The 52,123-nt window shown below is 45.6% G+C and carries 41 protein-coding genes, 1 other RNA gene and 2 pseudogenes; 33 read left to right on the top strand and 11 right to left on the bottom strand.

Features of this window, described 5'->3' with window-relative positions:
* Positions 1-105: 105 nt before the first annotated feature.
* The 5 genes from D7Y06_RS13200 to ssrA all read left to right on the top strand — a co-directional run bounded on the left by D7Y06_RS13200 (position 106) and on the right by ssrA (position 6,401).
* On the top strand, positions 106-2,973 hold the full coding sequence (locus tag D7Y06_RS13200) for a PAS domain-containing hybrid sensor histidine kinase/response regulator (protein WP_120408256.1): 2,868 nt from the start codon (positions 106-108) through the stop codon (positions 2,971-2,973).
* 75 nt (positions 2,974-3,048) lie between these two features.
* On the top strand, positions 3,049-3,288 hold the full coding sequence (gene secG / locus D7Y06_RS13195) for a preprotein translocase subunit SecG (RefSeq protein ID WP_120408255.1): 240 nt from the start codon (positions 3,049-3,051) through the stop codon (positions 3,286-3,288).
* Positions 3,289-3,374: 86 nt separating this feature from the next.
* A complete protein-coding gene (gene rnr / locus D7Y06_RS13190; RefSeq protein WP_120408254.1) occupies positions 3,375-5,495 on the top strand; it encodes a ribonuclease R in 2,121 nt (706 codons plus the stop codon).
* 24 nt (positions 5,496-5,519) lie between these two features.
* Positions 5,520-5,990 carry an SsrA-binding protein SmpB gene (smpB, locus tag D7Y06_RS13185; protein ID WP_120408253.1) on the top strand — a complete coding sequence of 157 codons (471 nt, stop codon included), beginning with the start codon at positions 5,520-5,522 and terminating at the stop codon, positions 5,988-5,990.
* Positions 5,991-6,061: 71 nt separating this feature from the next.
* Positions 6,062-6,401, top strand: a transfer-messenger RNA (tmRNA) gene (ssrA, locus tag D7Y06_RS13180).
* Between the two features lie 304 nt (positions 6,402-6,705).
* Here the strand turns inward: ssrA and D7Y06_RS13175 are convergent.
* The 3 genes from D7Y06_RS13175 to D7Y06_RS13165 form a co-directional block, all read right to left on the bottom strand.
* Positions 6,706-7,122, bottom strand: coding sequence for an HIT family protein (locus tag D7Y06_RS13175; protein WP_120408252.1), 417 nt, complete (start codon positions 7,120-7,122; stop codon positions 6,706-6,708).
* A gap of 146 nt (positions 7,123-7,268) precedes the next feature.
* A complete protein-coding gene (locus D7Y06_RS13170; protein ID WP_120408251.1) occupies positions 7,269-8,753 on the bottom strand; it encodes a tagaturonate reductase in 1,485 nt (494 codons plus the stop codon).
* Between the two features lie 34 nt (positions 8,754-8,787).
* Positions 8,788-10,278, bottom strand: a complete 1,491-nt coding sequence (locus tag D7Y06_RS13165; protein WP_120408250.1) for a UxaA family hydrolase — start codon at positions 10,276-10,278, stop codon at positions 8,788-8,790.
* A gap of 207 nt (positions 10,279-10,485) precedes the next feature.
* Here D7Y06_RS13165 and D7Y06_RS13160 point away from each other — a divergent pair, with 207 nt between their 5' ends.
* Together D7Y06_RS13160 and uxaC are read left to right on the top strand one after the other, a co-directional pair.
* Positions 10,486-11,505, top strand: coding sequence for a LacI family DNA-binding transcriptional regulator (locus D7Y06_RS13160; RefSeq protein ID WP_120408249.1), 1,020 nt, complete (start codon positions 10,486-10,488; stop codon positions 11,503-11,505).
* A 1-nt stretch (position 11,506) separates the two neighbouring features.
* Positions 11,507-12,922, top strand: coding sequence for a glucuronate isomerase (gene uxaC, locus D7Y06_RS13155; protein ID WP_120408248.1), 1,416 nt, complete (start codon positions 11,507-11,509; stop codon positions 12,920-12,922).
* Positions 12,923-12,979: 57 nt separating this feature from the next.
* Here uxaC and D7Y06_RS28585 read toward each other — a convergent pair.
* Together D7Y06_RS28585 and D7Y06_RS13145 are read right to left on the bottom strand one after the other, a co-directional pair.
* Positions 12,980-13,428 (bottom strand): annotated as a pseudogene (locus D7Y06_RS28585) (DUF2812 domain-containing protein).
* Between the two features lie 73 nt (positions 13,429-13,501).
* Positions 13,502-13,825, bottom strand: a complete 324-nt coding sequence (locus D7Y06_RS13145; protein WP_120408247.1) for a PadR family transcriptional regulator — start codon at positions 13,823-13,825, stop codon at positions 13,502-13,504.
* Positions 13,826-14,258: 433 nt separating this feature from the next.
* On the opposite strand from D7Y06_RS13145, the gene D7Y06_RS13135 reads away from it, so the two are divergent.
* On the top strand, positions 14,259-15,032 hold the full coding sequence (locus D7Y06_RS13135) for an HD domain-containing protein (protein ID WP_120408246.1): 774 nt from the start codon (positions 14,259-14,261) through the stop codon (positions 15,030-15,032).
* A gap of 29 nt (positions 15,033-15,061) precedes the next feature.
* Here the strand turns inward: D7Y06_RS13135 and D7Y06_RS27810 are convergent, their stop codons facing one another.
* On the bottom strand, positions 15,062-15,880 hold the full coding sequence (locus tag D7Y06_RS27810; protein WP_120408245.1) for a methyl-accepting chemotaxis protein: 819 nt from the start codon (positions 15,878-15,880) through the stop codon (positions 15,062-15,064).
* A 305-nt stretch (positions 15,881-16,185) separates the two neighbouring features.
* Here D7Y06_RS27810 and D7Y06_RS13125 point away from each other — a divergent pair, with 305 nt between their 5' ends.
* Together D7Y06_RS13125 and D7Y06_RS13120 are read left to right on the top strand one after the other, a co-directional pair.
* Positions 16,186-18,354 carry an alpha-galactosidase gene (locus tag D7Y06_RS13125; RefSeq protein ID WP_243119316.1) on the top strand — a complete coding sequence of 723 codons (2,169 nt, stop codon included), beginning with the start codon at positions 16,186-16,188 and terminating at the stop codon, positions 18,352-18,354.
* A 17-nt stretch (positions 18,355-18,371) separates the two neighbouring features.
* Positions 18,372-19,415, top strand: coding sequence for a substrate-binding domain-containing protein (locus tag D7Y06_RS13120; protein ID WP_120408244.1), 1,044 nt, complete (start codon positions 18,372-18,374; stop codon positions 19,413-19,415).
* On the opposite strand, the gene D7Y06_RS13115 is transcribed toward D7Y06_RS13120, so the two are convergent.
* Together D7Y06_RS13115 and D7Y06_RS28260 are read right to left on the bottom strand one after the other, a co-directional pair.
* On the bottom strand, positions 19,363-20,154 hold the full coding sequence (locus tag D7Y06_RS13115; RefSeq protein WP_120408243.1) for a helix-turn-helix domain-containing protein: 792 nt from the start codon (positions 20,152-20,154) through the stop codon (positions 19,363-19,365). The two genes, D7Y06_RS13120 and D7Y06_RS13115, sit on opposite strands and share 53 nt — an antisense overlap.
* Before the next feature lie 145 nt (positions 20,155-20,299).
* Positions 20,300-22,032, bottom strand: a pseudogene (locus D7Y06_RS28260) (phospho-sugar mutase).
* Between the two features lie 289 nt (positions 22,033-22,321).
* Here D7Y06_RS28260 and D7Y06_RS13105 point away from each other — a divergent pair.
* From D7Y06_RS13105 to D7Y06_RS13020, 18 genes are all read left to right on the top strand, one after another.
* Complete coding sequence (locus tag D7Y06_RS13105; RefSeq protein ID WP_120408242.1) at positions 22,322-22,747, top strand: hypothetical protein; 426 nt, start codon at positions 22,322-22,324, stop codon at positions 22,745-22,747.
* 138 nt (positions 22,748-22,885) lie between these two features.
* The gene (locus D7Y06_RS13100; protein ID WP_120408241.1) at positions 22,886-24,634 is read left to right on the top strand and encodes an ABC transporter ATP-binding protein; all 1,749 of its coding nucleotides are present in this window, start codon (positions 22,886-22,888) and stop codon (positions 24,632-24,634) included.
* Position 24,635: 1 nt separating this feature from the next.
* The gene (locus D7Y06_RS13095; protein WP_120408240.1) at positions 24,636-26,546 is read left to right on the top strand and encodes an ABC transporter ATP-binding protein; all 1,911 of its coding nucleotides are present in this window, start codon (positions 24,636-24,638) and stop codon (positions 26,544-26,546) included.
* Between the two features lie 142 nt (positions 26,547-26,688).
* Positions 26,689-29,916, top strand: a complete 3,228-nt coding sequence (locus D7Y06_RS13090) for a bifunctional diguanylate cyclase/phosphodiesterase (RefSeq protein ID WP_243119318.1) — start codon at positions 26,689-26,691, stop codon at positions 29,914-29,916.
* 46 nt (positions 29,917-29,962) lie between these two features.
* Positions 29,963-31,219 (top strand): glutamyl-tRNA reductase, encoded by a 1,257-nt coding sequence (gene hemA / locus D7Y06_RS13085; RefSeq protein ID WP_120408238.1) that lies wholly within the window; start codon positions 29,963-29,965, stop codon positions 31,217-31,219.
* The gene (locus D7Y06_RS13080; RefSeq protein ID WP_120408237.1) at positions 31,209-31,697 is read left to right on the top strand and encodes a precorrin-2 dehydrogenase/sirohydrochlorin ferrochelatase family protein; all 489 of its coding nucleotides are present in this window, start codon (positions 31,209-31,211) and stop codon (positions 31,695-31,697) included. Before hemA ends, D7Y06_RS13080 begins: the two co-directional genes overlap by 11 nt.
* Complete coding sequence (gene hemC / locus D7Y06_RS13075) at positions 31,694-32,569, top strand: hydroxymethylbilane synthase (protein WP_120408236.1); 876 nt, start codon at positions 31,694-31,696, stop codon at positions 32,567-32,569. Before D7Y06_RS13080 ends, hemC begins: the two co-directional genes overlap by 4 nt.
* Before the next feature lie 15 nt (positions 32,570-32,584).
* On the top strand, positions 32,585-34,081 hold the full coding sequence (gene cobA / locus D7Y06_RS13070; protein WP_120408235.1) for a uroporphyrinogen-III C-methyltransferase: 1,497 nt from the start codon (positions 32,585-32,587) through the stop codon (positions 34,079-34,081).
* Between the two features lie 38 nt (positions 34,082-34,119).
* Complete coding sequence (hemB, locus tag D7Y06_RS13065; protein WP_120408257.1) at positions 34,120-35,103, top strand: porphobilinogen synthase; 984 nt, start codon at positions 34,120-34,122, stop codon at positions 35,101-35,103.
* Between the two features lie 35 nt (positions 35,104-35,138).
* Positions 35,139-36,422, top strand: a complete 1,284-nt coding sequence (gene hemL, locus D7Y06_RS13060) for a glutamate-1-semialdehyde 2,1-aminomutase (RefSeq protein WP_120408234.1) — start codon at positions 35,139-35,141, stop codon at positions 36,420-36,422.
* On the top strand, positions 36,412-37,596 hold the full coding sequence (locus D7Y06_RS13055; protein WP_243119315.1) for an MFS transporter: 1,185 nt from the start codon (positions 36,412-36,414) through the stop codon (positions 37,594-37,596). The genes hemL and D7Y06_RS13055 overlap by 11 nt, the downstream gene beginning before the upstream one ends.
* A gap of 34 nt (positions 37,597-37,630) precedes the next feature.
* A complete protein-coding gene (locus D7Y06_RS13050) occupies positions 37,631-37,864 on the top strand; it encodes a hypothetical protein (protein WP_120408232.1) in 234 nt (77 codons plus the stop codon).
* Positions 37,851-38,360 (top strand): GNAT family N-acetyltransferase, encoded by a 510-nt coding sequence (locus D7Y06_RS13045; RefSeq protein WP_120408231.1) that lies wholly within the window; start codon positions 37,851-37,853, stop codon positions 38,358-38,360. The genes D7Y06_RS13050 and D7Y06_RS13045 overlap by 14 nt, the downstream gene beginning before the upstream one ends.
* Positions 38,361-38,460: 100 nt before the next feature.
* Entirely contained in the window at positions 38,461-39,942 is a 1,482-nt protein-coding gene (locus tag D7Y06_RS13040; protein ID WP_120408230.1) for a 4Fe-4S dicluster domain-containing protein, read from the top strand.
* A gap of 13 nt (positions 39,943-39,955) precedes the next feature.
* The gene (locus tag D7Y06_RS13035) at positions 39,956-40,213 is read left to right on the top strand and encodes a hypothetical protein (RefSeq protein ID WP_120408229.1); all 258 of its coding nucleotides are present in this window, start codon (positions 39,956-39,958) and stop codon (positions 40,211-40,213) included.
* A gap of 67 nt (positions 40,214-40,280) precedes the next feature.
* Positions 40,281-41,564, top strand: a complete 1,284-nt coding sequence (locus D7Y06_RS13030; RefSeq protein ID WP_120408228.1) for a diaminopimelate decarboxylase — start codon at positions 40,281-40,283, stop codon at positions 41,562-41,564.
* A 4-nt stretch (positions 41,565-41,568) separates the two neighbouring features.
* Entirely contained in the window at positions 41,569-42,345 is a 777-nt protein-coding gene (locus D7Y06_RS13025; RefSeq protein ID WP_120408227.1) for a peptidoglycan recognition protein family protein, read from the top strand.
* 4 nt (positions 42,346-42,349) lie between these two features.
* Complete coding sequence (locus tag D7Y06_RS13020) at positions 42,350-42,955, top strand: hypothetical protein (protein ID WP_120408226.1); 606 nt, start codon at positions 42,350-42,352, stop codon at positions 42,953-42,955.
* Between the two features lie 56 nt (positions 42,956-43,011).
* Here the strand turns inward: D7Y06_RS13020 and D7Y06_RS13015 are convergent, their stop codons facing one another.
* From D7Y06_RS13015 to D7Y06_RS13005, 3 genes are all read right to left on the bottom strand, one after another.
* Positions 43,012-43,269 (bottom strand): hypothetical protein, encoded by a 258-nt coding sequence (locus tag D7Y06_RS13015; RefSeq protein WP_120408225.1) that lies wholly within the window; start codon positions 43,267-43,269, stop codon positions 43,012-43,014.
* Positions 43,270-43,286: 17 nt separating this feature from the next.
* Positions 43,287-43,490, bottom strand: a complete 204-nt coding sequence (locus D7Y06_RS25980; protein ID WP_120408224.1) for a hypothetical protein — start codon at positions 43,488-43,490, stop codon at positions 43,287-43,289.
* A 187-nt stretch (positions 43,491-43,677) separates the two neighbouring features.
* The gene (locus D7Y06_RS13005; RefSeq protein ID WP_120408223.1) at positions 43,678-44,523 is read right to left on the bottom strand and encodes an AraC family transcriptional regulator; all 846 of its coding nucleotides are present in this window, start codon (positions 44,521-44,523) and stop codon (positions 43,678-43,680) included.
* 177 nt (positions 44,524-44,700) lie between these two features.
* Between D7Y06_RS13005 and D7Y06_RS13000 the strand changes: the two genes are divergently transcribed.
* From D7Y06_RS13000 to gtfA, 5 genes are read left to right on the top strand one after another with little or no spacing between them, the layout of a single operon-like run.
* A complete protein-coding gene (locus tag D7Y06_RS13000; protein ID WP_120408222.1) occupies positions 44,701-45,999 on the top strand; it encodes an ABC transporter substrate-binding protein in 1,299 nt (432 codons plus the stop codon).
* Entirely contained in the window at positions 45,996-46,871 is an 876-nt protein-coding gene (locus D7Y06_RS12995) for a carbohydrate ABC transporter permease (protein ID WP_120408221.1), read from the top strand. Before D7Y06_RS13000 ends, D7Y06_RS12995 begins: the two co-directional genes overlap by 4 nt.
* Positions 46,868-47,710 (top strand): carbohydrate ABC transporter permease, encoded by an 843-nt coding sequence (locus D7Y06_RS12990; RefSeq protein WP_120408220.1) that lies wholly within the window; start codon positions 46,868-46,870, stop codon positions 47,708-47,710. The genes D7Y06_RS12995 and D7Y06_RS12990 overlap by 4 nt, the downstream gene beginning before the upstream one ends.
* 22 nt (positions 47,711-47,732) lie before the next feature.
* Positions 47,733-50,534, top strand: coding sequence for an alpha-galactosidase (locus D7Y06_RS12985; RefSeq protein WP_120408219.1), 2,802 nt, complete (start codon positions 47,733-47,735; stop codon positions 50,532-50,534).
* Positions 50,524-51,999, top strand: a complete 1,476-nt coding sequence (gene gtfA / locus D7Y06_RS12980; RefSeq protein WP_120408218.1) for a sucrose phosphorylase — start codon at positions 50,524-50,526, stop codon at positions 51,997-51,999. The genes D7Y06_RS12985 and gtfA overlap by 11 nt, the downstream gene beginning before the upstream one ends.
* Positions 52,000-52,123 lie beyond the last annotated feature (124 nt).

Here is a 52,123-nt window from a genome sequence, read left to right as displayed (position 1 = left end):
AAATGTCAGACTTTAAAGAGGGATTTTCTTGAAGATTCTCCCTTGTATTTCACTCCTTATCAGTTTATAATATAAAGGCATAATTGAACAAAGGTGAGGGAAGAGATGCAGGGAGAAAAACACTTAGAAGAGAGGGTACAAAGAGAAATCGAGAGGGAGCGTAAGATCTTCAGACAGCATATAGACAAGAATGCGGAATTGAAACTTTTGTTGGAGACAGTGCTCCATGGGGTTACAGGGGGAATCAAAATCAGCCAGGATGATGAAAAGCTTTCTATTAAATATGTGAGCGAGTCAGCAGCTGCCATTCAGGGTTATACGGTGGATGAATATATGGAAGTTTCCAGGGGAAACACTATGGATAACTGTTATACCCCTGACAGGCATCTTCTTGTGACGTACAAACGCAAGGATTTCAAAGTGGGAGATACCTATGCCGTTAAATACCGTGTTAGGGCGAAAGACGGAACTCTGAAATGGATTTTGGACAGTGGGATGAAGGTTCTTGACCCTCACGGATATTATCTCTATTACAGCCTGCTCCAGGATGTGACAGAGGTGGAAAAAGGAAACATGAAGATTAAAAATACCCTGGATATGCTGGCACAGATGGTGGGTTCTTTAAATTCCGGCGTGCTGGCTTACAGCATCCCGGACCATACGGTTTTGATGATGAATGAGGAGGCCAAAAGGCTTTTCGGGATTGAGCAGGAGTCTGTGGAGGGAGTATTTCATCACCTGACAAGAGATAAGGTGGTGGAGGAAGATTTTGGGGAAATCCAGTCTGTTATCCGGCTTCTCAAGGAATCAGGAGACGGTGTTACCTACGTGTTCCGTACCCGTATGAAGGACGGGGAGATTTATAAGATTCAGGCTCACACAAAACTGCTGGAGTTTGACGACGGCACACGTTTTATCTTAAGTTCCCTTTTGGACATTACGGAACAATCCGCATTGACGGATCTTTTATCCCAGGAAAGGAAGCAGTACAGGGATGCCCTGATGGCAAACTGTGAGTTTTCTTTCTCCTTTGATGTGACGGAGGGGATTATTCGGCGGGAATTTATCACAAAACAGGGATTTAATCTTTTGCGCAAACTGGAACTTTCAGTGCCCGCAAGATTTGATTTGATGATTCAGGAGTGGATACGTGTCATGTCCCCGCAGTTTTTACATGCCAACGTGGCAGATACGTTAAACTGTGAGGAAGTCATTTCACGTTTCCGGCAGGGTGAGTCCAGATTGGAATTGGAATACAGTAATCCTTCTGAGGACAAATATACCAGGATTACCGCACTTTTATCAGAGAACAGCGAAAACGGCCACGTTCTTGCTTTTGTAAGTGCCGTGGATATCACGGAAGAGAGAATGATGGAACAAAAGTCTAAGCAGGCTTTAAAAGACGCCTATGAGGCCGCTAACCGGGCAAATCAGGCGAAATCTGATTTCCTTTCCCACATGAGCCATGATATCAGAACTCCCATGAATGCCATTATCGGAATGACGGCCATTGCGGCAACTCATCTGGACGACAAAGAACGGGTGGCGGATTGCCTGGCGAAGGTGACAAGTTCCAGCAAACATCTTTTGACATTGATTAATGAAGTTCTGGATATGAGCAAGATTGAATCTGGAAAAATGGAACTTACGGAGGAGGAGATTAATCTTCCGGAGCTCATTGACAATCTTTTGGTTATGGTGCGTCCCCAGCTGGATGCCAAGGGGCATGAGCTGAAAGTGGCTATCCAGAATGTGGAACACGAGGACGTGGTTGGGGATAGACTCCATATTCAGCAGGCATTTGTAAATATCATGGGGAATGCGGTGAAATATACCCCGGAACATGGAAAGATTTCTCTTACCATATCAGAAAAAGTTACGAATCAGCCCAAGGTAGGCTGCTATGAGTTTGTCTTTGAGGACAACGGAATCGGCATGTCGCCGGGATTTTTGGAGCATATTTTTGAGCCTTTTTCCAGGGCAGATGAATCCAGCCACAATAAGGTGCAGGGGACAGGTCTGGGATTGGCTATCACTCTGAACATTATCCGCATGATGGGCGGGGATGTAAAAGTGGAGAGTGAGCTTGGCAAGGGGTCAAAATTTATTGTGACCATTTACTTAAAGCTTCAGGAAGTGTCGGAAGTGAATTATGAACAGTTTTTAAATCTCCCGGTTCTTGTGGCGGATGACGAGAAAGATGCCTGCGAGAGCGCCTGTCAGATGTTAAAGGAACTTGGGATGAGCGGTGAGTGGGCGCTGACCGGTGAGGAAGCGGTAGAAAAAGTCAGAACGTCCATGGAGTCTGGCACCCAATATTTTGCTGTGATTCTGGGATTGCAGATGTCTGGAATGAACAGTGCTGCCACGGCAAAGGAAATCCGAAGGCTGGTGGGGGATGATGTTACGATTATTATTCTCTCCGCCTATGACTGGACAGAAATCGAGATGGAGGCCAGGGCGGCAGGGGTGGATGCATTTATCAGCAAGCCCTTGTTTAAGTCCAGATTGCTGTATCTCTTCCGCAGTCTTGTGGGAGAGGAAATCTCCGGGGAAAAGGAGCAGGAGCAGGAAAGCCGGCAGGATTTTACCGGAAGGCGTGTGCTCTTGGTGGAGGACAATGAGATTAATGCGGAGATTGCACAGGAAATTTTAGAGAACACAGGGCTTATGGTAGACCATGTATGGGATGGAAGCCAGGCGGTGAACACTTTGATTGATATCGAACCTGGGTATTACGACCTTGTATTCATGGACGTCCAGATGCCTGTGATGAATGGATATGAGGCAGCCAGGGCAATCCGTGCCACAGACAGAAAAGACCTGAAAAAGATTCCCATTATCGCTATGACAGCCAATGCCTTTGCGGAGGATGTACAGACTGCCATGAATGCGGGGATGAACCAGCACATTGCAAAACCACTGGATTTTTCCCAGCTTATGAATGCGCTGAATAAGTGGCTGGAAAATTAATGGTTGAAAAATACTGTAATATGTGATATTCTTAGTAAAGTGTGGTAAAATAGTGTTTAGCAGGAGGGAAGATTCGTGGCAGTTGTTAAGACGATTTTAACGGTAGTTTTTATAGTATTATCTTTGGCATTGACAGTGATTGTTTTGCTTCAGGAGGGAAAATCTGCAGGACTTGGGGCCATTGCAGGTGCGGCGGACACATATTGGGGCAAAAATAAGGGACGTTCTATGGAAGGTATTTTGGTAAAGGGCACCAGACTTATGGTGATTTTGTTTCTGGTGATTGCAGCCGTGTTGAATACCAATATATTTTAGGAACATAAGAGACTGTCGTGGGATTGCGGCAGTCTCTTTTCATGTTTTGGCAGTCCTGGTGCAGAACATGTTGAAAAGGAGCATTTATGAATAAGGAACAATTGGAAAAGCGGAAAAAAACCATATATGACTTTATCTGTGATGAGCTGTATGTGCCTATGAAGGCAAAAGAGATAGCTATGATACTCTCTGTTCCCAAGGAGGAGCGGGAATCTTTGCGGGAGGTTTTGGAAATTCTTGTTTCGGAGGGTAAAATAGAGATTTCCAAAAAGGGAAAATATGTGAAGGCGGAGAAAAAATATCTCTCCGGCACATTTACCGCAAATCAGAAGGGTTTTGGATTTGTTACGGTGGAGGGGGAGGAAGAGGATATATTTATCTCTCCCGAGGATACCGGCGGCGCCCTTCACTTGGACGAGGTGACAATTAGTCTGTTTCCGGCATCCGGAGGAAAGCGGAGAGAGGGAAAAGTTGAGAAAATTTTAAAAAGGGGGCTGACAAAGGTTGTAGGAACATATGAGCCCAGCAAAAACTTTGGCTTTGTAGTGCCCGACGACCCTAAAATCGGCAGCGATATTTTTGTGCCCGTGGAGCGTTCCAAGGGAGCTGTAAGTGGTCATAAAGTCGTGGTGGAAATTACTGATTACGGCAGCAGAGATAAAAAACCGGAGGGAAAAGTGGTGGAGATTATAGGCCATATCAATGATCCGGGAACAGATATTTTGTCCCTGGTGCGGGCTTACGATCTTCCCATGGAATTTCCACAGAAAGTGCTGAACCAGGCAGAGCGGGTGGCAAAAGAGGTGACCCAGGCGGACATGGCAGGGCGCATGGATATCCGGGACTGGCAGATGGTCACGATAGATGGGGAGGATGCAAAAGATTTAGATGACGCCATCACCCTGACAAAGGAGGGGGATGTGTATATCCTGGGCGTCCATATCGCAGATGTGACAAATTATGTACAGGAGCACAGTGCGTTAGATGTGGAGGCATTGAAGCGGGGCACCAGCGTATACCTTGTGGACCGGGTGATTCCTATGCTCCCCCATGCCCTTTCCAACGGTATCTGTTCCTTAAACCAGGGGGAAAACCGCCTGGCCCTAAGCTGCATTATGACCATAGACGAAAAGGGCAGGGTGATTGACCACAAAATCAGTGAGACGGTGGTGCAGGTAGACCGCCGTATGTCCTACACAAATGTAAAGAAAATTCTTGTGGACAAGGATGAGGCGTTATTAAAAGAGTATGAGGATTTCGTACCCATGTTTCAGATGATGGAGGAGCTTGCGGCAATTCTCCGGAAAAAAAGAATGAAACGTGGCTCTGTGGATTTTGATTTCCCTGAGACGAAAATTATTTTGGATAAAAACGGACATCCCCAGGAAATCAAGCCCTATGAGCGGAATGTGGCCACAAAAATAATCGAGGATTTTATGCTCATTGCCAATGAGACAGTGGCGGAGGATTTTTTCTGGCAGCAGATTCCCTTTGTGTTCCGCAGCCATGATACTCCGGATCAGGAGAAAATTCGGAAATTAGCTGCGTTTATCAATAATTTCGGGTATTCCATGCATGTGGGGCAGGAGGAAGTCCACCCCAAGGAACTGCAGAAACTCCTGGGAAAAATTGAGGGTTCCCCGGAGGAACCGTTAATCAGCCGCCTCACCCTGCGGTCTATGAAACAGGCAAAATATACTACCATGAGTATAGGGCATTTCGGGTTGGCAACCTCCTATTACTGCCATTTCACCTCCCCTATCCGGCGCTATCCTGATTTGCAAATCCACAGGATTATCAAAGAGAGCCTGCGGGGGAAAATGGGTGATAAACGGTTGTCCCACTATGAAAAGATTCTGCCGGAGGTAGCAAAACATTCCAGTGAGATGGAAAGGCGGGCAGACGAGGCGGAGCGCGAGACAGAGAAGATGAAAAAAGTAGAGTATATGGAAGGGCATATTGGGGAAATTTTTGAAGGTGTGATTTCCGGGGTCACGGCCTGGGGGATGTATGTGGAATTGCCCAACACCATTGAGGGGCTTGTTCATATCACCTCCCTAGATGACGACTATTATGTCTATTATGAATCTTCTTATGAGTTGGTGGGAGAGGCAAAAAATAAGCATTATAAACTGGGGCAGAAAGTCAGCATAAAGGTGGAATCCACGGATAAACTTCTGCGCACCATAAATTTTGTACTGGCTTAGTCTTTTTTGATTAGGGAGGTTTGTATGGGAAAAGACACAAGGAAACTGATTGCCAATAATAAAAAGGCAAGGCACGACTATTTTTTAGAGGAACTCTTTGAGGCAGGAATCGGTTTACACGGAACAGAAGTGAAATCCCTGCGCATGGGCAAGTGCAGCGTAAAGGAGTCTTTTATCCGCATTGAAAACGGGGAAGTGTATATCTATGGTATGCACATATCCCCTTATGAGAAGGGGAATATATTTAACAGGGACCCTCTCCGGCCCAAAAAACTTTTGCTTCACAAAAATGAAATTTTAAAACTGCAGCAGAAGATTGCGGAAAAAGGGTATACCCTAGTGCCTGTGGAGGTATATTTTAAGGGAAGCCTAGTGAAAGTTCAGATTGCCCTGGCCAAGGGAAAGAAGCTGTATGACAAGCGCAAAGATATTGCAAAGAAAGATGCAAAGCGCGAGGCAGAGCGGGATTTCAAGGTAAAAAATCTTGACCTATAGAGATATTTTAGGTATAATATTAGAGCAAAGAAATCTTTTTCTGAAAATGAACAGAAAAGGGTTTTATATAAGGGCTAGTAAAGGTTTCGACAGGGATCTTGAAGCTGGAGAAGCGAGTCGCATGGGATGCGTGAAATGCCAAAATTAAAATTAAACGCTGAAGATAATTTAGCTTACGCTGCCTAATGGCAGCAGTCTGACCTAGTGCACCTACACATTAGGACCCAGGCTTCGACTATGTAGGAAACGACATTGGCAAAGCTTTGAGCCAATGGGCGTATCATGAAGCTACTAAAACCGTCAGGGTGTCTCTCCCCGGGCGGCGGAGGGAATGTAAAAGGAGAGACTACACTCGTAGAAGGACAGGGGATTGGTTTTTGGACACGGGTTCGATTCCCGTCTAGTCCATTTCATGTAAAATAGGGGGATGGCTTATAAAGCTGTCCCCTTTTTAAGCTGGAATCTCTTTTGGTAAATTTGACCAACAAAAGAAATTTTTTTATCACAATTTTAAAAAATTAAGGCTGGAACTGTTAAACTGACAAAAAAATGGCCAGATAAAACAATACATTTGTGTATCCGGCCAATAGTACAATACCATTCCCTATGCTATTATAATTCTTGTAAAACCCCCAATACATTATATATAGTTTTTGCTATACCCCATAGTAAAAATACCTTCTCCTAAAAGAAACAGCTTCGGCTGTTTCTTTTTTTACAGATTTGCCTTTATCTTAGAAATCATTTCTTCGTATTCTTTTTCTGACAAATAATTTTTGTCGGGATTCATGGCAAATGTGCCTCCCCACTCAAATGCACCGGTGTATTTTGGAACCAGATGGAAGTGGAGGTGGCATCCTTTGTCTCCGTAGGCGCCGTAATTGACTTTGGCGGGGGAGAAGGTTTTGTGTATCACCTCCGCCATATGGTTTACATCCTGCAAAAATGCAATTCTGTCCGCTTCGCTTAAGTCCACCATCTCGCTGACATGGTGCTTGCTGGCTACAATCAGCCGGCCGGGATGGCTTTGTTCTTTGAAAAGATACACTTTAGAAGCGGGAAGTTCACATATTTTTATGCCAAATTCAGCCACTAATTCCCCTTCCATACAGTAAGCGCAAGTATTGTCCATCAGTTAGACCTCCTTATATGTGGTAACGCCCCCTCGCCTTAGTTCGGCGGCTTTTGCCATAAGGGGGAACCCGTTTACGGGGAGATTCCTTATGGCTCCAAGTCGTCGGAAGGCATTCAAATAAATGCTTTGCATTTGCCTTCCTCCTATAAACAGCTTTTCATTACTTCATAGGTGCCTTTTTCATCAATCATGTCAAGATATTTGGCAACTTCCTCTTCAAATCCAGCGGCAAGGGATAAATCCTCCCCCCAGAAATCTGTGTTGGAGCAGACGGCATGTGCCAAGGTTTTGTTGTCGTCATCTTTGTGGGCAAGATAAAACTCTAAAATAGAGGCATCGTCTTTGATGGTGTATTCATTGCCTTTCCGCTGCCCTATCATGCCGTCTTCCCCCATTTTCTTTCCTTTGTAGAAAGCGATATAGAAAGCAAAGGAGGCGGTAATACAGGGCGGAAGTTTCCCGAATTTGTCCACATAGCCTTTAAAGCTTGGCATTACCCTTGCTTTCCACTTGGAGGTGGAGTTTAAGGAGATAGCCAAAAGGGAATGGTCGATAAAAGGATTTTTGAAACGCTCTGTGACGGAGGCTGCAAATCCCTCCAGCTCATCTTTTGGCAGGGTGAGGGTGGGGATAATCTCGTCATAGATGGTCTTATTCATAAATCCCTGGATTACCTCATCCTCCATACAGTTTCTAACGATGTCTTCCCCTGCTAAGTATGCGCCTAAAACCATAGAAGTATGAGCGCCGTTTAAAATCCGGACTTTTCTCTGTTTGTAGGGTTTGTGGTCGTCTGTAATTAACACGGGAAGCCCCGCTTTTTCAAAAGGAAGTTCTTCTTTTAAGGATTCCGGCCCCTCGATAACCCAGAAACCAAAGACTTCTCCTGTGTCGATGATATTGTCCAGATAACCGTTTTCTCTGCAGATTTCCTCCGCCTCGTTTCTGGGATATCCTGTGACAATTCGGTCCACTAAGGTGGAGCAGAAAATGTTTTCCTCCTTTATCCAACGGATAAAATCATCCTCCAGGTTCCATAATTTGGCGTACTGTAAAACGCATTTTTCCAGCTCTTTTCCGTTGTTGTCAATAAGCTCGCAGGAGAGGATGACAAATCCTTTGCCCGCCTCCTTTCCAAAAACTTGAAAGCGCTCATACATAAACTGTGTCAATTTGCCGGGGTAGGTTTCTGCCGGGGCATCTGTCAATTTGCACGCCGGGTCGTAGGCGATGCCGGCCTCTGTGGTGTTGCAGGCGATAAATCTTAAGTCGGGATTTTTTGCACAGTCCAAAAGTTCCTGGAACTGGGAGTAGGGATTTAAGCATCTGCTGACACAGGATATAATTCTCTTGTCATTCACTTTCTGCCCCTTTTCAAATCCCCGAAGATATAAGGTATAAAGGCCCTCCTGCTCATTTATCATATCTGCAAGTCCCGGTGCGATTGGCTGGCAGAGAACGACTTTGGAATGAAATCCTGCCTTTTCGTTCATCATGTCAATAAAGTAGTCTACAAATGCCCGAAGGAAATTCCCCTCTCCAAACTGAAGTACCCGTTCCGGGGCGTTTTCCAAAAGATAACCCTCATAGTTCATTTCCTTTAGTGTTTCATAACATAATTTTTTCATAGTAAAAATCCTTTCCTTTGCATTGCAAACTTATTTATAAAGTGACCCCCTGTTTAAAAATAGCCATATCGTGGAAACCTGCGTTTTCCGCTTTGACTTTTTTCCCCGATGCGACGGAAATCACAAAGTCAAAAAGGTACTGTTTTAAGTCTTCCAGGGAAGTTCCGTCCACAACAGTTCCGCAGTTAAAGTCAATCCAGTTAAACTTTTTATCGTTTAAAGCGGAATTGGTGGAAATTTTTATTGTGGGCACCGGGGAGGCAAAAGGAGTTCCCCGTCCCGTGGTAAAGAGTACGATATGGGCGCCGGAGGCAGCCAGGGCAGTGGATGCAACTAAATCGTTTCCCGGGGCGCTTAAAAGGTTTAAGCCCTTTTGTCCCTTTTCACAGACCCGCTCGCCGTATTTTAACACGCCTCTTACCGGGGCGCTGCCGGATTTCTGCGTGCATCCCAGGGATTTATCTTCTAAAGTTGAAATGCCTCCCTTTTTGTTTCCCGGGGAGGGATTTTCATATATCGTCTGGTTGTGGGATGTAAAATAATTTTTAAAGTTATTGATTAAATCCACTGTTTCATGGAACAATTCTTCGTTTTCGCAGCGGTTCATAAGAAGTGTCTCCGCACCGAACATTTCGGGCACTTCCGTTAAAATGGTGGTTCCGCCCTTGGAAATCAGCAAATCAGAAAATCCTCCTACGGTGGGATTTGCGGTGATGCCGGAGAGCCCGTCGGAGCCTCCGCATTTCATGCCGATAACCAGTTCGCTGCAGCTTATGGGTTCCCGGTGGAAACGGCCTACATAGCGGCTTAAATCCTCCAGGATGGCAAGAGCCTCTGCAATTTCATCCTCACACTCCTGTGCCACCAGGAATCGGACACGGTTTGCATCATATGTTCCAATGTATTTTTTTAGTTTATCAATGTTGCTGTTTTCACATCCAAGGCCCAGGACAAGAACTCCTCCAGCGTTGGGATGTTTAACCAAATCTGCAAGAATCCGTCTTGTGTTTTCCTGGTCTTCCCCCATCTGGGAACAGCCGTAGGGATGGGGAAACGCCACGATTTCCTCCACTGTGCCGGAAACAAATTTCCTGGCCTGTTTCTCGATGGAAGAGGCTACGTTGTTGACACAACCCACGGTGGGGATAATCCAAATTTCATTGCGGACTCCCACGGAGCCGTCCTCCCTCCTGTACCCCCAAAATGTCACATCCTCCGTGGGCTTAAGGCAGGTATCCCTTTTTTTATAGGAATAAGTCAAAAGATCTCCCAGTCCGGTTTTAATGTTATGGGTGTGTACCCAGCTTCCCTGTTTGATATTTTCTTTGGCAATGCCAATGGGACTGCCATATTTTAAGATGGATTCCCCGGCAGCAATATCCTTTAAGGCAAATTTGTGCCCCTGGGGTATGTCTTCAGTTAAGAGAAGCTCCTCCCCTTCTATGGAAACCACAGTGTTGGAAGGTAAGGGCTTTAAGGCTACAGCCACACAGTCCTGGGGATGAATTTTAATATAATCCTGCATAGAATTTATTTTCCTTTCCATAATAATTGGCGGGTGACATTGAAAAAGAGTGTAAGCGCTTACACATACAATACGACAAATCTTTAAAATAGTCAATGGCTATCTTAATAAAAATTGGAAAAACCATTGAATTTGCACAAAATGTATTGTATAATGACCTGGAAAGAAAAGTGTAAGCGTTTACATTGTGTAAAGGATAACCGGACTATGAATATTTATGACGTGTCAAGGCAGGCTGGGGTGTCCATTGCCACCGTTTCAAGAGTGCTAAACGGCAACGCAAAAGTCAGTGAGGCCACCAGGCAGAAAGTTTTAAAAGTTATGGAGGAAATGGGGTATACCCCCAATGTATTTGCAAGGGGACTGGGGTTAAATACCATGCAGACGGTGGGAATAATGTGTGCAGATTCCTCCGACAGTTATCTGGCTACTGCTATTTATTATCTGGAACAGGAGCTGCGGAATTATGATTATGATGTGCTTCTCTGCTGTACCGGATATGAGTGGGAGAACAGGAAAAAATATATGGAGCTTCTTTTGTCCAAGCGTGTGGATGCAGTGATTCTTGCCGGCTCTAATTTTGTGGAGCAGACCAGGGAAAAGAACCGGTATATTGCAGAGGCGGCGGAAAAAATTCCTGTGGTGGTTTTAAATGGATACCTGGAGGCGGAAAATGTCTACTGTGCCCTATGTGACGACGCGGATGCCCTGTACCGTGTGACAAAGACATATTTAAATGCAGGGAAGAGGGATATACTTTTTCTGGGCAGGAGCCTTTCCTACAGCGGGGTAAGAAAGCGCAGCGGTTTTCTGCAGGCATATGAGGAGATGGGCTTAAAGTGCCGGAAAAATCAGATTATTATTCAGGACGGGACAATCGACGAGATACGAGACCTTTTGATTGGCCGGGCAAAACAGGGAATACGGGAAGAAGTGATTGTGACGGCAGACGATGAGCTGGCCATTGGGGCAGTGAAATATGCAAAATCCCTGGGGATTCAAATTCCCGGAGATTTAGAGGTGGTGGGATACAACAATTCTAAGCTGGGACTCTGTTGTGAACCGGAGCTTACCTCTGTGGACAACAAACTGGAATATTCCTGTATGAATGTGGTAAACGTATTAATGAAAGTATTTCATCACGGCCGGGTGCCTGCCCGCACAATGATTTCGGCAGATTTAGCTGTCAGGGGAACAACATCAATCAATTTTTTAGGAGGGTTTTAACATGAAACAATTTATGGATAAAGATTTTATTCTTTCAACGGAATGTGCGCAGAAGTTATTTCATGAGTATGCAGAGCAGATGCCGGTTTTGGATTATCACTGCCATATTAATCCCAAAGAGATAGCGGAGGACAGGAAGTTTGAGAATATTACCCAGGTGTGGCTGGGGGGAGACCACTACAAATGGCGCCAGATGCGTTCTAATGGGGTGGAAGAGCGCTATATTACAGGAGATGCCCCGGACCGTGAAAAATTCCAGAAATGGGCTGAGACTTTAGAGAAGGCTATTGGAAATCCTCTTTACCACTGGAGCCACTTAGAGCTGCAGAGATATTTTGGATACAAGGGATATTTAAACGGAGAGACGGCGGAAGAGGTGTGGAACCTTTGTAACGAAAAGTTAAAAGATGATTCTATGTCAGTGCGAAATATTATCAGAAAATCAAATGTCACTTTAATTTGTACTACAGACGACCCGATAGACAGTTTGGAATGGCACAAAGTAATTGCGGAGGATAAAACTTTTGAAGTGCAGGTTCTCCCTGCATGGAGGCCGGATAAGGCTATGAATCTGGAAAAACCCGATTATCTCTCTTACCTGGAGAAATTAAGTGACGTCAGCGGCATAAAAATTAATTCTTTTGTGAACTTATTGGAAGCCCTTAGAAACCGCCTGGATTTCTTTGCTTCCATGGGGTGCAGTGTGTCTGACCACGCATTGGAATATGTGATGTATGCCCCTGCTTCAGAGCAAGAGATTGAGGCAATTTTTGCAAAGAGACTGGCAGGAAACGAGATTTCTAAGGAAGAGGAATTGAAATTTAAAACGGCATTTATGCTTGCTATGGGAAAAGAATACCACAAGAGAAACTGGGCGATGCAGCTCCACTATGGATGCAAGCGGGACAATAACCGGTTCCGTTTTGACCAGCTTGGGCCTGACACGGGATATGACTGTATCAATAATTACGCCCCAAGCGCCCAGATGGCAGATTTCTTAAATGCTTTAAATGCCACAGACGAAATGCCCAGGACGATTCTTTACTCCTTAAATCCCAATGACGACGCATCCATCGGGACAATCCTGGGATGTTTTCAGGATGTCTCCACCATTGGTAAAATCCAGCAGGGCAGCGCCTGGTGGTTTAATGACCACAAAGCGGGAATGACGGCACAGATGACAAGCCTGGCGAATCTGGGGCTTTTGGGCAATTTTATTGGTATGCTCACAGATTCCAGAAGTTTCTTATCTTATACAAGGCATGAGTATTTTAGAAGGATTGTCTGCGAATTAATCGGCGGATGGGTAGAAAACGGAGAGTACCCGGCGGATTACAAGGCATTGGAGAAAATTGTAAAAGGAATTTCCTATAATAATGCAGTGCGTTATTTTGGATTTGATTTAGAGACAAAATAGGATAAGATATAAAGCGGCGGCCGCCTGGTTTTGGGCGGAACCGCTGCTTTTTACATGCTATTCGTGAAGGAAACGTTCTTTTTCCAGAAAGTCTTTTTTTCCATGAACTCTCCCCATGCCGTATAGAAACGGGTATGCTGCCAGCAGGTTGAGAATGCCCACTATATTGTTTATGGGCGCATGGTTTGTGATGCCAATTAGAATATTTATGATCCCCATAAAAAAATTTAACAGAATTAGAAAAAGGAAAAGCTTTATGATTTTATCCAGGTGGCTGATGCGGGAGTCAATATCGGAAAAAATGTCAAAACTGCCCTGGCTTGCTTTTTTTCGGAAATATGCCCATTGAACCTGGCGGCCACATGCTGGGCGCCTGTTTCTTCCATAAATGCTTCATATGCATAGTCAGGCTTGTGCATTTCCAGGCGGATCATGTATTCCCCCGGCTCAGTTTTTTCAAAGTGGTAGACGCAGAAACCTCTATCATACAAAGCCCAGCCCTCCATGGCCATTTCATTTAACCACTGTTCTTCTTTGTCAAAGTTCCATGCCCACCACCATCTATGTATGGTTTTCTTTTCATTCATTTTCTTTCCCTCCTAAAATTTCTTCTCCGTTTTTTACCAACTGCCGCAGGCGGTTTAGTTCTGCGGCAAGCACTTCTTTTCCGGACGCAGTGATTTGATATTCTTTTTTCCGGCTTCCTGTCTCCCCTGGCAGGGCTTTAATCCACCCTTTTGCACACAGATTGTTTAAAGCGCCGTATAAAGTCCCGGCAGCCAGGCGCACACGGCCTTCAGATATTTGTTCTGCCTTTTGCATAATGCCGTATCCGTGTCTGGGGGAGCACAGGGACAATAGAATGTAATACACTGCTTCCGTTAATGCAGGTTTGTCGCTCATAGTTTCCTCCCTTTGATTTTTCAGAATTCTGTCTGACATATATTAGATTCCGATATATCGATTAGCGATATATCGTATTAAGAGTATATCAGGAGACGATATAAATGTCAAGTCTTTTTGAAAAAGATACAAAAGGGACAGAAAAATGGATATGGAATCAAAGGTATACTAGACAAAAATTAATTCATATATTAATATAGTAGGAGATGTTAAAGGGGATAATTTTTTAGCTCCAGAAGTATGCCAAGAAAACGGGAGTTAATACGTGCATTTAAAGATGCAGGGTAAGTAGAACAGCTTGGTTCCGGGATGAGCCGGATTCAGCACCAGGAAAATCAGCCGTATTATAAAGGAATTGCGGGAAAAAGGCAGGATTAGCCGTGCAGGATCTGACAGAAAAGGATATTGGATCATACATTAGAAAGGACACAAAATGGATTCAAAAATAAATTTGGAACATGCCCTTGGGCAGTTTAAAAACTATATTTCAGCTTATGACGAAAACGACCCGAAAATTAATCTGAAAATCACCCATACTTACCGGGTTATGGAGATATGCGGCATTTTGGCAAAGGGGATGGATCTGCCGGAGGAAAAAAGAAAGCTGGCAGAGCTTATCGGGCTTTTGCATGATATCGGAAGATTTGAGCAGCTTAGGCTTACAAACAGTTTTGACGATTCTGTGATACCCCATGCAAAGTGCAGCCTGATGGTATTGTTTGACCAGAGGCATTTGAGGGATTTTATTGAAACCAAGGAGTATGATGCCATTATTTATGAGAGCATTAAGAATCACGGGGTATTTTTGGTGGACGAAAACCTTAAGGATGAGGAACTTCTCTTTACAAAAATTATAAGGGATGGGGATAAACTGGACAATTTTCACACGAAGCTCATTGAGAGCATGGAAACTATGCTGGATGTGACCATGGAGGAATTGGAGGCGGAAGAAGTTTCGGATTATGCTTATGAGACATTTATGGATGGGAGGCCCCTGTTAAATTCTAAAAGGGAAACCCATTTGGACATGTGGGTTTCCTATATCGGTTATATGTTTGATTTAAATCTTCCCCAGAGTTTTGCCTATGTGAGGGAGCATGACTATATCAACCGCCTGGTGGACAGGGTTGCTTATAAAAATCCAAAGGCAGAACAGAGGATGGAGGATATCCGGGAGAAGATGATTCAGTTTGTAGGGAAAAAATGAATAAAAAACATTGACCTGTTGTCAGCGGATTACAGGATTACATCATTCTGCAGTTCACCTGCAATGGAAATTGTCTGTTCCAGCACGGTTTTGATGGAACTTATATTGTCCATATAGCTTTTTGCCATATCATTTGCTTCTGTAATGGAATTCATGATGGATTCCAGATGATTGACAATGGCGGACAGAGTTGCCTTTATCTCGGCTGCGGAGCTGCCGCTGTCCTTTGCAAGTTTCCCCATCTCTGTAGCGACAACAGAAAATCCTTTTCCGGCTTCTCCGCTCCGTGCTGCCTCAATCGATGCATTCAGCGCAAGTATATTGGAATGCGACGCATTATTGCTGATTTTATTTACAACACCTGCTGCTTCATTGACATCCTGTTCTACTTCAGAAGTCATTTTATTCATATCCGTCAGCATATGAAATAAAACTTCAATTCCGTTAATGACATTCTGGATGGAACTGTCAATTTCCTGTATTGAAGTCTGAAACTTTTCGGCAATATCCTTTACCTTTTCTTTGCCCTCCACGGAATACGAGCATATGACACAGCCTATCACCTGTCCGTCATCTTTAACAGGAACTAAATTTCCTTCGATAGGAAAACCCATAACCTCTTTGGGAAGATAATTGTGTTTTGTAATTCCTTTGGCAATAACTTCATCAAAAACCCCGCTTGGATCTTCAAATACGGAACCAACCTCCATCTGCGGGGGTATTCCTTCCGGCAGGGAAAAACCTTGCACAATGTGATCTTTATCCAAAACAGAGATAATCATTTCCTTGTTATATAGCTGCCTTATTAAATCAAGATTATCAATAATATACTGCAATTTTTCATTCATAATATGTATTCCTTTTGTATTTGTTATTCACGGTTCTTTCATCTGCAGGACTTTTGCCCAAATACGCAAAAAGGCTTTTCAATTTTATAAACATTTTCCTAATTTTATCATAGTTTGCATTCCTTTTCAAGATTAGAAAGAGGTTGCAGCAAATATTTTGGCTGCAATTTGCCAAGATAACAGGATTAAACCCGTTGACTTTTTAGCTAAATAATACTATAATTAACCTAAAATTTAGTGGGAAATTGTAAGATTCTTATAATCTTTATTTTTATAAAGAAAACAGGGAATCGAAAGGAGAAGCTTTGATTACATTTGATGAAACAACAAAAATTATTAAATTGGATACTCCGGACAGCAGTTATGTGATGGGAATTGCAGACAACAATTATCTGGGCCATGTATACTATGGGAAAAAATTGAATGACACAAATCTTTCTTATCTGATGCGCACAGAGGAAAATCCATTTGTTCCCTCTGAAAACCTCAGGGAAAAAGTGACTTTTTTTGACAGTTTCCCCATGGAATATCCCTGCGGAGGGCTGGGGGATTACAGGGAGAGTGCCCTTGTGGTTTCCTGCAATGGGCAGGAGGGAGCGGAATTGTCCTATGTAAGCCATGAGATTTTTTCCGGGAAAAAGGAACTTAAGGGGCTTCCCGCTACCTGGGGGGATAATTGCGACACGGCGGAGATTACCATGAGAGATGACGTCCTGGGATTGAAAGTGATTTTAAGCTATACGGCTTTTTCGGATACGGACGCCATTGCAAGAAGCGTTAGGCTGGTGAACGAGGGAAGCGAGCCCCTTTACCTGAAAAAAGTTTTGTCCGCCAGTGTGGATATGGAGGATAAGGATTTTGAATTTTTATCCCTTTTCGGTTCCTGGGCAAGGGAGCGGAATATGGAGACGGTTCCTGTGGGACATGCAGGAACCTATATTGAATCCCTGCGGGGAGAGTCCGGGCATCAGGAACATCCCTTTTTTGCCCTGACCACGAAGGGCTGCACCCAGACAAACGGGGAGGTTTACGGTTTTCACTTTGTGTACTCCGGGAATTTTGTGGGAAAGGCCCAGACGAATCAGTTTGGAAATGTCCGGGCGTCTATGGGCATCCATCCGGAGCATTTCACCTGGAAATTAGAGCCGGGGAAGGAGTTTACAGCCCCGGAGGTGATTCTTGTGTATTCCGGGGAGGGGCTTGGGAAAATGACAAGGACTTACCATGACCTGTACAGAAACCATTTAATCCGCAGTCCCTGGAAGGATAAAAAGAGGCCGGTTCTTATCAATAACTGGGAGGCCACCTATTTTGAGTTTGACGAGGAGAAGCTTTTAGATATTGCAAAGGAGGCATCCAAGGCGGGGATTGAAATGCTGGTGATGGACGACGGGTGGTTTGGACACAGGAATTCCGACAACAGCAGCCTGGGGGACTGGCAGGTAAATGAGAATAAGATAAGGGGCGGGCTGGAAAATCTGGTGGAACATGTCAGGGAGCTGGGCATGGAGTTTGGCATCTGGTTTGAGCCGGAGATGATTTCCCCGGATTCGGAACTTTACTGCAAACATCCCGAGTGGGCCCTGCAGTTTACAGGCCGGGCTCCCGGACTTGCCAGGGAACAGCTTGTACTGGATTTTTCCAGGCCGGAGGTTTTGGAGTATGTGTATGAATCTGTGGCATCCATATTGAGAAGCGCCCACATCAGCTATGTAAAATGGGATATGAACCGTCCCCTGGCGGATGCGGGAAGTTCCTATCTGCCAGAGGACAGGCAGGGGGAGGTTTACCATCGCCATGTCCTGGGGTTGTATGAGCTTCAGGAAAGGCTGATAAGGGAGTTCCCCAATCTTCTTCTGGAAAACTGCTCCGGGGGAGGGGCCAGGTTTGACCCGGGAATGCTCTACTACAGCCCTCAGATTTGGTGCTCCGACGATACGGATGCTGTGGAGCGGCTGATGATTCAGGAGGGGACCCAGCTTATCTATCCCCTTTCCGTGATTGGAGCCCATGTGTCCGACTGCCCCAACCACATTACGGGGAGAGTGACTCCCTTTGAGACCAGGGGAATCGTGGCGATGGCAGGGACATTTGGCTACGAGCTGGATATTACGAAAATCTCTGAGGAGGACAGGGAGCAGATTCCGGGGCAGGTTGAAACCTTTAAAAAATATTATCCTCTGATAAATGCAGGAGATTATTACCGTCTGGCTTCCTACCGGGAGAATCATATTTACGACTGCTATCAGGTGGTATCCAAGGATAAAAAGCAGGCATTGATTACCTTTGTGCAGGTGATGGCCGAACCCAATATCCACAGCAGGAAAATTTATCTCCAAGGGCTTTCGGAGGATACGGTGTACGAGGTGGACGGAAAGCGGTATACAGGAAATGTGCTGATGCATGCAGGGCTTTTGGTTCCCGCCCTTTGGGGAGATTATCAGGCAAAACTCATAGAGGTTCTGGCAGTTTAGGAACAAAAGGAGTGTATATGGCAAAAACGATTAAAATGGCTGACATAGCAGGACGCCTTGGGGTCAGTGTGGTGACGGTCTCCAAGGCACTGTCAGGGCAAAAAGGCGTTAGCGATGAGATGAGGGAAAAAATAAAAAAGGTAGCGGATGAGCTGGGGTATGTCCGTACCGTCCAGGAGAAGAGCGAAAAGATGCAAAAAAGCTACACTCTGGGGATTATTGTGGCGGAACGCTTTTTGGCGGATAACCAGTCTTTTTACTGGTCTTTGTACCAGGAAGTTTCCAGGAATGCAGTGCGAAAAAGCTGTTTTACCTTGTTAGAGGTTATCGGTTATAAGGATGAGGAAGAGTGCGCCATGCCCAAGGTTCTCTCTGAAAATAAGGCGGACGGTTTGGTAATTATGGGTTCTTTTGATCGGAAATATGTGAATTATCTGAAAACAGTCTCAAAAAAGCCTTTGGTGAGCCTGGACAGTTTTGACGTAGAAGGGGAGATGGACTCTGTGGTTTCCAACAATATGGTGGGAGCTTACACCGTGACCAATTACCTCTTTGAGATGGGACATAGAAAGATTGGATTTGTGGGGACAAGGCTTGCCACCGCAAGCATTGACGACCGGTATTTCGGGTATTTAAAATCCTTAATGGAACATGGGATAGAGCTGAACCCGGAATGGGTTTTGGAGGATCGGGAAAGGAAAACGGGAAAGGTGGACTATGAGGAGTATTTCACCCTTCCCAAAGAGAATATGCCCACGGCTTTTTTCTGCAACTGTGATCTTAGCGCAAACCTTATGGTGCGCAAATTGCGGGAGGCAGGATACAAGGTGCCGGAGGATGTCTCTGTGGCTGGATTTGACCATTTCCGGGATATGCAGATGCCGGAGATTGGGATTACCACCTATGAGATTAATGTGAAAAGGATGGCAAGGCGGGCGGTTCATATTCTCACACGGAAAATTGAGAACCCGGAATACTATTCCGGCATGTGTGTCATAGCCGGAAAGTTTATTCCTCAGGAGAGTGTGGGACAGATTGGTTTCCCAGTGCCTTTTGTTTAAAGGCGTTGGGGGTAGTTCCGTTATATTTCCGAAACAGGGAGATAAAGTGGTTTACGTTCTCATATCCTACATAGCTGCTTATTTCATAGATATTTAAATCTGTGGTAAGCAGCATTTCTTTTGCCTTATTCAGCCGCACCTGGGTTAAGTAGGCCAGGGGGGAAGAGTGGAAATAGCGGGAAAAATCCCGGCAGATGCGGTACTTGTTAATGGAAAACTGTTCTTCGTACTGGGCTAAGGAAAAGCTCTCCGCAAAATGATGGTCCAGGCGGTCCTTAAGCTCGTAGAGATAGGAGGGGATATTTGCATCTCTTGTATTCTCTTTTGGCACAAGTGGGAGGGATATATCTGTTAAAATATTGGTGAGAAGCTGGTTCATCTTAAGGGCATCGGAAAAAGAGTAGCGCTCAGGTATCCCCAAAAGGGAGCGGAAATGCTGGTGAAGGGGGGAATACTGGGATAAGTCATGGCTGTATTCCCGTTTGCTTTTGCCGATTTCCACATAGATTTCCATTTGTTCCCCTTTCAGGAAAAAGAGAAAAAAGTTCCAGGGTACCATGGATGTGGTGAGGGCAAAGGGTTTTTGACAGTCCCACAATAGAACACTGTTTTGGGAGAGGGCAATTCCTCCAGGTATTTCCGGGGTTTTTAAGATGCCGGCACCTTCTGTGGTGTACAAAAGCAGATATGTCCCTGCCATGGGGGTAAAAGAAACGGAAAAGAGCTGTTCGCTTTGCACGCTCCCCCCCTAACAGGGAGAGGAGGGCGTTTTCTTTTGTATCCCTTGATTCATATTTGTTTGGAAGCAGTATTTCAGGATCTATGGTATAGTTTGCCACCATTTTACCGGAGGCAGATGCCTTAAATACCTGGGTAAAATTCATTTACTTTCCTCCTTCTGCATACTCCAGCATAGCGCGGTTTAAGGCGTTTAACTTGGCTTCGCCGTCCTGTAAATTTTCTCCCACTACCCCAAAGTAGAATTTGATCTTTGGTTCCGTCCCTGAGGGGCGCACACAGCACCAGGAATTGTTGGAAAGTTCGTAGTAAAGCACATTGGAGCTGGGAAGCCCGGTTTTTGTCATTTCTCCTGTGGATAAATCTTTCCGTGTGTCTTCTTTGTAATCCCTCACCGCAAGAACCTTAAGCCCTGCCAGCTCTTTCGGGGGATTTTCCCGCATTTTCGTCATCATGTTGTTAATCTGTTTTGCCCCGTCTTTGCCCTTTAAGGTCATGGTCTCTAAGCCCTCTTTGTAGTATCCGTATTTTTCATACATTTGAAGCATAGCATCCCACAGGGTCATATTTTTTGCTTTGTACCAGGATGCCACCTCGCAGAGCATCATAACCGCCACGCAGGCGTCTTTGTCCCTGGCGTAGGTTCCTGCCAGGCATCCGTAGCTCTCCTCCAAACCAAAAACATAGTTGTGGTTTCCTGTTTCCTCAAACCACTTAATCTGCTCCCCGATATACTTAAATCCGGTGAGGACTTCAATCAGGGTCACGCCGTAGGCTTTTGCAATGGCTTTTGCCATGTCCGTTGTGACAATAGTCTCAACCAAAGCGGGATTTTCCGGCATGGTATTTGTGGAGGTTCTCTCCCTTAAAATGTATTCGGCAATGAGCATACCGGACATATTTCCCGTAAAGGTGACATATTCCCCGGATTTTGTATCCTTGCAGTAAACCCCCAGGCGGTCTGCATCCGGGTCAGTGGCAAGAACGATATCCGCATCTTTTTCTTTTGCCAGTTTCAGTGCCAGCTCAAAGGCTTTTGGGGATTCGGGATTGGGGTATGCCACCGTGGGGAAATTGCCGTCGGGTTTTTCCTGTTCGGGAACCACATAGACATTTTCAAATCCCAGCTCCTTTAACACCCGGCGCACCGGAAGATTGCCTGTGCCGTGGAGGGGGTGTAGACAATTTTTATGTCCTTTGCCATATCCCTTATCACTTCCGGATGGATGGACTGTTTCTTTAATTCTTCCATATACAAGTCGTCAATTTCAGGGCCGATAGCGGCAAGGAAACCTTTCTCCCTGGCCTCTTTTTCCTCCATAGTCTTTACCATGGAAAATTCCGTAACTTTTGCCACTTCCGCTAAAATGTTTTTGTCATGGGGGGGCGTAATCTGGGCGCCGTCCTCCCAGTAAACTTTGTAACCGTTGTATTCCCTGGGGTTGTGGCTTGCGGTGATTACGATGCCCGCAATGCATCCAAGCTGCCGTACAGCAAAGGAAAGCTCCGGTGTGGGGCGCAGGCTCTCAAATAAGTAAGCTTTGATTCCGTTGGCGTTTAGACACAGGGCTGCTTCTTTTGCAAATTCCGGGGACATAATTCTGGAGTCAAAGGCGATTGCCACGCCTTTCTCCTGCCCGTTTTGGGAGAGGATGTAGTTTGCAAGTCCCTGGGTGGCCTGACGTACCGTGTAGATATTCATGCGGTTGGTTCCGGCTCCGATAACCCCACGTAATCCTCCGGTTCCAAATTCAAGCTGGCGGTAAAACCTGTCCTCAATTTCCGCATCATTTCCTTTTAATGCCTTTAATTCTTCCCTTGTCTTCTCGTCAAAGTAAGTATCGCTGCACCATTTTTCGTAGTTTTCCAAATATCCCATAGGTTTGTTCTCCTTTTCTTTAAATATTTCAGATTAAGCTAAATACAACTTAAATAGTTATTCTATTTCCATTCTAAAGGAAAAAAACGAAAAGTACCATATATAAAATGCACAATTTGCACTTATATAATTGTAAAAAATATACAAAAAGACGAAACACATCAAGAATATATGATTTATAGCAAGAAAGATTGATACAAATTTGAGGTTAATAGTTATAATTAAATTAAGTTAAATGAAACGAGCATTTAACAGAAACAGCAAATAATTTATTCAGGAGGAAAAAAGTATGAAACTGAGAAGAGCAGCAGCACTTATGATGGTATCTGTAATGGCCTTTGCAGCAACAGGCTGCGGAGGCGGAGATGACACAAAAGACAGCAGCACAAGCAGCGCAGACAAACAGAGCGCGGCAGCAGGCACGGAGAGCGGGGCAAGTGATGACGCCTCAGACGAGGGAAGCGATGATACATCTGCTGCATCTGGAGATTTAAAGTATGCGGATATTACATTGGGGGAAGATTACAAGCTGGATTTGGAGGGGGAGATGACATTTGAGCAGAGCCATCCTTTCCTCAATATCAGTGTGACAGAAGGGGAGGCAGTGTTAAACGGCACAAAAGTTAAAAAGGGAGACCACCTGATTCTCCCGGCGGAATTCGGCGCCGTGAAGCTGGAGGGAAAGGCGGAAATAATTGCCTCCGCCGTGAGATAGGATAAAGAAAATCTAAAAAATCTATTAAATAAAATATTTCTGCTTGATATAAAAAATTTATTCGAGTACAATGTTAGTTGCCAGGTAAAAATTGACACTTTTCATCTGGCAGCTAATTTTTTTATGGAGATGATAAGGATGCTAAAGACACTTGGAGCACAGATTAAAGAATTTAAAAGCGATTCCATTAAGACCCCGGTTTATATGCTTTTGGAGGTTTTCATGGAGACATTGATCCCACTTTTGATGGCGTCCATTGTGGACGCAGGGGTGCAGGCAGGTGATATTTCCCATATTTATAAAGTGGGTGGAATTATGGTGGTTGTGGCTGCCATAGGACTGTTTGCAGGGATTATGGGAGGAAAATATGGAGCCAGGGCTTCCGCCGGATTTGCCAGAAACTTAAGGGAAGCCATGTATGAAAATATTCAGAGATTTTCCTTTTCCAACATTGACAAGTACAGTACGGCGGGGCTTGTCACCAGAATGACAACAGATGTGACAAATCTGCAAAACGCCTACCAGATGATACTGCGCATGTGCACAAGGGCCCCTTCCAGCATGATCTGTGCCCTTGCCATGGCATTTTTTATCAACGTAAAAATTGCCAGCATTTATCTTTTAGCTGTGATATTTTTGGCGCTGGTGCTGTTTCTCATCTGCAAAAGGGGCATGAAGTACTTTGACCAGGTATTCCGCAAGTATGACGACTTAAACGCCAGCGTCCAGGAGAATATTACGGGAATTCGGGTAGCCAAAGCCTTTGTGAGGGAGGATTATGAGATTAAGCGTTTCCACGGGGCAAACCATAATCTGTATAAAATGTTTATTAAAGCGGAGTCTGTGGTAATCCTCACCATGCCTTTGATGCAGTTTACCGTCTATGGCTGTATTCTTGGCATCAGCTGGCTGGGGGCCCATATGATTGTGGCGGAGAGCCTTACCACAGGGGAGCTGATGAGCCTTTTGACCTACTGCATGAATATTCTGATGAGCCTGATGATGCTCTCCATGGTGTTTGTCATGATTACTCTCAGTATGGCAAGCGCCCAGCGTATCACAGAAGTCCTTGAGGAGGAGCCGGATTTGGTCAATCCAAAAAGCCCGGATGATAAAGTGGAGTCCGGCAGTATTGATTTTGAGAATGTGAGTTTTGACTACCATAAAAATGAGGGAGACCCGGTGCTGAAACATATCAATATCCATATTGATTCCGGGGAGACCATCGGCATTATTGGGGGAACAGGAAGCTCCAAGACAAGCCTTGTGAACCTGATCAGCCGTCTTTACGATACCACGGAGGGAACCGTAAAAGTGGGGGGCAAAGACGTTCGGACTTACGATTTGGAGACCCTTAGAAATGAAGTTGCGGTGGTGCTTCAGAAAAATGTGCTGTTTTCCGGCACCATACTGGAAAATCTCCGCTGGGGGGATGAAAATGCCAGCGAGGAGGAGTGTATCCGGGCCTGCCGTCTGGCCTGTGCCGACGAGTTTATTGAGAAGATGCCGGAAAAATATAACACATATATTGAGCAGGGGGGCTCTAATGTCTCCGGCGGGCAGAAGCAGCGGCTCTGTATTGCAAGGGCACTTTTGAAAAAGCCCAAGGTGCTGATTTTAGACGACAGCACCAGTGCGGTGGACACTGCAACGGATGCAAAAATTAGGAAAGCTTTTGCACAGGAGATTCCTGGGACTACGAAACTGATTATTGCCCAGAGGATTTCCAGTGTCCAGAACGCAGACAGAATTATAGTGATGGATAACGGAATGATTCACGGCTTTGGCACCCATGAAGAACTTCTTAGCGGGGATGATATTTACCGGGAGGTATTTGAGTCCCAGATGGGCGGCAGCGGTGACTTTGACGAGAAAGGGGGAATGTAACATGCCGGGACCAGGAATGAAAAAAGGAGCCATGGGCAGGCCGAGGCCAAAACTGGAAAATCCGGGAAAAGTTTTTAAATGGCTTTTGTCTTATGTGGCAAAACAATATCTTTTTGCCTGTATTGTGGTGGTAGTGTGTATTTTTGTCAGTGTGCTGGCCAATGTACAGGGGACGCTTTTTACAAAAACCCTGATAGATTCTTATATACTGCCTTTAATCGGCAGTGATAACCCTGATTTTTCCAATCTGTTTTTTGCCATTTTAAGGGTGGCGGGATTTTATTTTATCGGGGTTTTGGCGGCCCTGGCCCAAAGCATGCTTATGATGTATATCAGCCAGGGAACCTTAAGACGGCTTCGGGATGACATGTTCCATCATATGGAGAAGCTGCCGATTAAATATTTTGATACCCATCCCCACGGGACCATTATGTCCGCCTATACCAATGATATTGATACCCTGCGTCAGATGATAAGCCAGAGTCTTCCCCAGATTTTATCCAGCACCATAACCATAGTAAGTGTATTAATCAGCATGTTTGCCTTAAACGTGCCCCTTACGGTGATTACTCTTGTTATGGTGGCGCTGATGCTCTTTGTCACAAAGTCCCTTGCCATGAGAAGCGGCAGTTATTTTATGAAGCAGCAGAAGGATATCGGAATTGTCAACGGCTACATTGAGGAGATGATGGAGGGGCAGAAGGTGGTAAAAGTGTTCTGCCACGAGGAGGAGAGCAAGAAAAAGTTTAAGGAATTAAACGACGAGCTCTTTGACAGCGCCTACCAGGCAAACAAATTTGCCAATATTTTAATGCCGGTAAACGCCCAGATTGGAAATATCAGTTATGTTATTTGCGCCATTGTGGGGGGGATTTTGGCATTAAACGGATTAACGGGCCTTACCATCGGGGGCCTTGCAAGTTTTCTGGCCTTTAACAGAAGTTTCAATATGCCGATCAATCAGGTGAGCCAGCAGTTTAACAGTATTATTATGGCTTTAGCGGGAGCTGACCGGGTATACCGTTTGATTGCGGAGGAGCCGGAGAAGGATGAGGGCTATGTGACCCTGGTAAATGCCAAGGAAGAAAAGGGAAAACTTATAGAATCCAACGAGCGTACCGGCCTTTGGGCGTGGAAACATTACCACAAGGACAGCAATACCACCGATTACATCAGGCTTCAGGGAGATGTGGTGTTTAACGGTGTGGATTTTGGGTATATCGATGAAAAAATTGTGCTTCACGATATCAGGCTCTATGCCAAACCGGGACAGAAAATTGCCTTTGTTGGCTCCACCGGGGCGGGGAAAACCACCATCACCAATCTGATTAACCGTTTTTATGATATCCAGGACGGAAAAATCCGTTACGACGGCATTAATATTAACAAGATTAAAAAAGATGATCTGCGCCGTTCTCTGGGGATGGTTTTGCAGGATACCCATCTTTTTACCAATACGGTGATGGAAAATATTCGCTACGGAAGATTGGATGCCACAGACGAGGAGGTAATTGCAGCGGCAAAGCTGGCCAATGCAGACAGATTTATCCGGCAATTGCCCCAGGGGTATGAGACCATTCTCCACGGGGACGGCGCCAACTTAAGCCAGGGCCAGAGACAGCTTTTAGCCATTGCCAGGGCGGCAGTTGCAGACCCTCCTGTGCTGATTTTGGATGAGGCCACATCTTCCATCGATACAAGAACAGAAAAAATTGTGCAGGACGGTATGGATAAACTTATGAAGGGCAGGACTACCTTTGTCATTGCCCACAGGCTTTCCACAGTAAAAAACAGCGACTGCATTGTAGTGTTGGAGCAGGGGAGGATTATTGAGAAAGGGACTCATGAGGAGCTTTTGGAGGAAAAAGGGAAATATTACCAGCTCTATACTGGAAACAGCATTACGGCGTAGCTCCAGAAATTTGGTTATAATATACGGTTGCCAATTTTTTCAAAATCAGGTAATATTAAATATAAGGGGAATTTTGAGCCGCGCCTCTGGTGCGGCTCATACAATTTTTACTATAGGAGATTTTGGAGGAAGAATAGTGTACATGGTGAAGATGCAGATAGCTTGCTTGTGTGTGATTCTGTTGCTTTTAGTGTCCTGCTGTAAAAACAGGGCCTTAAATACAAGGAATGTGAGAATATTCCGGCTGTTTTTGGCATTGGTGGCGGCAAATCTGGTGTTTGACATGGTGACGGTGTATACGGTAAATCACCGGGATGCGCTGCCAGTGTTTATCAACCGGGGAGCGCATATTATGTATATCGGCTCTATGACAGCGGGGCTGTGGCTTTTACTCTTATATGTGGTGGTGCTTTTGGATATGGGGGGGCAGAAGAATGCTTCCGTAAAATATTTTGCCAATATTCCCCTGGGGATTGCCCTGTTACTCATTGTGTTTGCGCCCATTACCTATGTGGATACGGAAGCGGGAAGCTATTCCACCGGGATTCCGGTGTGGACATGCTATGTCTGCGGGTTTTACTATATCTGCCTGGCGGCGGTTTTATGTGTGAGATACAGGGAAAAGATTGACAAGGAGAAGAAAGAACTTCTTTTTATCGCTCTGGGGCTGATTCTGGCGGGCATTGTGATACAGTTAATCAATCCGGCTTTGCTGATATCCGGTATGTGGGTCACAATTATCGCCCTTAGCATTTTTTTAATCCGGGAGAACCCAGAGGATTTATTTGATGTTGACACGGGAACATTTAATGAGGCGGCTTTCTTAAAAATGATTCACGAAAATATCTACACCAGGGAAAAGTTTCATGTAATTCTTTTTACCGTCTCCAATATGGATATGATACGGGAGGGCTATGGCAGCCAGACGGGAAAGGCCTGCCTAAGGACTATTAGCAACAAGATTTACAGTACTTTCCGGCACAATACCTATGCACTGGACGACAACGAGCTTGTGTTTTTTGCAGGGAGCAGGCAGGCGGCGGATAGGAGCGCTGCATTTTTGGAGCAGTTGTTTGCGTCTCCTCTGCCTGTTTTGGGGGAGGAAATACAGATTCAGGCCCAGGTGCGCCCCTGGACTTTTGAAAAGACGGAGACGGAGGATCAGATTCTCTATGACATAGAAGATTACTTTACCCAGATTTTGGCAAAGTCTGTGTATGTGGACCATTTTTCCGGCCTGATGAACCGGAATGCCTACGAGAGGGATTTGACCCATCTTTTCCGGCACCATGAGTTAAACGGCGTGTTCTGCAGCATGGTGGATATCAATAATTTAAAAAAGATGAATGACAGCTGCGGCCATGTGGCAGGGGATGCATTGATAAAGGGATGCGGGGACATGCTGAAAAAATGTATGCCCAGTGATGCCAGGATATACCGCATTGGGGGAGATGAATTTGCTGTGTTAAACCTCTCCAAAACCCAGGAGGAGATGGACAGTATTTTTGACGAAATAAAAAAGTACAATACAGAGGCCGGGTCAGACAGCCAGTATCCCCTGGAATTTGCAGTGGGGACTGTGGAGTATGACCCTGTTATGGATGCAAATCTCTTTGACGCTTTTGACAGGGCGGATAAAAAGATGTACCATGCCAAGGAGCAGATGCATTTAGAGTGGATTGCTACCCGCAGCGGGGAGGACTGGGACTGGATTCACAAAATGGATGCCTTAAGCTATGAAAGCCTTCTTTTCCGGGCATGGTGTGAGATTTCCGATTCCTTCCTCTTCATTGAAAATGAAGTGAACCATATGACAAGATGGTCTACCATAGCGGTGGACGAATTTGAGCTGGAGGGGGAATATACCTATCAGGGTATGCGGAAATGGGCCACACTGATTCACCCTAAGGACAGGGAGGAATACCAGAAAGCCTTGGCATTGGTTTACGGCGGTGTGCAGAGACATTTTCAATGTGCTTACCGGGTGGAGAACCGCTGGGGTGAGTATGTGGAGGTGGAGGAGAGCGCATATCTGTGCCGGGATGAAAATGGCAAGGATAAGATTTTAGTGGGAATTATTACACCTCAGACAGAGACGGCCCATGTGGATGCAGAGACAGGGCTTTTTGATAAATATGAGTTTACGGACAGGGTACAGAAATTGTGCAACAGCCATAATACCACCACGGGAATTATGCTGGTGGGCTTAAACCATTTCCGAAAAATCAATACCATGTACTCCTATGCGGTGGGGGATGAGGTGTTAAAGACGGTGGCGGAAAAGCTAGAGCATATCGCCCCGGTGAGAAGCAGCCAGTATCGGTACGGGGGAGATATGTTTGCGCTAATTTATCCCCATACCAGCAAAATGGAGCTCTACAGGCTTTTTGACCAGTTGGAAAAAAGCCTGGAAGGTTTTGAGGTGGACACAGGGGAGCGGATTTATCTTACCCTTTCCGGGGGGGCAATTATGCTGGAAAACGGCATGACGCCGGATAGTATTAAAAATTCCCTGGAACATGCGGTTAAAATGGCAAAGGAGACAGGAAGAGGAGTTTTGGAGTTTGCCTCCGGAAGCCAGATGAAGGCTACGGAGTCCCGGTTCCGCATGAGGGAGGAATTAAGAAGGTGCGTCAGGGACGGAATGTACGGTTTTTATTTGTATTTTCAGCCTCTGCTCCGAGGGGAGGACAAAGAACTATTCGGATGCGAAACCCTTTTGCGTTGGCACCATCCCAACTATGAGGGGTATGGGCCGGAGCAGTTTATTCCTATATTGGAGGAGACAGGGCAGATTATGGAGGCAGGGCGCTGGGTGATTACCACCGCTTTGATGCAGGTAAAGAAATGGCAGAAGATCAAACCGGATATGAGCGTCAATGTAAATGTATCCTATGTTCAGATGCAGCAGCCGGACTTGGCGGCTTTTATTGTCAATGAATTAAAGCGCCTGGAACTTTCTCCGGGAAGCATTATTGTGGAACTTACGGAGAGCTGTAAAATCAGCAATTATGACGGCGCCATTGAGTTTGTGAATTTCCTGCGCAGCAACGGCATCGCCTTTGCGCTGGACGATTTCGGCACAGGGTATTCCTCTTTTGAGGTGTTAAAAAATGTGCCCACAGACTGGATTAAGCTGGAACATCACTATGTCTCTTCCATTAAAAACAGCGTGAAGGACAGAAATATCCTTCTCCACATCATTGACTTGTGTCACTCTCTGGGAATAAAAGTCTGTGCGGAAGGGATTGAGGATGAGGAAGTTTGTGAGAGTATGCGGGAGAGAAACGTGGAGTTCCTCCAGGGATATTACATCAGCAAACCCTTGTCTGCCTCCCAGTTTGAGGAGAGATTCTTGACAAAAATATAATCATTATTTAATTGAAGGTTTATTTCATATTCAGGTGAAACAGTAAATGGACAGAATATTACAGGAAAATGAAAACCTTGGGATACAGATGGCGGGGATTGACCACACCCGGGCAAATGTTAAGATACGGGAAAGGTACGCATTTACCAAAAAGTCAGCCTTAAGAGCCATGGAGGTTATCCAAAGGGAGCCGGGGGTGGAAGGATGTGTGATTCTTTCTACCTGCAACCGGACAGAAATTTATATCAGCACTACGAAAGAAAGCGAACCCTTGGATTTGTGTTCGCTTTTATGTCGTATATACACGGTGGAAAAAGATGTTTATTTAAATTATTTTGTGGAGAGATCCGGGGAAGAGGCCCTGCGCCACCTGTTTTTCCTCACGGCGGGACTGGAATCAAAAATTATGGGAGAAGACCAGATTTTGACCCAGGTAGGGGATGCACTGGCCCTTTCCAGGGAAATTTACGCCGCAGATTCTGCGCTGGAGGTTTTGTTTCGTCAGGCGGTGACTGCGGGAAAAAAGGTAAAAGCCCAGATTCCTCTGGATAAGGGGAACCACTCGGCTCCAAGCCTTGCCATTGAGAAGCTTCTTGCTATGGGATATGAGATTTCGGGGAAAACATGCCTGGTTATCGGCAACGGCATGATGGGAAAGCTTACGGCCCTTAAGCTAAAAGAGGCCGGGGCAAAGGTGACAGTGACAGTGCGGGAATATAAAAGCGGCGTGGTGGAAATCCCTCTGGGGTGTAAGAGGATTAATTATGGGGAACGCTACGGGTATCTGCCTTTTTGTGATTTTGTTTTTTCTGCCACGGCAAGCCCGAATGTTACCATTACAAAGGAAAAGACGAGGGAAGCCTGCGGGGAAAAAACAATGTGTTTTGTAGACTTGGCGGTGCCAAGGGATATTGAGCCGGAGGTGGGGGAGCTCTCCCATGTAAGACTTTTTGATATTGATGATTTTTCCATTGATTCCCGTTCAAAGGAGATGAAAGAGCAGTATGAAAAGGCTTCCGCTCTTTTGGAGGAAGGTGTTTTGGAGTATATCAACTGGTATTTTTCCAGGGACTTAATCCCTGCCATAGAAAAAATCGGCTCTAATGCGGCAAAGGATGTAAGCTGGCGTCTTAGGGTTTCCAGGTTTGCAGAGGAAAAGGAGAAGCAGGAATTTTTGCGGGAGGCGGTGGAGGACTCCTCTGGGAAAGTTATCCGGCATATGCTGTTTTCCCTGCGGGATAAGCTGTCACCGGAAAGTTTAAATAAAATTTTACAGGTATTGGAGGAAGAATATGGACAATAATTTTTTCCCAGTTTTTTTGGATTTAACAGGCAGGAAAGTGCTGGTTTACGGCGCTGGAAATATTGCCGCAAGGCGTGTGGAGCTATTGCTCCGCTTTGGGGCGGAAATTACCATTATTGCCCCTGAGGTTATGCCAAAGATGGAGGAAGTGATTCAGAAATTTAAGCAGGGGGAATTTGAAAAATCAGGGGGAAGAATAAAGGCGGTGGAAAAGGATGTGTACCGCCAGGGAACAATCTCCGAGGATGTGGATTTTGTGATGGCGGCTACGGATGACTGTGAGGTGAATGAGGGGATATTCAGGGAGTGCAGGCACAGGGAGCTTTTGGTGAACGTGATAACGGATAAGGAGAAATGTAATTTTCATTTTCCCGCTGTTGTGAAGAAGGAAAATGTGATTATCGGCATTGCTTCCGGGGGGGAAAACCATGGAAAGGTCAGCGAAATAGCGGCAAAGCTCAGGGACATGGATTTATGACAGAGATTGTTATCGGGAGCAGGGAAAGCGCCCTGGCACTGGCCCAGACCCGGGAAGTGTACGATTTTATCCGGGAAAACTGCGGGGATATCTCACCTCACATTCTTACCATGAAAACCACGGGGGATAAAATTCTGGACAGAAAACTTTCCCAGATCGGGGGAAAAGGGCTTTTTGTAAAAGAGCTGGACAAAGCGCTTCTCCAGGGAAAGAGCCAGCTGTCGGTGCACAGCGCAAAGGATGTGCCCATGGAGGTGAAAGAGGAACTGCCCATTCTTGGTTTTTCCAAGAGGGAAGACCCAAGGGATGTTCTGGTCCTTCCTCTGGGAGTACGGGAATTAGACACGTCAAAGCCTGTGGGAAGTTCCAGTGAACGGCGCAGGCTGCAGTTTAAAAAGTTATTTCCCCGTATGGAGGTTAAGGCTGTCAGAGGCAGTGTGGAGACTAGGTTAAGAAAGTTAGACTCAGGGGAATACTCTGCCCTGGTGCTGGCAGCGGCGGGGTTAAAACGCTTAGGGTTAGAAAACCGCATCAGCCGCTATTTTTCCCCGGAGGAATTGCTTCCTGCAGCAGGCCAGGGAGCCCTGGCCATCCAGGGGAGAAAAGGGGAAAACTATGGATTTTTGCAGGGGTATTTTCACAGGGATACATGCTTTGCTGTTGTGGCGGAGCGGGCCTTTGTCGCGGCTCTTGGAGGGGGATGTTCTTCCCCGGTGGCGGCCTACGCAAAAGTACAGGGGGATGTGCTCACGCTTAGGGGATTTTATTACCGGGAAGAGACCGGGGAACAGTTTTTTATGGAACGGCAGGGAAATGTGTTTCAGGCAAAAGAAACTGGAAGGACCCTGGCGGAGGAAATCCAATTACAGTAGGTGAGAGGAATCGATATGATAGGAAAAGTGTTTCTGGTGGGGGCAGGTCCGGGGGATGTGTCCCTTCTCACAGTAAAGGCAAAGAAATTGATAGAGTCCGCAGAGGCAGTGGTCTATGACAGCCTTTTGGGAAAAGGGATCCTTGCATTGATTCCCCCTTTAGCCAAGACAGTTGACGTGGGAAAGCGGGGAGGAAGGCATACCATGCCCCAGGAGAAAATTAACGAGACCTTGGCAGAGCTCTCCCGTGAGGGAAAACAGGTGGTGAGGTTAAAGGGGGGAGACCCTTTTCTTTTCGGCAGAGGTGGTGAGGAGGCTTTCTATTTAAGGGAGAGAGGAATTCCTTTTGAAATCGTTCCGGGAGTAACCTCCGCCCTTGCCGTCCCGGCCTATGCGGGGATACCGGTTACCCACCGGGACATGGCTTCTATGGTTCATATCGTAACCGGCCATAAAAAAGGCAATATGCCTTTGGATATTGATTTTAAGGCATTGGCAGAGGCTGGGGGAACTTTCGTGTTTCTTATGGGGGTATCCGCCCTGCCGGAAATCTGTCAGGGCCTGCTTTCAGGGGGGCTGGGGGAAAATACCCCGGCGGCGCTTGTGAGCCTTGGGACTACGGCAATGCAAAAGGAGGTTTTTGGAACCCTAAAAACCCTTCCGGAGAAGGTGAAAACAGAAGGGGCAAAAGCTCCGGCAGTGGTTGTGGCAGGGCAGGTGTGCGCCTGTGTGGAGAAGCTGAACTGGAGACAATATCTTCCCTTATCAGGGAGAAGGTTTGTTTTGACCAGGCCAAAGGAACGCACCGGGGAACTTTCGGAGAAACTTAAGGAGCTTGGTGCGGAGGTTATTGAGCTGCCTGGGATATCCACGGTTTTCCGGGAGGAAAACAGGGAATTAGAAGAAGCCTTACTAAAGATTTCCTCTTTTGACATTCTGGCTTTTACCTCCCCCTCAGGGGCGGGATATTTTTTTCAGTTCATGCAGGATAGAAAAATGGATATCCGCCGCTTATCCGGGGTGAAACTGGCTGCCATCGGCGAAGGTACAGCCCAGGTGTTAAGGGGGAGGGGGCTTTTTCCAGAGTATGTCCCCAAGGTGTATGACGGAAAATCCCTTGGAATTTTACTGCGGGACTTGGCAAAAGAAAATGCCGGGATTTTGCTTCCCAGGGCAAAGGAGGCAGGGCCTGAGCTTATGCAGGAACTGTCAAGGAGAGGGGACATCCGGGTAACAGAAATTCCCCTTTATGATACGGTATTTACAAAGCATCCCCTTATAGATTTAGGTGAGGAAATTAAAATGGGGGAAGTGTTGGAGGCGGTGTTTACCAGCGCATCCACTGTAAAAGGCTTTGCAGCGGCGGCGGGGGAGGCAGATTTGTCTCTTGTGACGGCATACTGCATCGGGGAGAAAACCGCAGGGGAAGCCCGGAATTTTGGGATGAAGTGCGTGACGGCAAAGGAGGCTTCCGTGGATGGTTTGGTGGAGGTAATCTTAGAAAACAGGTGAATTGCCTGCGGTGGAAAAGCCGCAGAATGGAGGAGATTATGGAGTTGACAATACGCCCCAGGCGTCTTAGAAGCAGTGAAACTTTACGGAAAATGGTGCGGGAAACCAGGGTAGATAAATCTTCCCTTGTATACCCTATGTTTGTGGCGGAGGGGGAAAATGTCAAAGAGGAAATCCCTTCTATGCCGGGACAATACCGCTACAGCATTGACCGCATGGAGGAAAAGCTGGAGGAACTTATGGATGCCGGGGTGAATTCTGTGATGTTTTTTGGAATTCCAGATAGAAAAGATGAATTGGGCTCTATGGCTTATGCTTTGGACGGGATTGTGCAAAAAGCTTTTCAGCGGGCAAAGCGCCAGGTGCCGGGGATGTATCTTATCGGGGATGTGTGCATGTGCGAGTACACTTCCCATGGACACTGCGGAGTTTTAAAGGGAGATGATGTGGACAATGACAAAACGCTGGAGCTTTTGGCAAAGACAGCTTTGTCCCAGGTGCAGGCAGGCGCCGACATGGTAGCCCCCTCAGACATGATGGACGGCAGAGTTGGAAGTATCCGCCGGATATTGGATGCAAATGGGTTTGTCCATACTCCAATTATGGCTTACTCTGTAAAATTTGCCTCTGCTTTTTACGGCCCTTTTAGGGATGCGGCGGACAGCGCCCCAGCTTTTGGGGACAGGAAGACATACCAGATGGATTTTCACAATAGAAGGGAGGCTTTGCGGGAAGCAGCCCTTGATGTGAAGGAGGGGGCGGACATTGTGATGGTCAAGCCCGCCATGGCTTACGGAGATTTGATACGGGAAATTAAAGATAGTGTCCATGTGCCTGTGGCGTCCTACAGTGTCAGCGGAGAGTATGCCATGGTAAAGGCCGCGGCAGAGAGGGGATGGCTTTCCGAGGAGCGCATCATCTGCGAAATGGCGGCCTGTGCCTTCCGGGCAGGGACAGATATTTATATCACCTACTTTGCAAAAGAGCTGGCAGAGTGCATGGAGCGGGGACTGATTGGTTAATGAGAATAAGGACATGAATTTGTACAGGAGGGAATATGGGTAAGTCGCAGGAAATTTTTAGGGAGGGGGAGAAATATATCCCAGGGGGGGTGAATTCTCCCGTGCGGGCATTTCAATCCATTGGGAGTACGCCGCCCTTTATAAAAAAAGGAGATAAGGCTGTTTTGTGGGATGAGGACGGAAATTCTTACATTGACTTTGTGTGTTCCTGGGGGCCTATGATTTTGGGCCATAATCATCCGAAAGTCTATGAGAGTGTGGTAAATGCGGCAAAAAACGGGCTAAGTTTCGGGGCATCCACTGAAGTAGAAGTGGAGATGGCAAAATTAATCGTCTCTATGGTCCCTTCTGTGGAGATGGTGCGCATGGTAAATTCCGGCACGGAGGCGGTGATGAGTGCAATCCGGGCGGCAAGGGGCTATACGAAGCGGGATAAAATCATAAAATTTGACGGCTGTTACCATGGCCATTCCGACGGGCTTTTGGTGGCGGCGGGCTCCGGTGTTATGACAGCGGGAGTGCCGGACAGTGCCGGGGTGCCGGGGAGTGTTACCAGGGATACCTTGACGGCACCTTACAACCATTTGGAGGAAGTAAAAGACCATATGAAACGCCGGGGGGAGGAAATTGCAGCAGTGGTGGTGGAGCCTGTGGCGGGAAATATGGGGGTTGTCCTTCCCAAACCAGGGTTTTTAGAAGGCCTCCGGAAACTCTGCGATGCGTACGACGCAGTTTTGATTTTTGATGAGGTTATCACAGGGTTTCGCCTTGCACCGGGGGGGGCCCAGGAATATTTCCATGTCCTGCCGGATTTGACAACCATGGGTAAAATTATAGGAGCCGGGATGCCTGTGGGGGCATACGGGGGAAAAAGGGAGATTATGGAGATGGTGGCGCCCTTAGGGCCTGTGTACCAGGCAGGGACGTTAAGCGGAAATCCTGTGGCCATGGCGGCGGGGTTTGCCCAGCTTTGCATTTTAAAGGAGCATCCGGAATACTATCAAAAATTAAATGAAACATCGGATGCATTTTTTCAGGAGATTGAAAAAATCACGGCGCAGTCTGGGAAAGTCTGTCAGGTAAATCATATCGGATCCCTGGGAAGCATTTTCTTTACCGGGGAGGAAGTGTTTGATTATGCCAGGGCAAAGACAGCGGACACCCAGGCTTTTGCCCGATATGCAAGGTATATGATTTCCCATGGAATCTATGTTGCGCCTTCTCAGTTTGAGGCTATGTTTTTGTCTCTTGCCCACACGAAAGAACAGCTGGACAGGACGCTTTGTCTTGCGAGAGAGGGGTTTTCCAGTGGATTTTAAAGAGAAAAATCAATATAATAAAACAATTACAGCCTGTTTTGTGGGATATATTGTGCAGGCGGTTGTGAATAACTTTACGCCTCTGCTGTTTTTATTTTTCCAGAGAAGCTATCATATTCCGCTTTCAAGGATTACACTTTTGGTGACGCTTAATTTTGGAATACAGCTTTTGGTTGATTTGCTTTCCGTGGGGTTTGTAGATAAAATCGGATACCGCATATCCATGGTGGCTGCCCACATTTTGTCGGCGGCGGGGCTGATTTTTCTTACGGTTCTTCCGGAGCTCTTACCCACCCCCTTTGCCGGGATTTTAATTTCCGTTATCATATATGCCCTTGGAGGGGGACTTTTGGAGGTTCTTGTGAGTCCGGTGGTGGAGGCCTGCCCTTCCCAAAACAAGGAGAAGGCCATGAGCATGCTCCACTCTTTTTACTGCTGGGGACATGCGGGGGTGGTATTGGTATCAACATTGTTTTTTTATGCTGTGGGAATTGAAAAATGGAAGATTCTTGCCGCTGTATGGGCCCTGATTCCCATTGCAAACGCATTTGCCTTTACAAAAGTCCCCATTGCCCCGTTAATGGAGGAGGGGGAGGCCGGCCTTTCACTGAAGGAACTCTTAAGCCATAAAATATTCTGGATTTTGCTGGTTATGATGGTATGTGCAGGTGCAAGCGAGCAGGCGGTAAGTCAATGGGCATCCACATTTGCGGAAAAGGGACTTGGGATTTCCAAAACGGCAGGGGATTTAGCCGGGCCTATGGCATTTGCAGTCTTAATGGGTTCATCCCGGTTATTTTACGGGAAATATGGCGAGGGTATCCATTTGGAGCGTTTTATGGTTTACAGCACTTGTCTGTGTATTTTGGCTTACCTTGGGATTTCCCTTTTCCCTGATCCGAAGCTTAGCCTGACTGCCTGTGCCCTCTGCGGGCTTTCCGTTGGGATTATGTGGCCGGGAACTTTCAGCAAGGCGTCTAAAGCATTGCCGAAAGGGGGGACGGCTATGTTTGCACTTTTGGCTTTGGGCGGAGATATGGGATGTTCGGGAGGGCCTGCCTTGGTTGGGGTGGTGGCAGGCAGATTGGGAGATAACTTAAAAATGGGAGTTTTGGCAGGGGTGATTTTTCCAGTGCTTTTATTACTGGGAATCCTTCTCTGCAGAAAAAATTAAATTATTATTAGATAAAACGAGAGGAGAAAAAATTATGATGAATCCAGCGTCACTATTTCAAATGAAAGCTTTATGGGACAAATTTGTTGCAAACCATCCTAAATTTCCCAAGTTTTTGCAGGCAGCAGCAGCTTCGTCCATAGACGAGGGAACAATTATTGAGGTAAAAATTACAAAGGCAAACGGAGATACCATAGCGTCCAATTTAAAGGTTACTGCCGATGACCTTCAGTTATTCCAGGAGATAAGGAATATTGCAGGGCAGTAATTTTTCCCTGCCGGATGTTGTGGAGTGCGAAAGGCTGACGCTTTTTCCCATGTCAGAGGAAGAATTGTGGGAAGCGCTTGGGGAAGGGCAGGATTGTTTCCCGGAATCGGTGCTCTCCCCTGTGATTCGGCGGGCGTTTCGGAGCAAAATATCGAAAATGAAAAAAATGCCAAAGGAACTTCACCCCTGGTTTACTTACTGGCGCATTGTAAAAAAATCAGGGGAAAACATTGGAATCATCGGCTCTAAGGGGCTGCCCGGGGAGGACGGCATGGTGGAGCTTGGGTATGCCATGGCAAGGGAATTTCGTCGGAACGGATATATGGCAGAGGCGCTTTTGGCATTTCTTGACTGGCTGTATGAGTGTCCCTTTTGCACTGGGGCAAGGCTTCGGATACTGCCTTCCAATTTTCCCTCCTTAAAAACCGCTCGGTCCTGTGGATTTATCCAGGCAGGGCAGGAAGATATTTATTTTATTTATCAATACAATTTTTAGATAAAGGTTGCAAAAGGAAGTTCATGCCATCTCTTGAAAAAAAAACATGATGATGTTATAATAGCAGAGCCATATAAAATCAGGAAAAAAGGAGAGAACCATGTACGCTGACGAAAATGTAATTAAAATTAAACATGAAGTTTTGTATGAAGTGGCTAAATTAGCATTTGCCGGAACATTAGACCAGGAGAAAGAACATATTGCAGGAAAACTGGTTCCGGGCCCTAAGCCTCAGTTTCGGTGCTGTATTTACAAAGAGAGAGAAATTATCCGCCAGCGGGTTCGCCTTGCAGAAGGAAAAGCCCCGGGGCCGGTGGATGACGGGAATATTATTCAGGTTATCAGTTCCGCCTGTGAGGACTGCCCCATTTCCAGTTATGTGGTAACGGATAACTGTCAGAACTGTATTGGAAAGGCGTGTATCAATGCCTGCAAATTCGGAGCCATTTCTATTGGGGAAAAGCGTTCCCATATTGATGCATCCAAGTGTAAGGAGTGCGGCAAGTGCGCCAGTGCATGTCCATACCACGCTATTGCGGGATTGAAACGTCCCTGTAAATATAATTGTCCGGTAAACGCTATTACATATGACGAAAACGGCATTTCTGTCATTGATGAGAAGAAATGCATCCGCTGCGGCCTGTGCATACATAAATGTCCTTTTGGTGCCATTGGTTCCAAAACATTTATTGTGGATGTGATAGAAGCTATTAAATCCGACAAACCTGTCTATGCCATTTTGGCTCCTGCCACAGAGGGACAGTTTGGTCAGGATATCACGATGGAAAGCTGGAAAAAGGCGGCAAAACTTGTAGGGTTTAACGATTTGATTGAGGCCGGCCTTGGAGGGGATATGACAACCCAGGCAGAGGGAGACGAGTGGTATGAGGCATACCAGAAGGGTGAGAAGAAGACCACATCCTGCTGTCCCGGTTTTGTAAATATGATTAAAAACCATTATCCGGAACTACTTGACAAGGTTTCCACAGCAGTATCCCCCATGTGCGCAGTTTCCCGTATGATTAAAGCGAAACAGCCCAATGCGGTTACCGTATTTATCGGGCCATGTATTGCAAAGAAATCCGAGGCGAAAGACCACAACATTGAGGGGAATGTGGATTATGCCTTAACATACAGCGAGGTTCGCGCCATTATGAAGGCAAAAGGAGTGGAACTGCTTCCGGCAGATAACAATTACCAGGAGTCTTCCACCTACGGAAAACGTTTTGGAAATTCCGGCGGTGTTACAGCGGCAGTGTTGGAGTACATGAAGGAAAAAGATTACGACTGTGATCCCAAGGTGTGCAAGGCTAACGGTGCGGCAGAGTGTAAGAAAGCTCTCCTTATGCTGAAAGCGGGAAAACTGACGGAGGACTTTATCGAAGGTATGGCCTGTGTGGGAGGCTGCGTAGGCGGCCCCAGTGCATTTAAAGACCAGATGCTTTCAAAGAAGGACAGAGACGCTTTAATTGAGCAGGCGGATGCCCGGACTATCGTGGGCAACTTAGGCCAGTATGATATGGATAAATTCTCTATGCACAGAGTTGAGCATGGGGAGGAAGCGGGCAATTTGGCAGAATAGGTTTTGGTGTGATATGAAAACAGCGACAGATACAGAATTGTGCCGGGTGGCAGATTTAAATGTCAAGGAAAAAGTGATGTACGCCCTTATGAAAGCCGGCGTGCCATATGCGGAAGAGTGGGAAAAGGTGTCCGTTATGAAGCGGAAACGGTATAACGGGGCAAAAGAAGTTTGTGTGATTATCACCCACTTGGGTAAAGCAGAGCTGGCAAAAAAAGTGATTGAAGAGCTTGGAGATGAGATTGGCCGGGATGTTTTCTGGCCCTCTTAAAAACCAGTTGATACCAGAGAGGGTATGCCAAGGCATACCCTCTTTTCTAGAGAGAGGAGATACTAAAGTGAAAAAACAACCCTTTGTTACAAAAGAAAAGTTGGATGAGATAACGGTAACCTACCCCACCCCTTTTCATCTCTATGACGAAAAGGGAATCCGGGAAAATGCCAGGGCAGTGAAGGAGGCATTTGCCTGGAATAAGGGATTCCGGGAATATTATGCGGTAAAAGCCAATGCAAATCCCTTTTTAATCAATATATTAAAAGAATACGGATGCGGCGTGGACTGCTCTTCCATGACGGAGCTTATGTTATCTGACGCCCTGGGGTTTTCCGGGGAGGAGATTATGTTTTCCTCCAACGACACTCCGGCGGAAGAATTTGTTTTTGCAGATAAAATCGGCGCAACCATTAATTTGGACGACTTTACCCACATAGAATTTTTAGAGAAGACCATCGGCCATATCCCGGAGAGGATTAGCTGCCGATTTAATCCCGGGGGAATTTTTCAGATGAGCAACGGCATTATGGATAATCCCGGAGATTCCAAATATGGATTCACAAAAGACCAGCTCTTTGAAGGATTTAAAATTTTAAAAGAGAAAGGTGCAAAATATTTTGGCGTCCACGCTTTTCTTGCCAGCAATACGGTGACAAACGAGTATTATCCCATGCTGGCAAAGACTTTGTTTGAATTGGTGGTGGAACTGAAGGAGGAGACGGGCTGCGATATCCGCTTTATCAACCTCTCCGGAGGGGTGGGCATCCCCTACGAGGAGGATAAAACCCCAAACGATATCCGGGTGATTGGGGAGGGAGTGCGGAAAGTCTATGAGGAAATCTTAGTTTCCGCCGGGCTTTCTGATGTGGCCATTTACACAGAGATGGGGCGTTTTATGATGGGGCCTTACGGCTGTCTGGTGACAAAAGCCATCCATGAAAAGCACACTTATAAAGAGTACATCGGAACAGACGCCTGCGCAGTGAATTTAATGCGCCCCGCCATGTATGGGGCATACCATCACATTACGGTTATGGGAAAGGAAAACGCACCCTGTGACCATAAGTATGACGTGACAGGCTCCCTCTGTGAGAATAACGATAAGTTTGCCATTGACAGGATGCTGCCCAAAGTAGATAAGGGGGATCTGCTGGTGATCCACGACACCGGCGCCCACGGGTTTTCCATGGGGTATAACTACAACGGCAAATTGAAATCTGCGGAGATTTTATTAAAGGAGAACGGAAGTTTTAAGCTTATCCGCCGCAGGGAGACACCGGAAGATTATTTTAGGACGTTTGACTGTTTTGACATTTTAAAAGATATGAAAAATCCGGGGGATATGTAGGAATATGGGTGCGGACGACAGGAAGGAAGATTTGGAATATGAACAGCGAAGGGCGCTGCGCCGGGCGAAACGGCGGAAAAAACGCCAGAGGGAAGCTGTTTTAAAACTGACTCTGGGGGTTTTTCTTGTTGTGATACTGGCTGTCACCGCAGTCCAGGTTCGGGGGATTCTGTTGAAAAAAAGCGGGAAACCTACGGTAAAAGAGGTAATTCTTCCCCCTAAGACGGTAAAGACGCCGCCGGATTATGACGTGCAGCTTTTAGATGTAAATGAGTATTCCAGGCCCGGGATTCCCCTTGAGAAAGTGAATGGGATTGTGGTGCACTATACGGCAAACCCAGGCACCAGCGCCCAGAATAACAGAGATTATTTCCAGGGGCTTTCTGTCTCCGGGGAGACTTCTGTCAGCAGCCATTTTGTCATTGGAATTGAGGGGGAGCTAATTCAGTGCGTGCCCTGCAATGAGGTGGCCTACGCCTCCAATGACAGAAATTCCGATACCATTTCCATTGAGTGCTGTATTCCCGACGAGACGGGGAAATTTACCGACAGTACATACAAAACACTGGTACATCTTACTGCGTGGCTTATGGGGCGCTACGGCTTAAATTCTTCGGATGTCATCCGCCATTATGATGTGACGGGGAAAAACTGTCCTAAATATTTTGTAGAATACCCTTCCGCATGGGAGCAGTTTAAAAAAGATGTAAACAGCTATATTGACAGTTATGGCACCAGGGAGCCGATAGAGGAGGAAAGCTCTCAGGAGAAGGAGGGGTAAAGGCATGAATAAAAGAGTTCTTTTTATAGGGGGATCGCCTTGCAGCGGAAAGAGTACGGTTGCTGAACGAATTTCAAAGGCATATGGTGCATATTATTTCAAGGTTGATGATTTTTTAGATAAATTTACCGATACTGCGGCAGAAAAGGGATATCCTGTATGCAAAAAAAGTATAGCTATGACACCGGATGAAATTTGGATGAGAGAACCATTGATACAATGTAAAGATGAATTTCTTATCTATGATGAAATATCAGAATTGGTGTTTGAATATTTGAATAAAATCGATGCTGATTTTATTGTAACCGAAGGGGCTGCATATACTCCAAATGTAATGGTGAAATACAAAAAAAAGGAATACATTTCCATCATTCCAACACCAGATTTTCAGATATCACATTATAAAGAGCGAGAATGGGTTCCATATATTCTGGAAGGGTGTTCAGACAAACAACAGGCTTTTCATAACTGGATGGAACGGGATATTTTGTTTGCGAAACAAATAAAAGCAGAATGTGAAGAAAATGCAGTTCCGTGTATTGTCAATGACGGATTGAAAAGACAGGATGAAATGTTTCGTATGGTAAAAGAATTATTTCATTTGAAATAGTCTTTTGTGGAATGTTTTTCGGCATGGGAGCAGTGGTTTGATGAGGCGCGGGAATTTTAGTGTCCGTTTTCTGTGGCTGACTCAGTATTTTCTGTAAGAAGAATGGAACTGTCTATCTCAATAGGCGCTGTCGGCTTCAACAATTCCGTCAAATCATGCTGACGTCCGATATTGGTAACATCGATTTTATTGACGCCGTTTCCAATCCAGGGAAATTTTTGTCTGTAATGGCTTAGCAAATCTTCCACGTTAAAATCATCCGAACTGTCCGAATCATCACTATCGCATAAAAGCCAGACCTTTACATTATCCATAAACCATGCCTGCTTTTTCAGGGTATTGACAATTTTCCCAAACCGTCCGTAATCTTTGTCGTGCCCATTGTCCAGATATACCAAGGAGCCGGAGGCATCTTCCCTGCGGGGAAAGCCCATTTGGATAAACGTGTTGTCAATTGTCTTGTATATTCCCTCCAGACGGTATTTTTTTCAATATTAATTTTATCACCATCCATGCGGATCACCATTTTCAGCATGGCATAAGACCTCCTTTTGATGTGTTAAGATTAGTATACCATTGTGACGGTATATTTCCAGACACATTAAATTAAAATTTATTTCTTGTAATAAAAGCAGTTTTTGAGTATACGAAAGCTAAGGAAGCGATGATGAAATCACCTTTTCCCTAAATTTAGAAGAAAGAGGTGAAGTTGCATGAGTTTGTCACATTTTATGTTGGTTTCGCCATTCTCTTGGTGAAATGCCATATACATTTTTAAAGGCACGGGAAAAATGAAGCTGATTTTCATATCCAACTGCAGAGCCGATATCTGCAATGGAAAGGGAGGTCAGCTTTAACAGTTCCGTGGCTTTCACCATTCTGTAATTCATTAAAAACTCCTGGGGGGAACGCCCCGTGGAATTCTTAAATATTTTTCCAAAATAACTGCGGTTGATTCCGCACACTGCGGCAATATCCTCAATAGTAATATTATTTTGAAAGTTCTGCTCCATATAATGGATGGCTTCTTTTATGTAGTAGTCCCTCATTTTGCTGCTTTTCACCAGAGTCTGTGTCTTTGCGGACCGGGTGAGGCAGTCAAAAAAAAGATACAGGTGGCCAATGAGATGAAAAGGGGATTCTTTTTCATGATGGACAATGTAATCCATTTCCTTTACCATCTCCTCCCGGAGGTCTTTGGAGCGGGAGCGGTAGACAGGAGTGTTTTTGGACAGCTCTGTTAAGTCAAGGGCTTCTTTTACCCGAAGGCCGTCAAATTCTATCCAGAAATATTCCCAGGGAAGATTGTCATCTGCAAAATAGGTATTGATTTGTCCCGGAAAAATCAAAAATCCCTGACCGCTTTTTATGGAATAAGTCTGGGTGACTCCTTTTGCATTATCCGCCATAAGGGTTCCGGTGCCGGAAATAATATAGTGGAACAGATAATGGTTTCTTTTTACAGGCCCGAAGGAGTGTCCTGGGTCGCACTGTTCATATCCGTACTGGTACATGCACAAATCTATAAAGTTTTCATTGGGAAAAATATTAAAAAATATATTGCTCATATCCACTCCTTTTCCAACAAATATACCAAAATGCGTTGTCATATACAATTATAGCACAAAATATTGCATTGTGGTATAAAAATCAAAAAATACGGATATTTATGATAGCATATTGGTATGTTAAAATGCTTTTATCAAGAAAAAAGACTGTAAAACCAGGGGAAAGGAGAGAAAAATATGTCAAAAAGGAAGATTGCCCGAAGATGGACGGCGATGGTTTTTATGGCTGTGGGAATTACAGGTCTTGCAGGCTGCGCAGGGAGTGAAACAGAGGGAAAAGTGGAGGTAGAGTTGGTATCTTACAAGCCGGAGGCGGTGGAAGCTTTTGAAAAAATCCAGGACCGCTTCAATGAGACTCACCAGGATATCCATCTTACGATTGATTCCCCCAATGAGGCTATGACAATTTTAAAAACACGATTTATCCGAGAGGATTATCCTCAGATTGTGGGAATCGGCGGGGATATTAATTATTCCAATTTCCTGGATGCGGATTTGTTTCTGGACATTTCCGATTTGGAGGAAGTAACATCCGTAAAACAGTCCTATCAGGATATGAGTAAGGAACTGGAGTTTGTTCCTAGAGAGGGAGTTTACTGCCTGCCCTACGCCGCAAATGCAGCAGGGATTCTTTACAACAAAGATCTGTTTGAAAAACAGGGGTGGGAAGTGCCTGAGACTTGGAATGATTTTGTTTCCCTGTGTAAAGAGATTGAGGCAGAGGGAATGCTGCCCTTGTATTTCGGTTATAAGGATACCTGGACTTGTCTTGCCCCCTGGAATGCCCTGGCAGTTGGGTTGTCCGATTCGGACACCTGCAATGAGGTAAATCTGGGAAATACTACTTTTTCGGAGGAATACAGAGAAGTTGCGGATAAAATGAGGGAGCTTTTAAGCTTCGGGGAGCCGAACCCTTATGCCTACAGCTACAATGACGCCTGTACGGCATTTGCCAGAGGTGAATCCGCTATGTATCCCATCGGAAGTTATGCCATTCCCCAGATTTTATCGGTAAATCCGGACTTGAATATCGGTTCTTTCCCATTTCCGGCAAATGAAAATGAGGCGGACAATGTGTTAAATTCCGGTATTGATTTACAGTTTTGTGTGATGAAAGACTGTGAGAATAAGGAAGCGGTATATGAGGTGCTGCGGTTTTTGTATGAAGACGAAACCATTCAGGTTTATCTGGATAATCAGGGGGGGATTGCCTGCAAGGAGGGAGATTTTGATATTCCCGGGGAGCTTTTGGATATGAAAAATTACATAGAGGGGGACAGAATGGCGGATTTCCAAGATCACCATTACCCCAGTGAAATGAGCGTTGATGCCATGATTCAGACGTTTTTGCTTAATGAGAGCGACAATGCGGCAGATATTTTTCTGGCTCAATTTGATTCGGACTGGAAACGGTACAACAGAGATTTAATCCGGAAAGTGCAGCAGTATCAGAAAGAAAGGGAGGATGGAAAATGAAAAGTAAGATGACAAACCGGGACAAAACATTTTGGGCAGTGATTATACCGGTACTTATTTTGTTTTTTGCTTTTAACACCTTGCCCATGATAAAGGGAATGATTTACAGTTTTACCAATTACAGAGGTTACGGCTCCTATGACTATGTGGGACTAAGGAATTACATGGATCTTTTTTCTGACGCCAGAGTGGGAAAAAGTTATCTCTTCACATTTAAATATGCCCTGGCAGGTACGGTGCTTGTAAATGTCTTAAGCCTTGTTATGGCCCTGGGATTAAACAGCTGCATCCGTTTTAAAAGTGCTCTGAGGGGAATTTACTTTGTGCCAAATATTTTAGGCGGCCTGGTCATCGGTTATATTTTCAGCTTTATCTTTACTTATATTCTCCCTGCTGTGGGGATGGCATGGGATATCGGCTGGATGAAAAACAGTTTCCTTGCCAGTGAAAAGTATGCCTGGATAGGCGTTTTGGTGGTAGGCGTATGGCAGGCGGTTGCCATGAATACCATTATATACATTTCGGGGCTGCAGACAGTTCCCCAGGAAGTGTATGAGGCCAGTATGTTAGATGGGGCCAGCAAGTGGAAAGAGTTCTGGAGCGTTACTTTTCCCCTTGTGATTCCCTTTGTAACCATTAATCTGGTACTCAGCACAAAAAATTTACTTATGGTATTTGACCAGATCATGTCTTTGACAAAAGGAGGGCCTGCCCAGAGCACGGAATCCATTTCGTATTTAATATACAGAAACGGTATGGACGGGGGACAGTTTGGCTTCCAGAGCGCCAATGCAGTGATATTCTTCTTTGTGATTGTGGCGATTTCTATTTTCCAGATGACCATTATGAATAAAAAGGAGGAGCAGCTATGATGGAAAAAACGCAGAAAACAAATTGGGTGCTGACCATTGTTTTGGTCTTAGGGACGGTGACTGTATTTTTCCCCTTATATATGGCATTTGTCATTGCCTTTAAGCAGCCCAGCGAGATGACTAATGATGTGGCGGGGGCTTTGGCCCTTCCCGCACATTTCAGCCTTGAGAATTTCCGGCAGGCTATGGAAGTAACGGATTTCTGGCATTCCCTGGGAAACAGTCTTCTGATTACCCTGGTTACCATAGCGCTTTCCATTTTGATTCATTCTATTGCCGGCTATGTAATTGGAAGAAGCATGGCGGCAAAGAAAAGCTTCCGGCTGATTTACCTTTATATTGTAAGCGGTATGTTTGTGCCCTTTTCCATTCTTATGATGCCTCTGGTGAAGCAGACGGCCCAGATGGGGCTGGGAAACCGGGCAGGTGTGATTCTTTTGTATCTTGTATTTTATATGCCCATGAATGTGCTTTTGTATACGGGATATTTAAAAAATATCCCCGTGGCTTTGGAGGAGGCTGCGGATATTGACGGGGCAAGCACATGGAAAACTTACTGGACCATCGTATTTCCCATGATGAAGCCTATGCACGCCACAGTTGCCATTTTAACAGCCCTTGGCACATGGAATGACGTAATGACCCCCCTGGTTATTATGTCAGGAACCGGGCAGAATACCCTGCCTTTGGCCCAGCTTAATTTCCAGACCCAGTTCGGCACAAATTACAACCTGGCCTTTTCCTCTTATATTCTGGCGTTGATACCGATTCTGTTATTTTACATTATCTGCCAGAAACAGATTTTAAACGGTGTGGCCAACGGCGCAGTAAAAGGATAGAAAAAATTACAGGAGATGCATTATGTCCATCATTTATAATCAGAATAAAAATATTTTTACCCTGCACACAAAAAATACAACCTATCAGATGCAGGTGGATAAATATGGTTATCTTCTGCATTTATACTATGGAGCAAGAAATTTCGGTTTTGCAGATGATATGGTGACTTTTGCGGACAGGGGATTTTCGGGAAATCCCTATGCCGCAGGAAACGACAAGACATATTCTTTAGATACCCTTCCCCAGGAGTACCCTACCCTGGGGAGCGGGGACTACAGGAATTACGCCCTTAACATAGAAAACAGCGATGGTTCCCGGTGTTGTAACCTGACCTTTTCCCGCTATGAAATCCGCCAGGGAAAGTACAGTTTAAAAGGACTTCCGGCGGTGTGGTCAGGGGAGGATGCAAAGACCCTTGAAATTGTGTTAAAAGACAGGGTGAGCCAGGTGGAAGTGAGCCTTCTCTACGGCGTTTTAGAGGAGGAGGACATCATTACGAGGAGCGCGGTAATCCGAAATGTGGGGGAACACAAAGTGACCCTGAAAAAAGCTTCAGGGGCATGCCTTGACTTTCTCACAGGAGATTTTGATGTGGTTAAATTTTACGGCAGGCATACCATGGAGAGAAATATGGAGCGCACCCCCCTGGGCCATGGAACCACAGCTTTCGGCAGCAGGAGAGGGATGTCCAGCCATCAGTACAATCCGGCTGTAATATTGGCGGACAGAGATGCCACGGAGGATTTTGGGAGCTGTTACGGCATGCTTTTCGTATACAGCGGAAATTTCCTCTGTGAAGTGGAAAAAGACCAGATTGACCAGACCAGAGTGATTATGGGCCTGGGCAGTGCGCTGTTTTCCTATCCCCTTGAAGTGGGGCAGGAGTTTTTTGTGCCGGAGGTTATTTTATCATACTCACAGAATGGTTTTGCGGAACTGTCCCACAAATACCACTCCTGTATCCGTAACCATGTGTGCAGGGGAAAATATGCAAACCGCCCCCGGCCGGTGCTTTTAAATAGCTGGGAGGCAGCCTACTTTGATTTCAACGGGGATACCATTGTAAATCTTGCAAAAGAAGCGGCGGATCTTGGAATGGATATGGTGGTAATGGACGACGGCTGGTTTGGAAAGAGAGACGACGACAAAAGCTCCCTGGGAGACTGGTATGTAAACGAGGAAAAGCTGGGGGGGACATTGGCAGAATTAATCCACAGGGTAAACAGCTGCGGAGTGAAGTTTGGAATCTGGATTGAGCCGGAGATGGTAAATGAGGACAGTGACCTCTACAGAAAACATCCGGACTGGGCCCTTAAAATAGGGAACAGAGACCCCATCCGTTCCAGGTATCAGCTCCTTTTGGATTTTTCCAGAAAAGAAGTAAGAGATTATGTTTTTCACCAGATCTGCGCAGTGCTGGATTCGGGCAATGTGGAATATGTGAAATGGGATATGAACAGGGGCATGGCGGATGTGTATGCAGGCACTGTAACATACGATTATGTTCTTGGAGTCTATGATTTTCTGGAAAAACTAACAGAGAGATACCCGGATATGCTGATAGAGGGATGCGCCGGAGGGGGAGGAAGGTTTGACGCTGGTATGATGTACTATGCGCCCCAGATCTGGTGCAGTGATAATACAGACGCCATAAACAGGACAAAGATTCAGTATGGTTCCTCCTTCTTTTATCCTGTTTCCGTGGTGGGCTCCCATGTTTCGGCTGTCCCCAATCACCAGACGGGGAGAGTGACAAGCCTTTGCACCAGGGGAATTACCGCTATGGCAGGGACTTTTGGATATGAGCTGAATCCGGCGCTTTTAGGTGAGGAAGAAAAGCAGCTGGTGAGAGAGCAGATTAAAACCTACAAAAAGTATGAGCAGTTAATCTGCCAGGGAGCGTATTACCGCCTTTCCAATCCTTTTGCTGATGGGTATGCGGGATGGATGTTTCTGTCAGAAGATAAAAAGGAAGCCCTTGTGAATATTGTAAGGCTTGAGGTTTCGGGAAATATGCCAGTGACCTATGTGAAGCTGAAAGGATTAAAAAGGGACGCTTTTTATGTTGAGAGTGACAAAGGAAAGGTTTACACCGGCGCTCTTTTGACGGAAGTGGGAATTCCCCTTCCGGCCCCCCAGACAGAGTATGAGTCTTACCAGATTTCCTTTCAGGAGATGGAATCCGTAGAAGAATTGTACCGTGTCATGAAAAATTATGTAAAATCCGGGAAAGAACGGAAGGTCATCAGCCTGTTCGGGGGTTCCGGGTGCGGAAAAACCACTATGGCCTGTGTTTTAAGCCAGTGTTTTGCCAATGACGGGATAAATTGCTATGTCCTCTCCGGGGATCATTATCCAAAACGGATTCCCATGGATAACGACAGAGAGCGTCTCAAAATTTTTGAAGAAAAAGGAGAACAGGGACTTAGGGACTATCTTGGCACCCCGGAAGAAATAGAATTTGACAAGGTAAATAAAGTGATCTCCTCATTTAAAGGGGGAGAAAATATGATTACCTTAAAGAGAATGGGAAGGAAAGAGGGAGAAATTTTTTATGAAGATGTGGATTTTTCCCATATAGATATCCTTTTCATTGAGTGGACCCACGGGGGAAGCGAATATCTCTTGGGAGTGGATTTGCCCGTCTATATAGACAGTACGCCGGAGAAAACCCTGGCCAGGAGGTTAAAGCGGAACAGGGATGAGAATGCCGGCAGTGATTTGATAAATACAGTGCTTGAAATAGAGCAGGAAAAGCTGTTAAGGCAGGCAGGAAATGCGAAAATTACCGTTACAGGGGAAGGAGCAGTCAATGAAAAATAAGCCCATGTTAAATGCATACCCGGACAGCGTGGGAAGCCGTTTATCAGATATGGTTTCCCTGTTAAAAAGAGATGAGATGAAGGATGTGTTTGGCTCTTTCTACATTCTGCCAAGTTTATACCATTCCGATTTGGACCGGGGTTTTTCCGTGATAGATTATGATATCAATGAAGAGCTGGCAGACAGGCAGGATTTGGAGGAGATAAAGAAACTTGGAATGGATGTGAAGCTGGATTTTATCTTAAACCATGCCTCCGCCCAGTCCCCCCAGTTTAAGGATTTGGTAGATCGGGGGGAGGAGTCAGAGTACAAAGATTTTTTTATCAACTGGAATGAATTCTGGAAGGGCTATGGTTCTATGACAGAGGAGGGATATATACAGCCGGAGGAATCCTGTTTAAAGAAAATGTTTTTCCGCAAACCCGGCCTTCCCATCCTGATGGTGCAGTTTCCCGATGGCAGAAAGATTCCCTACTGGAATACCTTTTACCAGGAAGTGCATTACCCCACATATCTTGGACAGATGGATTTAAATGTAAAATCCGAAAAAGTATGGGAATTTTATAAAGACACCATAAAAAAGATTGCAGGTTACGGGACAGCTATTGTGCGTCTGGACGCCTTTGCCTACGCTTCCAAAGAACCGGGGGAGAAAAATTTCTTAAATGAGCCCGGAACCTGGGATCTTTTGGAAAAGATTCGGGAACTTGCAGAACCTTTCCATATGATGTTGCTTCCGGAGATACATGCCGCCTATGAGGAAAAGATTTATGAAAAACTGTGTCATAAGGGATATATGACCTATGATTTCTTTTTGCCCGGCCTTGTGATAGACGCCATAGAGAATAAGAGAAGCAGGTTCCTTTCTGCCTGGGCCAAAGAAATCATAGAAAAAGATTTAAAAGTGGTAAACATGCTGGGATGCCACGATGGGATTCCACTCCTGGATTTAAAGGGAATTTTACCGGAGGAGGACATTGAAAACCTTATTCATTTAATTGTATCAAGAGGCGGCTTTGTGAAAAATCTCCACGGGGAGAAAAATATGTATTATCAGGTGAACGCAGCCTATTTTTCCGCCCTGGGAGAGTCGGAGGAAAAAATGCTTTTAGCCAGGGCCCTTCAGATGTTTATGCCGGGGAAACCCCAGGTTTGGTATCTTGACCTTTTGGAAGGGAAAAACGACCATGAGGCGGTGAAAAGAGCAGGGTTTGGGGGACATAAGGAGATTAACCGGACAAATCTTACCCGGGAAGAAGTGGAGTCGGCCCTTTCAAAAGATTCTGTGAAAAAGCAGTTAGAGCTGATTCGTTTCCGCAGCACCTTCGGGGCCTTTGGGGAAGGGGCAGAAATCTCTGTGAAAGAATCGGAAGGGACGTTTTGGATCCGATGGGAGAACCAGGGATGTTTTGCAGAACTTACGGCGGATTTTTTCCGTGGGAGTTATGAGGTGAACCATAATTGAAAAAAGACCTGTAATAGATGTATAGACGGCGGGATTTTCCCGCCGTGGGAGTGTAAAATAAAGTGTGTAAGTTAGAAATACAATAAAACTAACTGCATACTTTATTTTTCTATATAAGGTGTGC

This window comes from Roseburia sp. 1XD42-69 (genome assembly GCF_003612565.1).
GTDB lineage: Bacteria > Bacillota > Clostridia > Lachnospirales > Lachnospiraceae > Roseburia_B.
The sequence above is the reverse complement of the archived record's forward strand: the minus strand, read 5'-3'. Positions and strand labels throughout refer to the sequence as shown.

Excerpts from the sequence above, each read along its gene's own strand:
- D7Y06_RS13200 (WP_120408256.1), top strand. The coding sequence starts at position 106 with ATGCAGGGAGAAAAACACTTAGAAGAGAGGGTACAAAGAGAAATCGAG.
- rnr (WP_120408254.1), top strand. The coding sequence starts at position 3,375 with ATGAATAAGGAACAATTGGAAAAGCGGAAAAAAACCATATATGACTTT.
- smpB (WP_120408253.1), top strand. The coding sequence starts at position 5,520 with ATGGGAAAAGACACAAGGAAACTGATTGCCAATAATAAAAAGGCAAGG.
- D7Y06_RS13175 (WP_120408252.1), bottom strand. The coding sequence starts at position 7,122 with ATGGACAATACTTGCGCTTACTGTATGGAAGGGGAATTAGTGGCTGAA.
- D7Y06_RS13170 (WP_120408251.1), bottom strand. The coding sequence starts at position 8,753 with ATGAAAAAATTATGTTATGAAACACTAAAGGAAATGAACTATGAGGGT.
- D7Y06_RS13165 (WP_120408250.1), bottom strand. The coding sequence starts at position 10,278 with ATGCAGGATTATATTAAAATTCATCCCCAGGACTGTGTGGCTGTAGCC.
- D7Y06_RS13160 (WP_120408249.1), top strand. The coding sequence starts at position 10,486 with ATGAATATTTATGACGTGTCAAGGCAGGCTGGGGTGTCCATTGCCACC.
- uxaC (WP_120408248.1), top strand. The coding sequence starts at position 11,507 with ATGAAACAATTTATGGATAAAGATTTTATTCTTTCAACGGAATGTGCG.
- D7Y06_RS13145 (WP_120408247.1), bottom strand. The coding sequence starts at position 13,825 with ATGAGCGACAAACCTGCATTAACGGAAGCAGTGTATTACATTCTATTG.
- D7Y06_RS13135 (WP_120408246.1), top strand. The coding sequence starts at position 14,259 with ATGGATTCAAAAATAAATTTGGAACATGCCCTTGGGCAGTTTAAAAAC.
- D7Y06_RS27810 (WP_120408245.1), bottom strand. The coding sequence starts at position 15,880 with ATGAATGAAAAATTGCAGTATATTATTGATAATCTTGATTTAATAAGG.
- D7Y06_RS13120 (WP_120408244.1), top strand. The coding sequence starts at position 18,372 with ATGGCAAAAACGATTAAAATGGCTGACATAGCAGGACGCCTTGGGGTC.
- D7Y06_RS13105 (WP_120408242.1), top strand. The coding sequence starts at position 22,322 with ATGAAACTGAGAAGAGCAGCAGCACTTATGATGGTATCTGTAATGGCC.
- D7Y06_RS13100 (WP_120408241.1), top strand. The coding sequence starts at position 22,886 with ATGCTAAAGACACTTGGAGCACAGATTAAAGAATTTAAAAGCGATTCC.
- D7Y06_RS13095 (WP_120408240.1), top strand. The coding sequence starts at position 24,636 with ATGCCGGGACCAGGAATGAAAAAAGGAGCCATGGGCAGGCCGAGGCCA.
- D7Y06_RS13090 (WP_243119318.1), top strand. The coding sequence starts at position 26,689 with ATGGTGAAGATGCAGATAGCTTGCTTGTGTGTGATTCTGTTGCTTTTA.
- hemA (WP_120408238.1), top strand. The coding sequence starts at position 29,963 with ATGGACAGAATATTACAGGAAAATGAAAACCTTGGGATACAGATGGCG.
- D7Y06_RS13080 (WP_120408237.1), top strand. The coding sequence starts at position 31,209 with ATGGACAATAATTTTTTCCCAGTTTTTTTGGATTTAACAGGCAGGAAA.
- hemC (WP_120408236.1), top strand. The coding sequence starts at position 31,694 with ATGACAGAGATTGTTATCGGGAGCAGGGAAAGCGCCCTGGCACTGGCC.
- cobA (WP_120408235.1), top strand. The coding sequence starts at position 32,585 with ATGATAGGAAAAGTGTTTCTGGTGGGGGCAGGTCCGGGGGATGTGTCC.
- hemB (WP_120408257.1), top strand. The coding sequence starts at position 34,120 with ATGGAGTTGACAATACGCCCCAGGCGTCTTAGAAGCAGTGAAACTTTA.
- hemL (WP_120408234.1), top strand. The coding sequence starts at position 35,139 with ATGGGTAAGTCGCAGGAAATTTTTAGGGAGGGGGAGAAATATATCCCA.
- D7Y06_RS13050 (WP_120408232.1), top strand. The coding sequence starts at position 37,631 with ATGATGAATCCAGCGTCACTATTTCAAATGAAAGCTTTATGGGACAAA.
- D7Y06_RS13040 (WP_120408230.1), top strand. The coding sequence starts at position 38,461 with ATGTACGCTGACGAAAATGTAATTAAAATTAAACATGAAGTTTTGTAT.
- D7Y06_RS13035 (WP_120408229.1), top strand. The coding sequence starts at position 39,956 with ATGAAAACAGCGACAGATACAGAATTGTGCCGGGTGGCAGATTTAAAT.
- D7Y06_RS13025 (WP_120408227.1), top strand. The coding sequence starts at position 41,569 with ATGGGTGCGGACGACAGGAAGGAAGATTTGGAATATGAACAGCGAAGG.
- D7Y06_RS13020 (WP_120408226.1), top strand. The coding sequence starts at position 42,350 with ATGAATAAAAGAGTTCTTTTTATAGGGGGATCGCCTTGCAGCGGAAAG.
- D7Y06_RS13015 (WP_120408225.1), bottom strand. The coding sequence starts at position 43,269 with ATGGATAATGTAAAGGTCTGGCTTTTATGCGATAGTGATGATTCGGAC.
- D7Y06_RS25980 (WP_120408224.1), bottom strand. The coding sequence starts at position 43,490 with ATGCTGAAAATGGTGATCCGCATGGATGGTGATAAAATTAATATTGAA.
- D7Y06_RS13005 (WP_120408223.1), bottom strand. The coding sequence starts at position 44,523 with ATGAGCAATATATTTTTTAATATTTTTCCCAATGAAAACTTTATAGAT.
- D7Y06_RS13000 (WP_120408222.1), top strand. The coding sequence starts at position 44,701 with ATGTCAAAAAGGAAGATTGCCCGAAGATGGACGGCGATGGTTTTTATG.
- D7Y06_RS12995 (WP_120408221.1), top strand. The coding sequence starts at position 45,996 with ATGAAAAGTAAGATGACAAACCGGGACAAAACATTTTGGGCAGTGATT.
- D7Y06_RS12990 (WP_120408220.1), top strand. The coding sequence starts at position 46,868 with ATGATGGAAAAAACGCAGAAAACAAATTGGGTGCTGACCATTGTTTTG.
- D7Y06_RS12985 (WP_120408219.1), top strand. The coding sequence starts at position 47,733 with ATGTCCATCATTTATAATCAGAATAAAAATATTTTTACCCTGCACACA.
- gtfA (WP_120408218.1), top strand. The coding sequence starts at position 50,524 with ATGAAAAATAAGCCCATGTTAAATGCATACCCGGACAGCGTGGGAAGC.